Source organism: Clostridium sp. chh4-2, assembly GCF_002899675.1.
Lineage (GTDB): Bacteria > Bacillota > Clostridia > Lachnospirales > Lachnospiraceae > CHH4-2.
This window is the reverse complement of the sequence record NZ_PKUU01000020.1, coordinates 57,672-115,342: the sequence shown is the minus strand read 5'-3', so window position 1 is coordinate 115,342 and position 57,671 is coordinate 57,672. Positions and strand designations below refer to the sequence as shown.

Below are 57,671 nucleotides of genomic sequence, written 5' to 3'. Positions count from 1 at the left end.
ACTATGCTCTTTATCCCCGCTCCCGCTTTGCTTGACTTTCTCCTCTCTGCTTCATACTACATTTATGAAATTAAAAAATCCGTCAGAACCAGACTATATACAGTCCGGTTCTGACAGATTTTCTATAAAACTGAAGAAAAATTCATCAACAGCGGCAGTCATACTTTCCATGCCGTTTCTCTATATAATATTCCCTTCCGTTTTCCACTCTGACACAGATATTCATCTCATCGCCGTCACATTCCTGCACCACCTCCAGGACAAGATTTTCCCTGGATTCTTCTTTAAACGGATAGAGAAGCGATACAATTCTGTGGCTGCATCCGGCTTCTGATGTGGTCGCTTTCAGATGCCATTGTTCTGCCAGACCTTCGATTTCTTCCTGGTCCACACCTTCAAATTCATTACTCTGTTCCATGTTCATAACACAGCCTGCAAACTGGACTTCCAGGCCAACTCCATTGTGAACAAGCGAAAAACGGTTGTCCCCCAATGTAAACGGATGAAGCCCATGAAGCAGCCAATCCACCGGTTCCGCCTGAGACAGCTCGATCTCATCAACAATGACAAAAAACGTCTCCGCGATAAACATCACATGGCGTTTGATGGAACGAAGGCCCGGCACTGTCTTTTGATAGGCATTGGCTGCATCTCCGGTGATATAGACGCAGCCATCCCGCACGGTACACTCTTCAACCGTTCCGTTGGCGGCCATCAGGCTGTCAAACTGAGATTTGGCGGAGCCGTTTCTCTCTTCGGCCACCGTATTCTGGCGCAGCGTGGCAAACTGGCCCTTTCCGCCTATGAGCACGGCGTTTTTGGACTTAGTGTGACGTCTCCACTGCGTGTGCATGGAACTCCAGAAACCGATATAGTAACCGGACTGGATGGCTAACGGCTCTCCAAATGCGTGAAGCACGAACGCATTTTGATCGCCATGGCTGTGGCTGACGGAACCGTAGGGGCTGGACTTGAAGTAAAAGGCCAGGTGATTCTTTTCATCCGCCATATTCTTATGAACACACACCCATCCCACGTCATGAAACCATTTTACCGACATAGCAGGGGCAGGAGTTTCGCATGGAACCGGTTCATAAAGCATGTGGAAAAATAATTCGTCGAAATCAAAATTCCACCATCCGTAATTATAAAACATTCCCTCTGTTCCCTTCCCCCGTTCCAAAGCCTGATTATAGTACCAGGCGTACCGGCCTCTGTTGGGGGAACCGCTGGCCGCGCTCAATATTCTCATGGTGTATCCGGCCTTCAGCCCCGGATAATCCCCAAGATCGGACATATCTCCAAATGCCATGAAACGAAGATCCTGGCAGTATGTATTCAAAATGAAATCCCCGGTATTTTTAAAAAACGGGCGTTTGAAAACGTCCAGCCCGGTGGCTTTTTTTATAAGGCTGATGGCTTCCGTAAAAAAGGATACTCCGCTCTGCCAGTAAGTCGGGCCTTCCGCCCAGCCTCCGTCGTCGCCTCCCCATGGGGTAAAGATTGTGAAGAAATATTCAATTGTATAATTAAGCCACTGCTCCGCTTCCGGTTCCTCCCCGTACAGGGCCAGCGCGGCCGGAACCAGGGTCATGGAAAGGGAACGGACTCCGTGGCTGTCCAAAAGACGGATGTGGATCTGAATCTGTTCTCTCACATAATTGTACAGCTCCCGCCCTCTTGTAAGCAGAACTCCCTTCACTTTTTCTCTTTCCGAAGGAGTGAGTTCCTCATACAGCCAGTCATACCCCCACGCAAGAGCAGTTGTGATGCGGAAAGATGATTCGTCGTTGTAGGACCGGGCCGTAGGGCCGTCCGTATCCCAATCCGCAATGGCTAAAAGCCAGCGCTTTGATGCGGCCAGATATTCCGGGTTCCCTGTTGCCTTATATGCCACCGCACAATGTTTTACCGCATACAGAGCTTCCTGGCAGTCGGTGTACATCTTTCTCCAGATGGGAATCACGCGCCTGCCATTTGGATAAGGCAGGGGTTCCGTGTGAGGAGGCATGGAGAGCCAGGGGCGGACGCCGGTTTCCATGAACCGCTCCCAGTAAGGTTTCAGATCGTCGTTCACCCTGGATCTCAATATGGGGATATCCGATTCACTGAGCCAGATACGCGGGTGGCTTTTAATCGCATCATAGCGGCCGGCCCTTCTCGGCAATGGGGTTTCAGATGCATTTTCCCGGATGGAAAATGCTTTTTCCGGAACAATTTCCCGGTTTCCGGATAAGACCCGGTAGGTATAACTGCCCGGCTCCATCAGTATGTCAGGCGTAAAGAAATTGATGGGAACCGGGTCGAATTCATACCGCAGCTGATGGCTGGAATCATACACTTCGATCCGGTATGTTGTCTCCTCTCCCTTTGGCATCCATGTAAAACGGGGTGGATTTTCTGAACTCGCCGTACCGGCGGGACGGTCATAAACATAATAATTCATACTATTGCCTTTCTTTTTTTATTGATAATGAGGGAAGTAGCAGTTCTCCCCACTTAATACTCATTACTCAGCAAGAAATCCGCAATGTGCATAGTCTTAATTCCTTCGTAATTACCACCTGCAAAAACATCTGTCCGCAATACATATTTAGGGTAGTTATCCCGAATATCAAGCAATCTGCCATATTCACGTTTCTCTGTTTCAGGAAGACCGATCTCCTGAGCCACTTGAATATACAGCTTATTTTCTTGCCTTACAGCAATGAAATCTATCTCTGCACTATCCATTTTTCCCACAAACACATCATATCCCCGACGCTGTAATTCCAGATAAATGACATTCTCCAACATAGCGGCCACACTGTCAGGCGAGTATCCCAATACACTGTAACGGAGCGCCGGATCGGCAAGATAAAATTTTTCCTGCGTTTTCAAAATCTCCTTGCCCTGCACGTCGAAACGAGAACAACGATAGAGAATATAAGCGCTTTCCAACTTGCTGAGATAGTTATAAACTGTTTCATTATCAATAGAACGATTTTCACTTTTCAGATACTTAGAGATAGATGCAGCGGAAAATGTCCGTCCAACATTGTCAAAGGCAAATTTCACGATACGTTCCAGCTGATCAATTTTGCGAATTTGATTACGCCTTACAATATCGGTGAAAATCGTAGAATTATAAATATCCTTAACAATCGTGTAGACCTCATCCGGAGTATATTTTTGCAGATGAACCGCTGGAAAGCCGCCAAGTCGCACATAATTTGCAAGCTCTGTATGAGAATCCAGAACATCCGTATATTCTTTTCGAAAAGTTAAATACTCAGAAAAAGATAACGGAAATATGCGGAATGAAATGTAACGTCCGGTCAAATAGGTGGATATTTCAGATGACATCATCCGGGAGTTTGATCCGGTCACATAAATGTCAACATCATAGTCTGTCATAAGGGAGTTTAAAACTTTCTCCCATGACTTTACTTCCTGAATCTCATCGAGAAAAAGGTAAGTCTTACCTCCCGAAAATAAATGCTGTGTCAAATAGCTAAACAGAGCTTTTGCCGTCTTAATGTCCTCATATTCTAAAGAATCAAAACTGTAATGTAAAATCTGATCGTCACCAATGCCTCTTTTTTTCATTTCATCCATCAGCATTTTTAAAATGGTTGATTTTCCACAGCGACGTATACCTGTCAGGATTTTTACAAATGGCATATCTGCAAAAGCCATAATTTTTTTAACGTAGATTGGTCTGTTAATCATAAAAATCACCTCTTATTTATAATAGTATATCGCATTTTCTTAAAAATATCCATTGTTTTTATGGTTATAACCGCAAAACTATTAATTCATAATTTCTTTTTTGTGACCACAAAAAACAGCGGCGAATAATTATCAAATTATCCGCCGCCATCCGCTTAAACAGACTTATCTTCTCTCACCCAATTCCGCCATATATAATCCCCAGCACGAAAACTATCACCGCCAGTGGAACATACACAAACTTTGCCAACGGGCCAAAAAACGCGCCAAGCGGCTTCTCCCGCCCTGTTTCCAATTCCTTTTTAATCTCATCGAATCCAAGTATATAATAAATGGACACTGCCCCCAGCACCGCGCCGAAAGGCACGACGATGATGGTGATAAAATCCATCCAGGACCCGACCTTAGGTTCCGCTTCCAAAAACAGGCCCACGCCGAATGTGATAACTCCGCACAGCGCCACCGCCGCTTTTCTGGAAAGTTTAAAACGCGTCTGCCAGGATTCACAGACCGCCTCAAACATATTCACCAAACTGGTAATTCCCGCAAATGCCACCGATACAAAGAAGAGAACCGCAAACAGCTGTCCCATAGGCATCTGACGGAAGATATTCGGCAGTGTAATAAACATCAGAGGCGGTCCGGCATTGGGCTTAATGCCGAATGCAAAGACTGCCGGCATGATTGCCAATGCAGCCAGCATGGCCGCCAGCGTATCGAAAAATGCGGTCTGAATGGAAGATTTGGGTATGTCCTCATTTTTCCCCAGATAAGTTCCATACACAATCATTCCCGATCCGGTGATGGAAAGGGAGAAAAATGCCTGTCCCATAGCCATGACCCAGGTATCAACCTTCAAAAGATATTCCCATTTGGGAACAAATAAAAACTTATATCCTTCCGCCGCTCCCGGCAAAAATGCCACCCGAATAGCCAGAACTGCAAATAATATAAAAAATGACGGCATCAAAACCTTATTAATCTTCTCAATCCCGCTGGCCACTCCGAACATGAGCACAGCCATGGCGATTACGATTACAATCAGATGCCACGGCACGCTTCCGAACGCTCCGGTTGCCTGGGCAAAGTATTCACCCGCATCCGTTGTAAGAATGGAATTAGTCAGAGAACCGGCCAGAGATCGGACCACCCAGCCCACGATAATGGCATATCCGATTGCAATGCCCAAAGACCCCATCAGTGGAATCCAGCCGAGAGCATAGCCTAATTTCCCTTTTCCCTTTGTTTTCCAGCAATATTCATAGGAACCCAGTGTTCCCGTCTTAGCCCGACGCCCAATAGCAAATTCTGCGGAAAGGCCCACAAGACCAAAGATTATAATAAAGATCAGATACGGCACGAGAAATGCCGCACCTCCGTACTGTCCTACGCGGTATGGAAACATCCAGATATTTCCCATTCCCACTGCCGATCCCACACATGCCAGAATAAAGCCAATTCCCGTGCTGAACCCGCCGTTCTGATGCCCCTGTTTTGCGGACAAATCAGATTTTCTTTTTTCCCCCATCGTTTTGTCTCCTTGCATTTATGATATGGTATATAGACTATCAGAGAATCCGGTTTTAGTCAAATAAAAATGCCTTGATTCCCGGCCTATAATCCCTCTTTCATCGCAGCAATCCGCATCAGAGATTCATCGATCCTGTCCTCGCTTATCCTGCCTTCCTTTACGGCATTCAACAGGGAATCATACGCTTCCTGAAAGTCGGCGGGCATCAGCAAAAGGTCAGCCCCCGCTTCCACGGCCAATATGGCGGCTTCCCCGGAGGAATACAGGTTTTGTATGGCTCCCATATTCATCGCATCCGTTATCACCACCCGGTCAAATCCCAGCTCCTCCCTCAATACGCCGGTGATAAGCGTTTTTGATAAAGAGGCAGGAGTATTCCCGTCAATATTAACGGCTGCAATATGGGCGGCCATTATGCATGGAATCCCATTTTTCACCGCATCGGCAAACGGCGCCAGCTCCGATCCGCGCAGTTCCTCTAAGGTTCTGTCCGTATACGCAAATCCCTCATGAGTATCCCCTTTTGTGGAACCGTGGCCCGGAAAATGTTTATATACGGGAATGATATTCTGATTCATAAGTCCGGCCGCCACCTGTCCGGCCATGGCGGACACAAGCTGAGGGTCCGGGCCGAAGGAGCGCATGGAAACGACTTTGTTGTCAGGATTTGTTAAAACATCGGCATCCGGAGCGAAATCCAGGTTAAAGCCATATTCCTTCAAGTAGCTTCCAATGGTATTACCAACCTCATAAGCTCTGTCCAAATCACCCGACGCACCGATCTCTGCCATATCGGGAAATCGTTCTACTGTAAATTCGGGATTTCCGGCAATTCTTGCCACTGAGCCGCCTTCTTCGTCGATGGCGGTTAAGATCGGCAGCATTCCCGCCTCAGCCGCATATTTTTTCGTGTCCGAAATCATTTCTTTTAACTGCTGTGGATTTTGTATATTGGCTTTAAAATAGACAAGCCCTCCCACAGGATATTTTAAAAGTGCATTTTTAGTGGCTTCCCCTGCATCCGTTACCTGGTCAAATCCGGTGAGGGCCTCGGGCGTGATAACAAACATCTGGGCGATTTTTTCTTCCAACGTCATGGAAGAGATCAGTTCCTGTAGGGAGGCGGAGGTTTCCATACTTCCTTCACCCGGCTCTGTGACACCGGTTTCTGATTTAGAAGAGAGGTCCTGGCTTTTGGCAATTGTTTGCGTCTTAGCCGCATTCTTTTCCATATTGCTGTCCGCCGTATTTTTCAGCGCCTTCTTTTCTCTATACATATGTCCGGCCATGACAAACAGAATGCAGGCAGCCGCAGCAGTTAATATAATTATGATCATACGGGATAAACCCCTGCTTTTTTCTGTCTGTTTTCTGGAATGCTTTTTTTCTGCCACTGATTTCTCCTTTCGATGCCGGTTTTACTGCTTATATTCGTAAATGCACAGACTTGCTGAACAGTTACTTATATTCTTTCCTAAAAATAGTATAACCATTTTTGCCGTTCTTCTTAGTATAATATAATGCCAGATCCGCATTTTTATAGAGTGTCACGAAATCCGTTCCCATCTCAGGATAAACAGCGATTCCAATGCTGGCGGAAACGCTGCAGACACCGGAATCCGTCTTAACATTCTGTCTTAAACCGGCGGCCATCTGCTGTGCCTTTTTCTCCAGCCATTCCCGGTTGGGAATCTTTAAGAATACTGCAAATTCATCGCCGCCGATTCTTCCCACAATATCATCTTCACGAAAATGATCTTTCAAATTCCGTGCAAATTCCGCAATTACAAAATCGCCGGAAGCATGGCCGTAAGTATCATTGACCCGCTTAAAATTGTCGATATCTACAATGAAAAATGCATATTCACGGTCATTTTCCGCTGATAAAATCATAGTACCAGACATTTTCAGGATTGTCCGGCTCCATTTTGCGGTCTAAACCGTTAAAATGATAGTATCTGCCGGTTTGTGTGGACACCAGAAAAACAGAATCATAGGAATATTTTTCCCGGTATGCGTCCAGATAATCCCTCATGCTCTGAATAAAGCTGTCGTCATCCAGCCGCTCTGTTTCATCAGAAAGGAACTCCTTCAAAAGATTGTCATTGGCCATGGTAAGGGAAACATTGACCGGCTTTGTAAAGATTGACTCGATCTGATAAAAAATGCCGTCCGCAGCCAGATCGGAAACATTCTCCACATCTTTTTCGAATACTCCCAGATTGGAACGGTAACTGGTTATGGAAGTAATAATGAAACCAAGCACAATAATGGTGCATACAAAGATATTGGTACGCAGTAATATTTTATTTTTCATACGGTCAAGCTCCTTCATCCGGAAATGTCAGCGTTGCAGACACGATTCATCCCAGCGCAGTACCTGGTTCCAATTAGAATTATTTCCTATATTTTACACCGCACAGGCTTTTTCTGCAAATAAAAATAGTCTGTCATGCTAAAACTGTGATTTAGCAAAGCGGTAAATGGAACGTGGGGAATCGGGAAGCGGTGGCAGGAGGGGCGAAAGTTCATAAAAACCAAAAGAGACGGGTGTAAGCTGGTTCTAAATTCAGCTGCTCCCCGTCTGCCCTATGAATTTTACATAAAGGGTGAAGGCATTTTCAAAAATGCCTTCACCCTTTACTTTAATTTCAGCTAATCAACTCCTTAAAATCCGACGTCCTCATTTATTAAATAAACCGAGAACCGTTCCTTTTCCCTCACATACCCAACCGTCAGATAATAACAGCACATTCTCCGTTCCAAATGGCAATCCATACAAAATCCTTTTTTATAGCAGGGCAGTTCGTATTTTTTCCTTCTTGCCGCGCAAAGAGGCGCTGCGATGGTTTTAAGACGCCGTCTGGCTTCTGTCATATTCGGCACTATCTTTTTTACAGACGCGATTACGATCACCCGTCTGGGGCCGTATGAAAATGCCGCTGTACGGTTTCCCGTTCCGTCAACCAGAAACAGTTCTCCTTGTTCCGTAACCGCTGCCACACTGCTGAGATAATAATCCGACCGAAAGCTGTTCAGAATGTTCTGTCTCCGATCCGCCGCACCGTCCCCGCAGTCGGAATAATAGAAATTTTCCTGATCCAGCCAGGTCTTTATGCCCAGCTGTTCCAGCGTTTGCGAGCTGCCTGAGGCCACCCAAGATTTTTTGGGAATCTGCCGGGAGAGTATGGACAGAAGCTCTTCCCGGCTGTCCACATACTCCGCCAGGAATCCGTTTTTCCTGAGGGCGTTTATGGTTCTTTCAATGGTTTCGATTGTTCATCAACTCCATTCCACACTGTAATATTGAAAACAGGGGCCTTATAGTGAGGCGGCCATGATAGCGGCGTCCGCAATGGCTTCTATGGCCGTATCCGCCTTCTTAGCATCTCCAATCACATGAAGCTCTGTCTGCGGATATTTACTGCGGATCATTTCTGCCAAACCGTTATTTTCCTTCCGGCCTGCTGCGATGACCATGGCGTCAAAACCGGACATGTTTTCCACCTCTCCGTTTTCATGCTCAATCTTAATCTCAGGGAGGGCGATTTCCTTCACTTTTACTTTCATATGTTTTTTCACGCCGCCGTCCTGAAGGCGTTTTAACAGGAACCAGCGCCTTGCCTTGTTAAAATCGGGGGCAATGTCTTCTATCATATCGAAGATTTCCACCTGTTTTCCCTTGGCAGACAGGTATTCTGCGGTTTCTGCTCCAACCAGACCCGCTCCTAAAACGGCGATTCTGGCTCCGTCCGGCTCCATACCGCTTAAAATGTCATCGGCTGCGTATACATTTGGGCTGTCAATGCCCGGGATCGGAGGAATTGCAGGTGTACTTCCTGTGGCTGCAATGATAATATCCGGTTTTAATTCATTCAGAAATGCTTCATCCACATTTACTCCGCATTGTATCTCCACACCGGCCTGTTTTAAAAATGCTTCTCTGTATTCCGTAACCCGGTTCATATTCTCTTTGCACGGCGGAACGGAAGATATCCCCATCAGCCCGCCAGGACGGGTGGCTTTATCCACAATAATGGGGGTTAATCCCCTGCGCACCAGCACACAGGCCGCTTCCAAACCTGCCGGCCCAGCTCCAATGATCAGTATTTTCTTCTTTTTCAGAGTTTCGGATGCCTCTTCGTATTTTAATGACGCCTCACGTCCCATAAGCGGATTCTGGAGACAGCGGATCGCTTTGTAACGTTTGTCATCGCGGCAGCCCTGGTCACATCCTAAGCAGAGGCAATAAGGTTCTTTATTGATGCCCGCATATTTATTGACCAGTTCCGGATCTGCCAACAGGGGTCTTGCCATGGCTATCAGATCCGCTTTTCCGCTTTGCAGCACTTCTTCCGCTTCTTCCATGGTTACAATTCGGTCCACCGCAACTACAGGCACATCCACCAGCTGTTTTACCCGGTAAGCGTTATCCACGTTGAAACAGTCTTCCACATCCATCGGCGCACAGCTGTACTGATCGGAAATAGGCATTCCGCAGGATACGTGGATCACATCGGCTCCGGCTTTCACCAGTTCCTGACACATCAGAGCCGTTTCGTCGATATCACGGCCGCCTTCCGCCATCTCAGAACCGCTGATGCAGAATATCAGAGGATAATCCGCACCGCATTTTTCCTTAATCGCTTTTACGATCTCAACCGAAAATCTTACCCGGCCTTTCCAGTCTCCGCCGTATCCGTCGGTTCTCTTATTATAATAGGGAGACATAAACTGTGCGACTTCGTGGGCATGACCGCCGTGGATTTCCACACCGTCCACTCCCCAGTCTTTACACCTCTTGGCTCCTTCGGCATAACTCTCTACCAATTGGTCGATCAGCTGTTTGTCATATGTATCAATGGATTTTACATCGATGCCTCTTCCCGCCTGAATCTTGGCAGGATGAAGCTGGCAAAATAATTTTGCGCCGTAGCTGTGCACCATCCGGGCCGTTTCGGACCATCTGGGCATGAACTTATCATCGGAAATGGCCGGACGGCCGGGCCCCGGCTCCCCGTGGGGGCTTCCTCCGATTGTAAGGATTCCGGCCCCTCCTTTGGCCCTGGCTTTTATAAACTCAAACATCTGCAGGTCAATGCTTCCGTCTTCACCGGCAAAAAAGGTGCACACGGAAGGGAAAATAATTCTGTTTTTTATCTCCACATTTCCGATTTTAAAAGGCGTCAATACTAAAGGCTTATCCATCTGTTTCTCCTCCAATTCTCAACTTATTAATATTATACTTTTTTCCTCTTCATCCGGTTTAATACAAGCGGCATCACGATGGATGCTATGCTCCCCAGCGCAAGTATAATCACAATCGGACTCTTAAAAATCTCCCCAAAACTATCAAATAACTGTCTGATTCTCAGCATTTCCACATCTGCGGTTCCTCCCAACAGAAGGCCCAGGATCAGCGGCATGGCCGGAAAATCGTTTTTTTTCATAAACCAGCCCAGAAAGCTGAACATGATTAACAGGCCGCAGTCAAACAGTAAATAGCGGTTGGAATACGCGCCTGTCACTGCAAAGACCAGAATTACGGGCATCAGGTATTTCACCGGAAGCTTTATGATCTTAGCTCCCAGAAGGCAAAGTCCCATGCCCATTAAAACCATTACAAACTGCTGGACAAACAGCGATGAAAATGCGGTGTAGATGATATCGCTGTGATCGGTAAACATCTTAGGCCCTACCGCCCAGCCCTGCAGGGTCAGTGCTCCCAGCATCATGGCTGTTGCGGTGCTTCCGGGGATTCCCAAAACGAACATGGTCGCCAGCGCGCCTCCTTCCGACGCATTGTTGGCCGATTCGCAGGATATGATACCCTCCGGGACTCCTGTCCCGAATTCGTCTCCATTTTTACAGATTTGTTTGCTGAAATTATAGGCCAGGATTCCGGCGATGGAACTTCCGGCTGCAGGAATAATGCCGACAACCGTTCCAAGCACGGAACAAAGAAGGGCCTGAACTCCATGCCTGACCGTATCCCTGAATCCCCTGAGCAGCCCCTTTACGTTGGACAACAGGTTCTGTTTCCCTTTCACCTGTAAAACAGCGCTGTTCCGCCCGGCCAGTTCATAAATGGCCGGGAGGGCCAAAAGACCCAGAAGAGCCGGTACGGTTGGAATCCCGTCCATCAGGTAGGTGACTCCAAACGTTCCTCTCAGCACACCGTTGGAGCTGAGCCCCACAGTACCCAGCAAAATGCCGAACATTCCTGAAAAAACGCCTTTTATCACGTCCTTAGCCAGACTTCCGACTACTGTAAGGCCGAAAATGGCTACCATAAACATTTCGCCGGGCCCGAATTTCAGCGCATAATTGGCCAGGGGTTCTGCCAGAAGAAGAAGGCAGGTACACCCGACAATTCCTCCTATAAAGGAACTCATCAGCGACAGCCCCATGGCCCGCTCCGTCTCTCCCCGGTAAGCCATAGGAAATCCGTCCATAACCGTCGCCACATTGGCAGGCGCTCCCGGCGTATTGAGCAAGATCGCCGTGACCGCCCCTCCGAAGATCCCTCCGGTATAGATCGAACACAGAAATACCAAAGCCGTCAGCGGTTCCATATGATAGGTAAACGGCAGCATCAGGCCGATTCCAATCCCTCCGCTGAGGCCGGGCAGAAAGCCGATTACAAGGCCCAGCGCAACCCCGAGCACCATGTACCCTATGTACAGCGGCTGAAGAACAACCGCAAATCCAGATAGAAATGTTCCCATAAGCCGCCCCCTTTAAAATCCAAAGATACCTGCATAAAGCGGTACCTTTAATCCAAATTTAAACAGTGCATACATGCCCGCAGTTACAATTACTGCCAGGGCCAGAGCGCCCGGTTTATTGGGCGCTTTCAGCCAGCAGAACATTCCGAACAGGATCAATACGGTCGCAATAATGAATCCCAAGTACGGCATCACCAACAGGTAAACCGCCGCGCTTCCCACGCAGACCGCCATCTGAACCAGTTCCACATCCTTTGTTTTTTTGGCGCTGCCGGCCGCCTTCGTCTCCATGTCTTTCGGGCGCACTTCAGCCTTTTTTCTGTCATCCAACCATATTTTTGTGTCTTTGGCCGCTATTATCACATAGAGGACTGCCATGATCCAGAATACCGGCTTAATAAAATACCCCGCCGATGCCTTTTTGCCTAAAATCTCCACATAATAACAGACCGCCCATGCAAAAATCACTGTGGGAATAAACAGTTTTTTTATCAGTCGAACCATATGTCTTCCCCCTCATCGTATGAAAACAGATCTATTCTTCAGATGTCAGATACTGCTGGTATTCCTGGCATGATTCATAAAAATTTTTCTGCAGTTCCTGGCTGGCTTCCACGCCTCTCCAGGCGGTAACGTCATCACGTCCGGCGGCTTCCACTGCCTTCATATAATCGCTTCCCGGCTGCATGATCCGCTCCAATGATTCCAGCAGGACCTGATAGCGTTCCGGATATTCTTCCAAAACGCTGGAATGAACGCCGATAAAACGTGAAGATCCCATAAAGGTAAGGGAATCATTTCCGGTCACTTCTCTAAGGGTTGGGCAGTCCGGCACCTGTTCGCTGCGCTCTTCCGCAGATACTACAATCTGGGTCACTCCCTGTCCTACGCTTCCCGTAAGAGTGGTTGCGCACATATCCACATGTCCGCCTAACAGGGCGCTCATACGCTCTGTCGCTCCGTCATAGTTGATGATCTTAACATCCCATCCCAACGTATCCGCCAGAGTTCCAAGCATCAGCATCTGATCTCCGCCCGCAGTGGCTGAAATGCTGAACTTTCCGGGATTTGCCAGAACTGCGGCATTTAAATCTTCCCAGGTCTGATACGGCGAATCCTCTGTTACGCAGATACAGCATGGATCTAATTCCATAAAGTTCATTACCGAAACGTCGTCGAACTCATAATCCGCGTCCTGCAGCAAAATGCAGGTGGAATAATAAATCTGAACTCCTGTATAAAGGCTGGTGGCATCCGGTTTACATTCTTTTACATAGTATGTGGTTCCGATCTCCGTATTGGCCCCGTCCCTGTTATCGATAATAAAATTACATCCCAAGTCTTTTCCCCAATATTCGCCGAGCAAACGCGCCACCGTATCCGATCCGCCGCCGGCTTTAAATGGAACAACTAACGTGATATCTCCCCACTCCCAGGTCTTTTCCCCTGTTTCGGCCGCAGCAGTCTCCGGCTTTTCCTGGCCTGCGGATTCCTGAGCCTGAGTACTTTCCATCTTGGTTTCCGCCGTTGTTGCTGCAGGTTTAGCAGCTTCTTTTCCCGCGCATGCGGATAACCCCATCATCATTGCCACTGTTCCGATAAGTAAAAATACTTTTCTCATGTTTCCTCTCCTTTTCTTTTGTTTTTTATGCTTGTTTACGACCCCTTGTAAGTTAATATTACTCCCGAACAGGGTCTCAGTCTAATACATTAAAAGCAGCAAACGCATAACTTTTTGTTATGTATTTGCTGCTTTTCTTCTTTACTTTGAATAATATTTTATTATTTATTGGAGTAATATTCCAAAAGAATATTCACAAATTCCGCCATATATCTGGTATTATGCTGGTTCTTCCGGTACGCCACAAAATACTGGTATCTGCTTACCGGCTCTCCCACTGAAAACAGCCGGATCGAACCCGTTCCACCTTCCAGCTGCAGCACATTATGGGCATACAGCTCCGGCGCGAAGCAGGCTCCGCATCCCTTCTGGGCTAAGTAGAGGGCGCCTTCAATGTTGTTGGTGTCTAAAAATACATTCGGAACCATATGGTGTTCCTCGAACAGCTTGTTCACCCAAAAACGGTTGCGGTGTTCCGGTTTATATAAGATAAACCGCTCTTTTTCAAACAGCCTGATATCGAGCCACGGATACGTGCACCCTTCCTTTTCAACCGCCCTGGCACACAGCGGGTGGTCTTTGCTGATTACCAGCACCAGCTCCTCGCTGAACAGGGGCAGATAGGTTATATTGGGATTCAGCTCCTGGGGCTGTTTCAGCATGCCGATATCGATCTCCCCCTGAACCAGCATGCTGTCCAGCTCATCGTAGGACTGCTCATGCAAAGTGACTTTCACAGACGGAAACTTGGCCGAAAATGCGGGCAGTACGTTGGGAAGCACATAGGCGCCTCTCCGGCTGGTTCCAATCCGCAACGTTCCCCGGATCATCTCATCCAATGAAAATACATCCTGCTCCAATTCCGTATAGATGGCCTGAATCCGTTTGGCCGCCTCGATGTAAGATTTTCCGTATTCCGTGGGCCTCAGCGTCTTTCCCACTTTTTCAAATAATTTTATATTCAGGGAATCTTCCAGATTATGAATATATTTTGTCAAGGCTGGCTGCGAAAGATAAAGGCTGTCGGCCGCTTTGGCCACCGTATCATTTTCCGCAACCGCCAGTACGTAACGGATTTCTTTTAAAAGCATAATCTGACCTCCCCTTCATTCATAACTTAAAGTTAATTATAATATAGGTTTTTGATATTTGCAATATGACCGCCGAATCATTATCCTAAAACTATCAGGACGTTAAAAGATAATTATTTTCAAGAAAATCAGGAGGAAACAGTATGGCCAAAATTATCCCGGAAAATTGTGTCGGATGCCGGACTTGTCAGAAGTACTGCTCAGTGGACGCAATTAAATACGAGAACGGAAAATGTTTTATTGCATCAGATGAGTGCGTCGATTGTTACGTCTGCCTGCGGCAGCATGTATGCCCGAAAGACGCGATCGTCCCCACCGAATTAGATACTTTTTACAAACAATTCATGCACGTGATGAGCGATCCCGTGGAAAATCATGGGGTGACAGGCGTAACCGGAAGAGGAACGGAAGAGGTTAAAACAAATGACGTTACGGGCCGTGTCCGCAAAGGCCGTGTAGGCCTTTGTATCGACGTAGGGCGCCCCGGCGCAGGCGCAAGGATGTACGACGTAGAAAAGATCGCCATGGCATGTGCGGCTTCCGGCGTGGTATTAGAGGGTAAGGAAACAACTCCTTTAGCCGCCCTAATGACCGATATCCATACCGGAAAACTGGAAGAAGGAGTTCTGAACAACCGCCTTTTATCCGTTATTGTGGAAGGAAACTGTGCGGAAGAAGATCTTCCCCAAGTGCTCACCGCGCTTAAAAAGGTGGCCGGAGAAATCGAAACCGTCTTCTCTTTGGGACTTATCATGCGGGTTGATGAAAACGGCTATAACCCGGCATTAAAATGTCTGGATGACCTGGACATCCCCCAGCCCCACAGAGCAAAAGTAAACGTAGGCCTGGGACGTCCACTCATCGACTGACCGGCCGGACTGATGAAACTAGTCAAATAACAACGAAGCAAAGGAGATCATACTATGTCACATTCTCTGCACCGCAGTGGTTCTATCGAATCGCAAAAACACGATTTTGTCTGGTTTATGTATCAGACAAAAGGTGTTAATGATAAGGATATTAAACCTAAAGCCATGATTTATATTGAAGCCGCCGAACATCAGGGCTCCGAAAACTGGGGCGACGTGAAGACCGGGCCTATCACCCGCTTCGACGCTGCTGAAATTAAAGAAAAAATCTCGGACAAATCCAGAATCCGCGGAGTATTTACAAAACGGGAACAGGTAATCGGCTTTCTAAAAGAGGTAAAGGCCGCCGATGTAGGCCAGTCCTGCATTATAACCGGCTTGCTGAGCGAAGTAATCCCCTGCTGCCACGAAGCCGGAGTAACTCCCCATTCCGCCAACTTCTCCCTTGGAGTATGGGGAAATAAGGGCATTCTGCCGGACGAAGACACCCTGTCCATCACCACCATGTGCGGCCATCATATGATCCCGCCTAAATTTGTTCAATATGTGGTTGACCAGGTGGACAAAGGCCGCATGAGCCCGGAAGAAGGAGCGATTAAACTGTCTGATTTCTGCTACTGCGGCATCTTCAACCAGGTGCGCTGTTCCGAAATCATCCAGGATATCTGCAAAAAGAAGCATTCCTCATGAAAGGCGGCCGCGTCTGCGGCCGGAATGGGTAAATAATATGGCAGTTTATAAAATAGGTATTTTAAACGGCGATGATATCGGACCTGAGATCGTACCTCAGGCTGTAAATGTGCTGAAAACCGCAGTCCAGGCATATCCTGACATCAAAATCGAGTGGTTTCCCCTGCCTGTGGGATATTCCTCTTATCTGGAACACGGCAATTCCCTGCTGCCTTCTGTGAAAGAGACCTTGTATCAGCTGGACGGCTGGATACTCGGCCCCATTGGCCATATGGCATATCCGAAAGTGCCTGAATGCGTCAATCCCCATCCAATTCTAAGAAGGGATTATGATCTTGTCAGCAATATCAGACCTGCCAAAGGGTATGAAAGCATTTCCTGCATCAACCCTAAAACGGACCTGATTATCGTCCGGGAAAACAACGAAGGATTCCAGCCGGACCGCAACATGTTTAAAGGCACCAGCGACTGTATGCCCACCCCGGACATGGCGCTTTCCCTGCGGGTTATCACCAGGCGCAATTCATCCATGGCGGCAAGAACCGCATTTGAACTGGCCCGCCAGAGAAACAAGCTGAAAAAAGTGACTGCAATCCATAAAAACACCGTATTTAAACTGGGTTGTTCCCTGTTTTTAGACGCCTGCCGGGAGGTGGCCGCAGACTACCCGGATATCACGCTGGAAACCTGCGTGGTGGACACCTTCGCGATGAAAATGCTGATGAACCCGCTGGCATTTGATGTGGCCGTCACCACCAATATGTTCGGCGACATCCTGTCCGATGAGGCGGCCGGGTTAATCGGCGGTTTAGGCATGGCCCCCGGACTTTCCGTAGGCCCCAAGTACTGCATGGCACAGGCCACACACGGCTCCGCCCCTGATATCGCCGGCGAAAATATCGCCAATCCCTATGCGATGATCATGTCCGGACAGATGATGCTGTCCTGGCTTGGAAATCTAAAAAATGATTCTTCTGCTATTCTGGCAGCAAAGGATATTGAAGCTGCCGTTGAAACGGTTTTGTCCGAAAAACGTCATCTTACGCCGGATCTGGGCGGCAGCTCGACTACAGACGAAATGGGAAAGGCTATTTGCGATGCGCTGAAGGCATTATTGAAGTAAAATTGTTATTTAACGGGGTTGGCGGAAGGGTACGCCCGGAATCGAGATGCGAGGAAGGGAGAGGCGGTCTTTACAGGAACCCGGGCGGGGGAGAATAAAAAAAGGCCAATTGGGATTCGGGATTCGCCCCTAAGTGATACTAAGACCCGCAAGTACAGAAAGAGACAGGATCGCGCCCATTCGCAGTGAACTCCTTATGACTTCACTGCTCAAGGGGCGCTTAGAACCTGATTCGGAATTCAGTTTCTACCTGTCTCTTTCTGTACTTGCGTGTCTAAGAATCACTAAAGGGGTTCCATACGATCCCAATTGTCCTTTTTTTCATTCTCCCCCCGCCTGGGTTCCCGTAAAGACCGCCTCTCCCTTCCTCGCATCTCGATTCCGGGCTGGTTTTCGCTGGCCTGGTTAAAAACAATATTGGTGCGTAGGTATTTATGTAGAATTACATTTACATGGATCGTGAAGGGATTTTCTGAAATGCCTTCATGTTTTACTTTAAACGTCAGGGCATTTCGCGAAAAGACCTCACCCTTTACATTAAATGGTGAAGGCATTTCTGAAAAAGCCCTCACGGTTGGTGTAAAAACTTACTCACAATCCACCAAATCTTTTTTATCCTTAGCAAGCCAAGCAACAGCCGGAAAGAAGGGGAAGCCCAGGCGGGCGGCGGAAGTAATCGGCGAAATGGGATCGTATGGAACCCCTTAGATGTACTTAGATCCGCAAGAATAAAAAGAGACAGGTAGAAACTGAATTCCGAATCAGTTTCTAAGCGCCCCTTGAGCAGTGAAGTCATCAAGAGTTCACTGCGAATGGGCGCGCCCTGTCTCTTTTTATTCTTGCGGGTCTTAGTACATCTTAGGGGCGAATCCCGAATCCCATTTCGCTGATTACTTCCGCCGTCCGCCTGGGCTTCCCCTTCTTTCCGGCGTTTCTTAGTTAACTAAATAAAGATTTACGGCATATAGCCGTCTGTTTTGTAAGAATTATATTGCTTTTTAATCTTAATAATTAGAGATCCGTCTGGCTCTGTAGTTGTTTCCTCAATGGAAAAACTAGTATTGTTCTTTTTCATCCGTTCACAGTATATGGAATATTCCTGCTGTGGATTGGCATCGTTTGCCGCGTCAAATTTTATTGTCTGAAGTAAACAGGCGCTTAAAATTCTTCTCATAATATGAAATTCCTCCTTATCCTATCTGCTTATATTTTAACATTTAAAAAATTTGAATGTCAGCGTTTTTTAGCCGTGTGAATCATTTTTGTTAGTTTTTATAAAGAAGATAAGAATCGAATTTATGCATATTTACCATGTAAAAATTGCTTGTTATTTTTTAATATTTTGTTTTTTCTCCAACTGCCACATCCAAAATTATCATAGGTATAAATCCAATGGCAGAACTCAGAAGCCTTCTACTAGACAGAAGTAGACTCGTGTACAGAATTATTTGACCCAGATAAGACTCTATTGCAATTCATGGCCTTTCCATTATATAATTTCCTTAAATCGTGTGAATATAAGATATAAGCAGCTATTACCGATATAAAAAATATGAGAGAGGAAAATTATGATAAAAGAGATACTGAAACTTGGAAATCCCCGTTTATATGAAAAAAGCATGGAAATACTGCCTTCGGAGAGTGAAAACGTAAAGATTTGGGTAGAAGATCTGCATGATACTTTAATGGATTTCAGAAAAACATACGGCGCCGGCCGGGCTGTCGCCGCTCCTCAGATCGGGGTTCATAAACGTCTTCTTTATATGCATCTGGATAAACCCTATATATTTATCAACCCAAGTCTCACCTTTCCTGATGATGAAAAATATGTTCTTTGGGATGACTGCATGTCCTTTCCCGGACTTATCGTTAAAGTAGAGCGTTATAAACGGGCTGTAATCCATTATCAGGATGAGAATTTTAAACCGTGTAACATGGAATTGGAAGGGGATCTTTCAGAATTATTGCAACATGAATATGATCATTTGGACGGGATTTTGGCTACTATGAGGGCAATCGATAACCGTTCATTTAGTATGGAACAAATTAAGAGGGATTTTTAAGTACGAATGTATGAAATTTATCAATACGGATGATCCTGAAAATAGAGATGAAGATTTGTATGACGTTCTAAAGAGTGGAGCTGTTCTTTTATGTACTTCCATGAACCCGGATAGCTGTTTGGTACTCCATTCACCACATCGCTTTCCAAAAAATCTATGAACAGCTCCTCCCTCCCATCAAAAAACCCGTAAAACTCATCCGCAAATGAGCAGTCTGGCAGAACAGGTACAAACTATCAATAGTTTCATTCTATTTAATTAGTGGCTCTACTGGGATTCTAATGCAGATTTGTTTCTAAAAAAAATAAGATTACTCAGACCGAGTAATCTTATCTTACGCTATACTGCATCACCTGTCAACGCTGTTTTCTCTCTATTGCCTATAATACAAATCTAAAATCCTATTTCTCCACCAGCAGCTTTCTCGTCTTCCATTTTCCACTGAGGAAATATGCTACGCATAAAAGCCCCGGCAAGGTTCTGGAAAATGCGGTTCCCCACCAATAGCTGTATGCTCCCAAATTAAATACATATACAAACAGCAGACTAAATCCAATTCTGCAGACCACGCCATCTAAAATGCCGATGAAAAATCCCAATGACACAAAGCCCGAACCGGTAACCATAGCCTGAAAAGCGCCTGTAACCGCAGACATATAAAAGGCCATAATCATAATACGCATATAATCTGATGCATATCCGATCACTTGGGCGTCTGAAGTGAAAAATCCGAACAGCTTATCGGGAATCAATAACGCCATACAGGAAGCTGCTGTGGCTATCACTAACGTGCAGCCAAATGTATTCAGCGTAATCTTTTTAGCCCGTTCCGTCTTACGCGCACCCAGATTCTGTCCAATCATCGCACCTGACGCTGTATCCACACCGTTCATAAATGCATTGTTAAACTTCTGAATCTTGTCTCCCACACTGTTGGATGCAGAGATGACAAGTCCATAGGAGTTTACGCAGGATTTCACCCAAAGCATTGAGAATTGTACAAAAAAGACCCGTACAAGCTGGGGAATTCCAAGTTTCAGAATAATCAGCGCTGTTTTCTTCTCGATTTTGAAGAAACTGCGCTGCAGGCTGAAATCAAAGGTTTCCCGGTGCTTATACATAAAATAGAATGCCGCAAAAAATGATCCGATCTGTGATAAAACTGTAGCCAGCGCTGTGCCGGCAGCTCCCATATGAAATATAATCACAAAGATTAAATCCGCCACAATATTGACCGTAGCCGCTACACAAACAAAGATCAGCGGCCGCTTCGATTCCCCCATCCCCCGGAGCACTCCGCAAACAGCGTTATATCCGAAGATAAACGGCATCCCTAACGTGGTAATAATCATATAATAGGCAGCCTGGTTTAACGCTTCCTGAGGACAGTTTAACAAATCCAATATTGTTTTGTGGAACAATACCGTGAGTACGATACAGGCTATCGAAATCGAAAACATCATTGTCAGCAGCGTTCCCACCGCCTTTTTAATTTTTTCCGTCATCTTGGCACCCGCCAGCTGCGCGATGTAGATCTGGCCTGCGGTGGAAAATGCGGTGGCCACCGGTGTCATCAGATCCGACACCTCTCCGCCGGTGGCTACCCCTACCGTACCCACGCTTCCCACAAACTGACCCACTACCATTAAATCTACCATGGAATATAATTGCTGAATTAAATTCGTAGCAACGATCGGCATGGAAAACATCAAAAGCGTTTTTAAGATATTCCCTTCTGTCAGATCGCGTCCAACCCGTTTTTTTTCTACTGCTGTCGTCACATCCGATTCCTCTTTTCTAGTATAATTCTATGGTCTCCCCAGTATCCGGATTTCTTGCAAAACGCCGCATAAATGACCATGACAGTTTTTGCTGTACCGGCGTCGTATTATGAGGCATATTTTCCTCCCCAACTACCCGCAGATGATACCGGCCGTTTTCATTACGTATATCAGCAATATAGATTTCACTGCCATCCATCCACATCGTCTCACTTTTATCCGCCGGAATTCCCAGTTTACGAACCGCTCCGTCTTCACTTTCTGCGGCATCATAAATTTCCTTCAAGGTTTTTTGCGGGCAGTTGTGGGCCTTTAATCTAAGCTGCCACATTTTCGCCCTATCCTCGGCCGTAAGCGGAAAGTCAGGAGCTTTTCCCTGCCATGGGCGGAGCCCTTCTGCATCTTTATTGAGCGGATAGATCACGTTATGCTCCGTACATCCTGCCAGGCATATGGTAGGCATATCACTCGTTCTGATCTGACGTATTTTTTCCTCTGTCATGGGAATCATTGCATTGGGCTGAAGTCCGGCAGTAATTCCGTAAGTGGATATGGCGGCGATCATTTCGGGATGGCGGAATGCAAACTCATATGTATACCTTCCATTATGAGAATGGCCTGCCGCATAAATTCTCGTCCGGTCTATCATCGGATACAATTGAAATGCCTCTTTTAAAATGCGCACCAGCAGGTCGTTGTCATCCGCATCTTCCAGAACAAAGTTAATCAAAATGCACTCTCCCTGGGCTGCAATCCGGTAATATTCATAAAAATAAGCGGATTCGGTCACCGCCAGATGTTCATTAGAACGGTTGACCTCCTGCAGCACGCAGATAACAGGCAGTTTTTCTTCCGGAGACTGAAAGGCGCCTAAAGGCACTGCCGAAGTCCATCTCCTGAACTCAGTGTCATGGCTCTCGTATTTAAGCCCCCGGTCCAGCCAATACTGCTGAAATTCCGGGTCTTCAACCGTATCAAATTCATATTCGGCCGCCATACTCTCCGCAATATTCCTGCCGCTCTCGCTGTGGATCAGCTTATGCAGATCAAATGCTTCGCTGCTCCAGTTTTCCTTAGACATCTGATCTCTGGAAAGACTGACCCGGTTTTCCCAACGATTCGTAATGTCGAGGACTGAAATGCCTGATCCCCGAAATCTGACAACCGCCTGATCCGGATCTATTTCTACGCCCGTCTTCTGTTCATATACAAATCCAGGAATATTTTTCAGTTTCCCTCCGTTTTCGTATACCGGCATGACATCCAGCCACACGCGGTCTGTATCTCCCGGAACCGCCACAAATGCCTCTTGAAGGATATTTACATATATTCTGTCGTAATCCGGCTTACCATTGGCAATGTAAACAATAATCAGATCCTGACTATCGGCCGCCAGCTGGTTGTAGGCTTCATATTGTTCCAGCATTTTCATAGCCCAATAAGGATCTTCAATATCTTCATTGTGAATTACAACCAGCGTCTCCATTTTTTTGCCATAATTTTCATAACAATCACGGGGCGCCATAATAAACCAACAAACTCCTCCTTGGGATCTGCAGTCGAAACGAAGCCCTTTATCCTCCCATTTTTTTATAATTTCCGGCACTTTTACGCAGTTCGTCTTATGGATATAACAGGAAAGATCTCTGCATTCCTTTCCAAGCTTTCCGTTAACCGGGCTGTGATACTCAATTTGTTCCTGCTTCTCATGTTCCCCCATCCATACAATTAATGGATAAACGGAACTGATCCTGTCCTTCCAAACTTCTTCATCCCATAAATTTATTCCATCATAGCTGTAATAGCTTTTCAATTATTCCACCTTCCTCACTCCATTATGAACATGCTCATGTTACCGGGCCTTGAAACTTCCAGGGAAATGCCGGATGGGTTCAGCCTGCCGTCATCCATAACGGCAAATGAGACTGCACGACTGGTATCCACATTGCACACATAAAGATATCTGCCGTCCGGCGTCATACACAGCCCTCTTGGATTCTCGCCGCCGCAGGAGATATTCTGGATCAATTTCATTTCTCCGGTCTCAGAAAGGGCCAATACGCTGATGAGATTTACCCCTCTGATACTTACATACAGGTATTTTCCATCTCCGCTGACTGCAATATCGCTGGGAGCAGCAGAGGAATCCACCATTTTTCCTTCTTCTAAAAGCCCACAGCTGGAAATATATGTGAGTTTTGCAGTTTCCCTGTCCACCTGATATTGGCTGATATAAGAAGCCTCTTCATGATTGCCGTAAAAGAACGGCAGCTGAGGGTGAAATACCCCGTATCTTGGATGGCTGCCTTGTTTTACACGCAGGGTATCACAACAGACCAGCTTTCCGCGTTCCCTGTTAATTCGGAACGAGTATAGCTGATCCAGACCTTTATCACAGACGATGTAGATTTCCCCTGTCGGATCTGCTGCAACGTAATGCTGGTGGGATACGGGACGATTCAAACTGCCTTCCGGTGCTTCTGTCGTATAAACGTCACAGACCTCCCCTAAACGTCCGTCCGGCTCCACCCTGAACAGTACTAATGCGGCCTGGTCAAAAATGGTTTCAGAACCAAAGGTTCCATCCTCATGCCGAACGAGTCTGGTCACGTAGCTGTCCGTCACATGATGGGAAACCAATGCATACTGGCCGGAACGGTCCAGGCACACGTAGGAAGGATTTGGAAGAAGGCTCGGCTTTTCACTGATCATATCCATGATTCCCTCCCTGACTGAAGCCGCGCACAGATAACCGCCTCCGCCCTTCTGTTCCCGTTTATCCTTTCTCTCATCTGTAAAATACAAGATTCCGTTTTTCTTGTCATAAAACTGGTTTCCAACGGCAATATTGGGGAATTTTGAGTCAACTAACGTCAATTCTGATGTCTGCGGATCGCAGACATAGGTGGAAAGTCCTCTCACTCCGCCGCGAAATCCCCATCCGCCTATCACCGCATATAGTTTTTTCTCCATTTTAATCCTCCATATGGTCTGTTGTCTCGTCTTCAAACAGCCATGTACGTGCAAAGTTCATACGCTCTCCCGGTTCCAGTTTAATCTTACAGAAAACCTCTGTGCTGATCACATGTTCCACCGCCCACAGTGAAAAACGGTCGGGAAGGAAATGGCATATCTCCCTAACGCTGGCCGGAGTAGCCTCATGGCTTAACTTCCAGCTGTATTCAGAGAGGGTTCTGATCCCCTTTCCCCTTGTGATTTTATGGTAAGTTTTCCCGCCCATACTGCTTTTCCAGAAAAGAGAATTCCCCTCAACATATAGCATGGAATCCGCCGGCTGATCCGGCACGCCCCTGTCGTCCAAGGTTTTAATATCCCATTCTCCACATTCCAGCTCGCCGTCAAAAGGTAAATTCAGGCGGTATCCGGGACCTGCAGGCAGGCCGTCAATGGCGGTAAAATTATGTTGGAACTCTGCCAGGTTCAGGGTTTCCGTTCCCTTATTTTCAATTGTTGTGGACACAGTGACTGTATTATTATAAAGAGAAACCACTTTTTGAATCTCTGCAGCGATTCCCATACATTCTCTTGGAATTTCCTTAAATATAATTTTATTTCCTCTGATCTCATAAGACTTATCGAAAAGACTGACTTCGTACTTTTTCCATTTATCAAAACGGCAGCCATCTTCAATCTGTTTAAAAATTCCCACTCCTAATTTAGGGAATTCCTCCCCTTTCTTTATTCCGCATGCCAGCTCATTCCAGATAAATTCAGAACACAGGCCGAATCCGTATGTCGTGACCCGCTTTTCATCCAATTGTTCCGGTACACAGAATGTATGCCTGCCGTTTAACGTCACCTGTTCAATCATTCCACAGGAATCAAAGCGCTGGCTTATGGGGTCACATCCCGGCAGACGAAATACAACTTCCAGATTATTATTTTTTAAAACAATTTTATTTTCCACCATTGGTCTCCCCTCAATCGTTTTGCAGGCTGCGGTTATAGATAATACAGCAATTTCCATGGTAATGCATGCGTATATCGGGATTACCCGACTTTTCCGTGAATATTGTCTCCCCGGGCGGGTCACCCAAGATCTTTCCGTCTGCTGCCTCTTCGCATGCCGCAGCCAGGTTTTTCACCACATTGGCGCGGTGAGCGCGGTTTAGATGGCCGGCATACATGACCACATCTTCTCCTGCGATGGACAGAAACCGGCGGAGCATCCCTGCGTAATCTTTCAGCCCTTGTCTGTCCAGCTGTTTGATATGAACATCGGAATTAATGGCATCTCCAACGAAAGCAATTCCCTCTTTTCTGCATAAATAAGCCAGATGGCCTTTTGAATGCCCCGGAGTGGCAATGGGTTCGATCTCAATTCCACCACCCAAATCAAAGATGTCCCCTTCGTTCACATCTTTAAATACGCTGTCCTCATTGATCAGCATATGCTCCCTGCAATACTCCATAACCTCCCGGTTATAGAGGCTGAAAGCATTTAAATCGCTTAAACGCCGTTCAGTCAGCACCGCCCGTGGAATCATCTCTAAATCCAAAGGATTTAAATATGCCTCATCAAAGAGCTTTGATGCGCCTATATGGTCAATCGCTCCATGAGTGCACAGGCAGATCATCTTCTTATCTGTTCCTGCAAAAGATTCAATATAAGTTCTCAGATCCTTTGTCATTCCTAGTCCGCTGTCTATAACAGCTGTAATGGTTTCTCCTATAATCACACCGATCGTAAACCGATGGACCATGGAATAATTTTCTGTCACCACATAAACACAATCAGATACCCTTTCATGGCTGTAAAAGTTGATTTTATTCATCCTTTTCTGCCTCCTGACGGCTCCCCTTTATTTTTTCCCTGTTGTAAACAATGCAGGTATTATTCCGGAAATGCATTCGTATATCAGGGTTATTATTCCTGTCTTTAAAAATAGTTTCTCCCGGCGGGTCTTGCTCCAGGCTGCGTCCCTGGATCAGATCTTCGGCCGCATCCACCAGGTTTGCGGCAATCTTCATATCCATCGTAAGCGGCAGATGGGCCGGATAAACTGCTGCATCCGGTGAAACCAGGCTGATGAAGCGTTTCATATATGTCTGATACTTGATGAGCCCATCCCTGTCCAGCTTTTTTAAATGCACATCCGTATTAACGGAATCCCCGGAAAACACGTATTTTTCCTCCTCATTATAAAAAGCCATGGACCCGTTTGAATGTCCCGGAATCCAGATAGCCCGGATTTTTACGCCTCCTAAATCAAACTGATCTCCATCCTTAATATCCAGGCACTTTACATCATGATTGTCAAGGATATGGCTGGTACAATAATTCTGAACTTCTTCATTTCTAAGAGCAAAATCCTTTAAATCTTCAAGTCTTTGCTCTATATTCAGGGCAAAGTCATTTCTGGACGGATAGTCCAGCCAGCTCACATATGCTTCATCAAATGTTTTAGCGCTTCCCATGTGGTCCGGGTGATTGTGGGTGGCCGCACAGATCATGGGCTTATCAGTTCCTATAATGCTCTCGATATACGGCCTCAGCCCGCTTCCCGCTCCTAAACCGGCGTCGATTACCAATATTTTTTCATCTCCCATTATCACCCCGATGGTAAAGCGGTGAACCATGGAATATCCTTCCGTGACCAGGATCAAACGGTCCGACACGCGTTCATAGCTGTAGAAATTTAAATCCTCACTCACCTGTCCGCCCCCTTTTTAAACGCTTTTCTCATTATAAGAAATTACGCCAAGCCCTTTTATGAATTTAAAACGGTTTAGCCTGCCTTTTGCATCCAGCTCTTCATAATCGCAGTCTTCACTGTTCTCCACGATTTTACTGCAGACATCCAGCATATTCTGAACTACCGAATTATCGATATCCACGATAAAATGTCCGGGAAAGAGTGTATCGAATTCATCCGTTCTCTTAACCAGTTTCTCCAGTTCCCGCTTAAATGCTGTGACTGTGGCAAATTCACCGTATGGCATATCCGGTTTAGGGCCGCTTAAACCAACTCTCATGCTGATAAATGCATCTCCGCAGAAGAGTATCCTGTTTTGTTTATCCAAATATCCGGTATGCCCCGCATGATGGCCGGGAAGCAGAATGAGTTCCACCTCATAGCCATCTCCCAAATCAAAAATGTGATTATTTTCGCAGGCAGCAATCTCATATTCCTTATATGCAACGATATCATTTTTGTCAAAATCCAGCCAGATTCCATTTCCGTTTTCATCGGTCAGATAATCCCAAAGGTGAGGCGTTTGCTCTTTGCGCAGATATGGTTCCGTAAACTTATGGCAGTAAACCTTATCGAATTGGCAGTTTCCATAAGAATGGTCAAATGAAGAATGGGTATTTACCACAATTAACGGCATACCTCCTGTTATTTCATCCACCAGCCCTTTTAAATCTCCAATTCCAAAACTGGTATCAATCAGCATAGCCTTTTGTGGGCCGATGATCAGATACATCCACGGCGCTCCCATGCCGTCGGCGCTCTCCGTCAAAATACCATATACGTTGTCCCGGAATCGGTATACCTCTGCATAAGGATCGATCTCATATTCCCGTTTTGTCTTGTTATAAAGCCTTAATTCCTTCATCCACGCTTTGCTTAACGGTTCGATTGGCTCCCGTTCTATTAAAACTTTTGATTTCAACTCCATACCCTCTTTCTTAATAAGATATCTCGTATTCCCGGCAGGCAAATTCGTACATCAGCGCATCTAAACCGGAATCCACACCTTCATGCCCTTTCGCATCCTCAGCCAATTCCATGTAACCGTAATTGTCGCCGGCGGACGGCCAATAGGGCAGCCCCTCTCCATTGGGATCTCCGTTTTTCATGAAATTTACCCAGTAGGAACAGAGCATATCGGCAATCCGGTAATCCACTTCTCTCCAGGGTCTCGTAGGCGGAACCCCTTCTCTCATGGATGCAAATGTATACCATAATTCAGACGAATGCCATGCAAGCAAACGCATAGGATCTCGCCTTGTTCCATAGTCTTCAGGCCGTACCGGTTCCAGATGGGTCCAAAAATATGTATAAACATTATCTTCAGGATGATGTTCCCGGATAAAACGGCCGAACAGCCGGTGCATCATCACACTCTTACTGAGCCCGGTTTTTCCTCTGCCGCAAAGACCCAAAGTGGCCAGTTTTCTCGCTGTAAACCAGGCATTTTCATCCGTTACCTTTATCAGGTTTGAAAAATCGTATTTATCATACAGATCACCAAGCAGATTCTTGAAATGGCAGTAAAAATCATCCGCATTCTCAATTTTATTTTTCGCTTCAAATCCCAAATTGGATGAATTTCCATAATGGGAGATAAAATACAGAGAATCTTCCCTGGCGTTAAATACATTGCCTTCTCCCAGATTGGTTCCACCCAGAAAATCCACATTGGATGCAAACCGCTCCAGATTTTCCCTTATTGTGGGATATGGAAGATAAAGCCCGTCACAGCACATATCTCCAGGCAGCTGGTTTCTTTCCACGTCATTACTGAAAAGCCGGTTTGCATCAATTTTTCTAAGCTCTTCCAAAGAAAGATCAGGATCGATTCCAATTCGTTCCAAATACTCCCGGCCATGATCCTCCGCTTCTCTTAACGGAGCATATTTCATAAACCATAAAAACCAGCTTTGGCAGATAACCCGCCTCACACGTCCTTTCGACATGGGCGAACCGGCAATTGCCATGGCCCGGTGGCTTCCTCCTGACTGTCCGCCCACCGTAATATTATTGGGATCTCCACCAAATGCTTTAATATTGTTATAAACCCAGTCCAAAGCTTTAATCTGATCCATCAGACCGTAATTGCCGCTCTGTCCCTGTTCATCGGTCAGTTGGGGAAGGGAAAAATAACCGAATAAATTCAGCCGCTGACCTACCTGCACCACGATGGCGCCTTTTTTCGCCATCTCTTCCGGATTAAATTCCACTTCATAAGAATATCCGTTGGTCAGCCCTCCTCCGTGATACCACATATATACCGGACGGTTTTCTCCCGCTTCCCGGGCTCCCGTACAGATATTGATATACAGACAGTCTTCACTCATCTCAGGATATGGTACATAATAATAGTCTTCATCTGAGATCAAAGATCCTTCAATATTGTCATATTTTAATTTTTGAATACACATAGGGCCGTAAGTATCCATCACCCTTACACCGTCCCAAGATTTTGGATCCGCCGGAGGCGCCCAACGCAGGTCACCTACCGGAGGAGCAGCATAAGGAATTCCTCTGAATTCAGTTATACCTTCATATTTTCCTTTTAATTCAATCCCCTTCATGCTTCCGCAGGTCGTTTTTACAATTCCAATACCCATTAATTTATTCTCCTTATCTTTTACGAACGTTCTCTGGATTTCCGTCTGCTTTCCTCCCAATAAGGGCAGGCTACAAAATGCCCCTCTTCCACCTCTTTTAATTCCGGTGTCTTCCGGCTGCACTCCTCACACGCCATCCAGCATCTCGGGGCAAAACGGCATCCCGGCTTTGGATTTAACGGGCTTGGAACGTCTCCTTTTAACACGATGCGGTCCATCTTACCGTCAAACTCGATTTTAGGCACTGCGGAAAGAAGTGCGATGGAATACGGATGATAAGTATTTTCAAAAATGGTATCCGTTGGCGCAAGTTCTACAATCTGCCCCAAATACATAACCGCCACCCGGTTTGAGATATGGCGCACAACGCTTAAATCATGGGATACAAACAGATAGGTCAGGCCCATTTTCTTCTGTATATTCATCAAAAGGTTAATGATCGTGGCCTGTACGGAAACATCCAAGGCAGATACGGGTTCGTCGCAGACGATAAATTTAGGATTTAAGGCCAGCGCTCTGGCGATTCCCACCATCTGACGTTTGCCTCCATCCAGTTCGTGAGGAAACTTTTCCAGCACATAGGGCTCCAGACCTACCATATCCGCCATTTCTTCCACACGTTTTTCCAGCTCTTCTCCCTTAGCCATCCGGTGTATCTGAAGAGGGGATTTCAAAATAGCTCTCACCGTCTGACGCGGATTTAAAGAAGAATACGGATCTTGGAATACCATCTGCATCTGCGAACGGAGCTCATGTCTGCGGCCTTTACCCGCCGTTACAAGATCTGTTCCGTCATAAACGATCTTTCCCTCAGTGGCTTCCGTAAGCTGCATCAGCACATTGCCCACCGTACTTTTACCACAGCCGCTTTCTCCAACCAGACCTAACGTCTCATTTTCATAGATATTGAGAGAAATATCGTCTACTGCGTGCAGCTCTCCCTTTCCCGGAATTTCAAAATATTTCTTTAAATGCTCAATCTGCAGCAACGGTTGTGTGCTTTGGCTCACGCTCATGTTCTTCTCTCCTCTCCCAGCATGCCACATAATGATCTTCATTCAGCTTTACAAGTGCCGGAATCCGGCTCTGACATTGTCCGGTGCAGTGCTTGCAGCGCGGATGAAATGCGCATCCCTCTGGCATTCTCTGTGCATTGACCACAGCTCCGGGAATAGAAACCAGCTCTTCTCTCGGACCTTCCAGTTTCGGAATCGCATTTAAAAGCCCAATGGTGTACCAATGGGTTGGATGGCTGAACACCTCCTTCACCGTTCCGTACTCCACAATGGTTCCACCGTACATGATGGCCACTTTCTGACAAAGCTCTGAGATAATTCCCAGATTATGTGTAATCATCAGCAGCGAGGTATTATATTCCTTCTGCAGATTTTTCATCAGTTCCAGAATCTGTGCCTGAATGGTTACATCCAGAGCAGTGGTTGGTTCGTCGCAGATCAGCAGTTCCGGCGAACAGGCCAAGGCCGCGGCAATTCCCACCCTCTGCCTCATTCCTCCCGAAAACTGATGCGGATAATCACTCATGCGGTAATCCGGAATTCCCACCAGGCGCATCAGATTGGCGGCTTCCTTATGCAGTTCCTGCTTTTTTAAGTTTTTATGTTTTTCCAGCACCATCTCTATCTGGTGCCCTACGGTAAATACCGGGTTTAGGGAGCTGAGCGGATTTTGGAACACCATAGCGATCTTGCTGCCGCGGATACTTTCCAATTTTTTCTCTTTCATATGTACCACGGATTCTCCGCAGAATGTGATATCTCCCTTTGTAATATATCCGATCTTATCGGGAAGCAGATTCAGAATTGACAATGCTGTGGTCGTTTTTCCGGCTCCGCTTTCGCCCACCAAACCGATGGCTTCACCTTTATTAATCGTGAAGTTTAAGCCGTTCACTGCCTTTGCCACAGTGCCTCCTGAGCGGTATTCCACGTATAAATCCGAAATTTTCAGTAATTCTTCCATACAGATTCCTACTTTCTTTTATCGATAAAGCCAAAGGTTAATCTTTGTTTTTCGGGTCAAATATATCCCTGATTCCATCTCCGAGGAAGTTAAAAGACAGCACCGTAAGCATCAGCGCAATCCCAGGCACCACCACGATCCACGGAGCGGTTCCTATATACTCCCTTCCGTCGGATAACATGGTTCCCCAGGCAGGTGTGGGAAGGGGAACGCCCATTCCCAGATAGCTCATGCTGGCTTCAATCAAAATCACGGTTCCAAGATTCTGCGTAGCATTAATTATCACCTGCGTCAGCACGTTTGGAAATACTTCTTTAGACATAATTCTCACATCGCTGGCTCCTAAAAGCTTTGCAGCATTAACATAGTCGGAAGTCCGGATTGTTAAAACAACACCGCGGACCACACGGGACATGGTAAGCCAGTTTGTAAGCGTCAACACCAGAATTAAGTTTGTATAACTGCTTCCCATAACCGCCACCACGCAGACTGCCAGCAAAAGAGAAGGCGTCGCCATCATGATATCGCAGAACCGCATGATCAGCGTGTCCACAGTGCCTCCATAATAGCCTGCCAGCAGACCCAGGATAATTCCTGATAAGGAACTGAGAATAACCACAGAAAACGAGATAAAAAGCGAAACGCGTCCACCCATCAAAACTCTTGTCAAAACATCACGTCCCAATGGGTCTGTCCCGAATATGTGACCGCCCAAACCGTTGCTCAACCATTCCGGCGGAGTCAGCCTGGCGGCCAGATTGGCTGCCGTCGCATCATATCTTACAAACCAGGGAGACAGGGCACAGAGTAAAAGAATAGTAAGCACACCGGCTCCCCCAAGAATAAAGTACTTATTTTTCGACATTTTTCTAAGAAGGCTTTTTCTGTCCATCGCAACCTCCCCTAATTAAATGATACACGTTTGTCTATAAACGTATATAAGATATCCACCACCAGGTTACAGGCTACAAATATAAATGCTGAGATCAGCAGCGACGACTGAACCAGCTGGAAATCCCTGGCCTTAATCGCGGTAATGGTAAGCTGTCCCAACCCCGGCCAGCCAAATATGGATTCAATGACCATGGACCCGCAGAGCATTGATCCAACCTGCGCTCCTATGACGGTAATAACCGGAAGCAGTGCATTTTTAAATGCATAAATTGTGTTTACCTTCATTCTGCTGATTCCTCTCGCTCTTGTAGCCGTAATGTAATCCTCCTGAAGAACATCCACCATACCGGAACGCATCAAACGCGTGGCAAGGGAGGAAAACTGAAATGCAAGGCACAGAGCAGGCATAATCATATATTTAATTCCGCCCGATCCCTGCGTCGGAAGCCACCGCAGCATAACGCCAAATACCAATATCAGTAAAAGTCCCAGCCATACCGGAGACAGCGACTGCCCCAGCAAAGCCCAAAAGATTGCGAATATATCGATTCCCGATCCTTTCTTCACTCCCGCTATAACCCCCAAAGGAATGGAGATCAGTAACGAAAATATCATGGCGACCACAGTCAGTTTTGCAGTATACGGCAGGCGGCCCGCAATCAGTTCCGCCACTGTTTTTTTATAATTGTAGGAATATCCCAGATCGCCTTTCATAATTCCCTTCATATATGTAACATACTGCACCACATAGGGCTGATCCAATCCCATCCGTTCCCTTTGAGCCTCTACCTCTTCTGCTGTTGCGGTATCCGGCAGGCAAAGCCTCGCCGGATCACCGCCCCCAAGTCTCACGAGGAAGAAGGACATAATACTGACACCGATTAATACCACGATGGTGGAAATGATTCGTTTTATAACTTTCTTAGCCATAAGATCCTCTCCCCTGCCCTGTTTAGTTTTTCTTCATAAATCTCATATCAATGGTATTATCACCGTAAATTGTCAAATTGCTGATTCCGCCGTCTGTAGCAACACATCCCGGAATCTGATACAGGTAGATGTTAGGCGCAAAATTATCCATGACAATCTGATATATAGCTTTAGCATTTTCAACTCGCTTACCGATATCAACCAGAGCCTGTCCTTCTTTTCCCAATTCCATCATCTTGTCATCAGTAAATCCTGTGGCAAATCTGTCTGTAGCATTAATTTCAATTGCGGATACAAAGAACTCACTGTTAGTCATTGTGTTAACACCCAGGCAAATGTCATAATTACCTGCTGCACGGCGCTCATTATAAGTCGCTGCTTCCAGCGTTTCTATCATCACATTTAAGCCGGCTTCTGCCGCCATAGACTGAATGGCCTGTGCCACTTCGGCTCCCCGGAGCACTTCTCCCGTATTGACAATCATAGAAAGTTCTGAACCGTCATAACCGGATGACGCTACAAGTTCTTTTGCCTTATCCATGTCGTATTCATAGCCCTGATCCTCATATACGGACTGGTCATCCGCTGCCGGCCATTTTGCGATTTTACCGCCTCCAAGAATACTGTCGACAATCATCTGCCTGTCGATACTCAATGAAAGCGCCTCTCTCAGCTTCGCATCATTAAATACTTTTCCTTCCCCGCTTCCGATTCCAAGAAATGTGAACGTATAAGCGACATATTGGTTAATGGAAAAACCTTCCTGTGCTAACAGATCGATATTATCTGAAGGCACATTTTCACAGATTTCCAACTCTCCTGCCCTCAAACTGGAGATACGGGTAGTATCTTCCGCCACGTACTTATAACTGATCTGGTCCACATTACTCTTATTTGCGTCATCCCATCCCCACCAGTCATCATTGCGTTCCATGGTCACCTCATTGTTAATGGAATCAAATGAGATTACCTTAAACGGACCGCTTGCAACCGGTTTTTCAAAGAATCCCGACGGATTTTCTTCATATGCTTTACCGTTTATAATCGGTACAAAGCAGACTTCCGAATAAAAAATCGGCATGGGATTTTTGAAATTAAACTGACAGGTATAATCATCTGTCACATCTACGGATTCAAGGTATTTTCCCCATTTAGATCCGTTTGTCAGCGTATCATCTGTAATGATTCTCTCAAATGTGGTTTTCACATCGGATGCCTTCAATTCCTCGCCGTTTTGAAATTTGACTCCTGATTTTAATTTTACAGATGCCGTTAAGTTATCATCAGAAAAGGCAATATCTTCGGCCAGCCAATTGGTATAATTTCCTGCGTGATCCGATATCAGCAACGCATCTCCCCATAATAAACTGAGAGAGATTTGCTCAATTCCAAACCCGGCATACCGGTCTAAAGATGCCAGTGGCTGATTATTCGATACTCTTACCACTACAGGTCCTTCCTCTGCTGATGCCGCATTACCCTTTGCTTCTGTTTCAGTTCCTGCCGAAGTTTTTCCTTCTCCATTAGAAGTTCCTGATGATGAACATGCCGTTAAAGATGATGCAAGCATGCCTGCACACAAAAAAATTGCCAAACCCTTTTTTAATAACCCCTTTTTCCACATATTATTTTCCCCTTTACTTGTAAAATGATTTCAGCTTTCATGAATGCTTTTTTGTTAACCGCTTACACCTCGAAGTATAAATTTTGAATCCTCTTCCGTCAATTTTTCGTTTTTTCGGAATTAACATATTTTGCTGTTTTTGAACAAAAAATGTTAACTTCTCTCACTTTTGTTAATCCAATTATGCAATTCGCCCTCATTTCCCTTGACGCAAACATTTATTTTGGTTAAAATATTCAAAGACTATTTACATTTTCAGGGGGGATTTTTGTGAACTACACATTTGAACCAATTAAACAATTTAAGTTTAAAAGCAACTTTGTGAAAATTCTTTTGGCTATGATCACTCTATGTGTTGTGCTTAGTACTCTTTTTGTCTATTATATCGCACACATTATTTCAGAAAAAACTCTGGAATATTCTGCCCAGTCCGCCCAATCCTATGCCAATGTCATTCTCGATAATACGGATAACTATATAGTCAGCCTCCATCAGTCACTGACACAGCTCTCTTATTCCAGAAACGTTTTTCAGACCTCCCTGTCTAAAGAAGTCAAAGATTCCAATAATAATCTGGTAACTTCAGAATTGGCTCTAACCGCCAATAATAATTTGCTCATTCAGCAGGCCATCCTGTACATCCCTCTGCAGAATAATATTCTTACCTCTTCTTATAAGACATACACCTTTGAAAACAGCCCATATTCCGCCATGATTTCAGATTATGAAAGGCAAACGGTAATGGCAAAGACCATTGAAGACAGCAGTAAGGTGAGTTCTGCATTTTTATACGGCAACAATCTGATTCTGGCCAGAGATTTCCCCTTAAACGGGCCCAAAAAACTGGCTACACTCTTCTACTTTGTGGATATGGACGAGCTTTTCCGCCGCACCACACAAGAAGCTTCCGGCAATGGCTCCATATTTGTTTATGACAGTTTCCATGCCCCGGTTTTTTCTTCTAAAACAAATTATCCTCAGGAAATTACGGCCAAATTTCTGGATGATTTTTTAGTCACAAAAAACGGCTATTTCTCTTTAGATGGGTCTGCCTATTTTATCTCGTCTTCTAAGATCACGAACTGGAAGATACTGTATAAATTGGACGAACTATCTTTAAGTCCGTCTGACCAGGCCATATTCTTATCTTTGGCCCCTATTATTCTGATTGTAACGGTAACTGCTTGTATCTTTTCATTTTTCCTGACCGCCGTTATCTACGCTCCGATCCAGAAGCTTTTCAGCAGCATACAGATGCCGAAAGGCTCATCAGCTCAGGATGATACGGTCTATAAAAACGAATTCGACCTCATCTCCCATTCCTTTCACCAGCTATCGGACCGACAGTCGGAATTGGACGCAATGATAAGCAATGTATCAGGCAGCATTATAACAAAATTATTTATGGATTTACTTCGTGGAACCCAATTTGAAAATTCAGAAGTGGAACAGATTTTAAAAGAATCAAAAAGCGAATTTCGGATCAATGCCTTTTATGTTGTATGTGTCCTTTCCCTAAATGACAGGCAGGATATCAGCGAACTTCCGCCTTCCATTATCGGAGAACTCTGTGAGTTGATATCGGATTACTGTCAGAAACACGATTCCATTTACCATATGGCGGTCATGGACCACAACCGTCTGGCCATTGTTTTTGCGTTTAACAGGGATGATTCCGTCATCAAACTGTTAAAAGGGCTCACCGATCTGGAACCCATTGTCGGCGCTTTCTCAAAAAAATACCGCCTGCCTTTTCAGTTCAATGCCGGACATATGTATACCTCAATCCTGGACATCGGTTTCTCTTACAAGGAGGCGCTGGCTGCTATTCAGTCGGAAAGTAAAACGGCGGTGCAAAGCAGCAGTGAACACCAGCCTGAAAAAGATCATCGTAAACTGATACCATACAGGGCAATACAGGTTTTGGAGCTTGTACAAAAAGACGATGTTGGTAGCGCAGTTAAACTGTCCAACCGCACAATTGATGAAATCGGAAAATCGGGAGGAACGGTTTATGACAACTATAAACTGTATATTAATTCCATTCAGGACGGAATCTCAAAAATAGACTATATCAATCTGAGCGCCTTTTCAAACGACCTCCTGCCGCAGTTCAAATCGCTGGAGGCTATGGATGAGGAAACTTTGAAATTCACCATGATGGATTCCTGCGAAACCATCATTCAGCAGCTTGGAAAAATGCTGAAACGAAAAAATAATCCTTATATTATCTCCTGTCAAAATTACATTCACGAACATTATAAGGACTACGACTTATCACAGAACACTGCCGCGGAAGCTATCGGAGTCAAATCCACCTACCTGAGCAAGCTTTTCAAAGAAAGTCTGGGCGTTAATTTCACTGATTATCTGAATCAGTACCGGATTCAAAAAAGCCTTACACTGCTGACAGAAACAAGCGAACCCTTAAACGACATAGCTATGCAGTCAGGATATAACTCCGTTCAGAATTATATCCGGGTTTTCAAAAAATATATGAATATGACCCCGGGACAGTATAGGAAGGAACAGTCCATCACCCCCGTTTCCGATCCATCACCTTATAGAACGCCGCCTCAGCCACCGCGCTGAGAAGCGTTGCCGCCATCTGGATATGAGCCATAAAAATGAACGTGACAGTCAAACACACGCATTTTGTGTTCGGCTGTCACGTTCACTTTTATAACGAGCAGGAAGCCCGGCGAAATATGCTATTTTTCCTCCTTTAATAGCCTTTCCCTTTTCAAAACACCCCTATCCTCAAAAAACCGGATATCTAATTCTTCCAAATGCACATCAGTCTCATGAGCCACCGCCCTTTTTACTTCCTCTTCCAATGTCATATATACATTTTCCTGTGTTTTAGGGAACATAGGAGGATTGTTTTCACGGTAAAAAAAGCTCTTAAACTCCTCGAGTTCTATAAAATGTCCATCTTTAACATAGCCATCCAGTCCATACCTTGTCTCATATGCAAGCAGCTGCTCTTTTAACCGTTTCTTTATTTTCAAAATTTGTTCTTTTTGATTCTGATACAATAAATTAGTTGTCTCATCAGGGTCTTTTTCCATATCAAATAGTTCTTCATGACCTCCGCCATAATAATAAGTATATTTATATTGCCTATTCCTCAAACTGATCCACCGTAATTTTCCATGACTATGTTCTACATACTGTATGGTTCTGTCTTTCCATCCATTATTTATAAAAATAGACTCTCCCGGCAAAAGCTCTGGTTTTGGATAATCCACTCCGGCTATGTCGAGTACTGTTGGAAGGATATCATTTAAATCTACAAATCTTCTGTCCTGGCTGCCAGCAGCTAATTTCTTTGGATAACGTATGAGAAATGGAATTCGTGCTGAAACATCATACGGCAGCATTTTCTGAAATGTCCCATAGTCTCCTAGCACCTCGCCATGGTCACTGGTAAAAATAATTAAAGTATTATCGTATTCACCCAAATCTTTTAACTGCTGAATAATTTTCCCAATATTGTAATCCACAAATGAAATGGAGGCGTAATACAATTCTCTTGCCCGTTGTAAATAACTCTCATTCGGATAATCTGCAATGTATTTCTTCCACTCAGCCAATTCTGAAATCGGTGTTTTCGACTCTTTCAAGGGTGGAAAGGTCTTTCCTTTATATAAATCTGCCCATTCTTCCGGAACATCAAACGGGGGATGCGGGGCAATAAAACTGCTCCACATGAAGAATGGCCTGTTTCCCCCATTTTCTTTCAAATGATGGATGCTTCTTTCCGCTACCCATGCACTTCCATGATGTTTCTCATCAACCAAGGAACGCTGTGGAAGCATATACAACAGATGTCTTACCCCATGCAGGCTCTGTAAATCATCATAACCTTGCGCCTTCAGATACATTGCATATTCATCATCTTCCAAATTTCTTGGTATTTCCTCCATTAGTTCCATTTTGGTGAATCCATTATTTCTTCGGCATGGCTGGAAATGCATTTTTCCAATGGCAATCGTATCATAGCCATTATCAGACAATAATTGAGGCATGGTTGGAAGATCATATGGCATAACTTTGGGATCATCTTCAAAATAATTATCATCAAATCCATGGTATTTTGCACTAAGTCCCGTAATGATATTATGTCTTGCAGCCATACACACCGGATTACTGGAATAAGCATTTGGATAACAGCATCCTTCCGACACTAATTGATCCAAATTCGGAGTTACCATAAAATCATATCCCATCCCATGAATGGTATCATATCTTTGCTGATCAGTTGTGATTAATAAAATATTGGGGCGTTTCATATTTCATTCCTTCCTTGAATAGCTGGATTATTCCGCTCTTTTCAAAATCCTTTTTGCCGTCTCTTTTGCATCTGCTAAGATCTTCTCTTCATCCAGGGTTTTTATTACCCGGTCTTCCATTAAAATCTCACCATTTACCATTGTCATTACCACATCACCAGCCTGCCCCGCATAAACAACAGCGTCATAAACTTCCGTAAGAGGAGTAAAATGTGGTTCTTTTGCAGATAATATGATGATATCCGCATTCATTCCAGCTTCTATACGTCCGCTTTTTTCTATTCCCAACGCTTTATAACCATTTTCTATGGCAATACGAAGAATCTCTTCTGCTGAAACAATCGTTGGATCACAATGGATTCCCTTTGCAATTAAAGCCGCTATATTAGCTTCCTTAAACAGATTCAAGTTATTATTGCTTGCTGCTCCATCTGTACCAAGGCACACGTTAACTCCGGAATTCATAAGTTTATAAATATCCGCTATTCCGCTTCCGAGCTTTAAATTACTTACCGGGCAATGTGCAACACTTACGTTTCGCTGTTTCAACACTTCAATATCGGCTTCTTCTAAATATACGCCATGTGCTGCAATTGCCGGGACACGAAATACACCCAGTTCATCTAACTTTTTAATCGGTGTCATGTGATATTTTTCCTGACATTCCTCTATTTCCGTTTTTGTTTCTGATACATGGATTTGAATTCGCAACCCGGCTTCCAGCGCAAATTCTGCAGTCTCGCAAATAGTTTTTTCCGGTACTGCATATAAAGAGTGTAACAGGAGCCCTTCTTTTACTTTCCCATTACTTTTCTCTTCGATTTCCTCACTATGCTCCAAAATTCGCTTTTTATCAATTACTCCGGCCAGGCCCTGATCTTTGCCATAGTTCCCCGCTATCAAAGCTTTTAGACCGGATTCAGCAGTTAATTCCCCCAAAGTATCCGCCCATGCGTACATTTCTGCAAAAGCTGCTGTTCCGCTTTTAATCATTTCAATATATGCCAATTTAGCGCAGCTTTCAATATCCTTTTGGGTTACATACTGCTGAAGCGGGCGTATTTTTTTAAACATCCAGGTCTGTAATGGTAATCCTCCTGCAAAGTTACGAAACATTGTCATCGGCGAATGACAATGTGCATTTACTAATCCAGGCATAATAATGCCGCCCTTTGCATCAATCACCTTATCCGGTATAAATCCCACCATGCACTCGCGGCCTGTCGATACGATTTTTTCATTATCAATACATAAAACGCCGTCTTCAATTATTTCGTTTTTATTATTGAGTGTAAGAATGGTCCCGTGCTTAATTTCTATTTTCATTTTTAAACCGTCTTTCTGCGTTCAATCATTAAAAACCCAAATTCGTTTCTTTTCTCCAGCTTACCAAAGACTGATGCATTTTCTTTTCCAGAAGAGCTGCCTCCTCTGTTCCAGCAATATTGAGAGATTCTTCCGGGTCTTTTTCTAAATCAAACAAAAGATATATCTGCTGTTCTTTATTAAATACCGCCTTTATGGAATCCTCCAATATCATTGTCTCTCCAAAAATCTGGGAAACAACTCTTTTTTTACCTGCATTCCCCTGCATCAGCGGAACCAATGAGCGCGCATGTCCAATTTCGCCATCCAGGCCAATTAATTCACAAAGGGTTGGGCCCAAATCCATCAATTCTATCGGGGTATTAATCTTCTTTCCTTGGCGTTCCGGATCCCATATAAGCATAGGTACGCGAACAGAAGTCTCGAAAAAAGTCTCCTTAAAAATAAGACCATAATCTCCGTTTTCTTCACCATGGTCCGCAGTAAATACCACCACAGTATTCTTTAACATATCCCTGCGCCTTAAACATTCCAAGATCCTTCCAATTTGCTCATCAATCAGCGTAATATGGCCATAATAGCTGCGCCGTATCGCTATCACATCTTCTTTCGTCATATTATGGATATCCTCTGTAAGGCTGGGATCATACGTTCCATTCAGAATTTCATCATAAACCCCTCTGGGACGATTGGGATTTATAGACTTTGGCGGTAAAAGCGGCAATGGCGGTATTATATTATCGTACAGTCTTGTATATTCCTCCGGAGTATCCCATGGATCATGGGGGCCGCCAAAGCTAACGGTACAAAACCACGGTTCTTCCGACACCTTTTCCAAGTATTCCAATGCCCGGTCAGCTATGTATACATCTGCATAGTCCTTCGTAGGCAGCGGTGTGGGACTGCTGTCATATACCGGCCCCGTTTCGTATCTCCTTCTCATATCTTCCTGGTAACATTCCAGCAGACCCTTTTCACTTAGGTAGTCATAATAGTCCGAACGCATCATTCCGTAAGTGCGGGGCCCCGGCAGCTCATTGACAATATCATATCCATACCCCTTAGTCTGCATTTCCAGATCCCGAAGGTCATCCACAAACTTATGCAGATGTATCTTACCAAAAACAGACGTCTGATAACCATACTCCTGAATTCTTTGCATCCAGGTAACCGATTCCGGAGTTAGCCCAACACTGTAATTATCCATTGTATTTAACTCTTCCGGATAAAGGCCAGTGGCCAGTGAACCGCGCGCCGGCAGGCACAACGGGCAGGCAGTGTAGCAGCTGGTAAACTGCTGCGCGTCCTTCGCAAGATAATCCAACACCGGTGTTTTGGCACACGAACCAAGACATCCCAAAGCATGATATGCAAACTGGTCTGCCATAAGAAACAATATATTTTTTTTCATTTTCCACCTCAATCGCGATTTCCTGCAAGGCTCTTATTCATAACCTTTGTTCCTGCCAGCATCACTACAATCAATATAATTAAAAAGATACAAATCGGACGTGTCACAAAGATTGAAACATCGCCATTAGACATTATCAAAGCTTTTCTAAAGTTGACCTCAATCGTAGGTCCCAAAATAAATCCCAGAATAAACGGAATCATTGGTACGTTCAGTTCAGAAAGTAAATATGCTGAGATTCCGACAATAACCGTAATGATCACATCAAACCAGGAAGCTTTTCCACAATACGCTCCGGCCAGACATATAACAAAGAGGACCGTAATAAGCGCCGGTTCCGGAACACGTGAGATATGAACAAACCATCTGGCAGACACTTTTACCACAAAATACATCAATATATTGGTCAAAATAAAACCGATCATTATTGCATACATAGTAACAGCATTATTACGAAACAGAAATGGGCCCGGGGCCAATCCATGCATCATAAAAGCGCCAAGTAAAGTAGCCGCGCCTCCGCTTCCCGGGATTCCTAATGTCAGAAGCGGAATCAAGGAAGTACCGGTAACCGCATTATTGGCCGCCTCCGGTGCCGCTACTCCCTCAAGCACTCCCGTCCCCAAAAGGCTGCGCTTTTTAGAACATACTTTTTCTATATTATAGCTAATAAAAGCTGCAATCGCTGCTCCGGCAGCCGGAATCGCACCGATTATAGAACCCACAGCTGTACCGCGCAAAATTGCCCCGCTGCAGTCTTTATAATCCTTCATGGTCAGCTTTTCTTTGCTCAGTTCAATCATTTGCCCGTTCTCATTGCCGTTTCTTCGCTTTTCAAAACCTTTAAAAATTCTGTTCAGTGCAAATACGCCAAGTATAATCGGTGTCAGGTTTAAACCGGAATATAATTGAAGATTATCAAATGTAAACCGTTGTACGCCGCTCTGCACATCCATACCGATCATAGACAACAATACACCCAGAAGACCGGCTGCAACTCCTATAAGCATGTTTCCTTCATTAAGACCGGCAATAACGGATATTCCCAGAATTCCCAAAACAAAATATTCCGGCGGGGTAAACAATAACGTCCATTCTGCAATAACAGGCGCCAACGCAAGCAGTAAAAATGCACTGATCAGGCCGCCTATGCAGGATGCAAATGCAGCCATACATACTGCCTTATAGCTCTCGCCTTTCAATGCTAATTTATACCCATCCTTTACTGTAGCAGCCGCTTCCGGAGCCCCGGGCGTTCCAATCAGAATCGCCGTTATGGAACCGCCGAAACAGCCGCCGCAAAAGCAGCTGAACAACATGATAATACCACCGGATGCTTCCAGCGAGAATGTAAATGGCAGAATTATGGCAATTGCCATGACACCGGTAAAACCAGGGATCGCACCAAATAACATTCCTATAACATTTCCAAGCAGCATACAAAATATAGTCTGAAAACTTAACACCAACGGCAACGCCGCAACAATTTCTGCCATCGTTCTTCCTCCCTTAAAACCGGATATTCATAACAGATTTCATCAATACCAGTAATATGATTCCAGTTACAGCAACTGCCCCATAATATTTCCAGTCTTTTATTTTCATAAGCACCAAAAAGATCATGGCGCAGACTACGCCTGAAAGAATAATATTAATAAATGCTGACGCTATGACGGTCAGAAGTGCCAGCACCATAGCTATATATACTAAAATCCGGTCTTTAAAATTAACTTCTTTATATTTCCCCTTTTGAACTCCTGTTATCAGTAATAAAAGCTGCACAACACTGAGAACCGCCATAACAGCGCATACAAACTGCGGAAAGGCCCTGGGCCCAATATCCACAGGAGACTGTACCTCTTCAATGCAATATGGTATGGCAATCCATATGATTACTGCAATCGAAAGCATGATTGCTGACGACACTGCCGTTACATTAATTTTCCTCATATTATTCAACCTTCTCCTCTTTACTTACTCCAGTGTAAAGTTCTTATCCGCCATCTCTGTATATGCTTTCAGATAGCTGTTTATCTCTTCTGTCTTCATTCCCGTAGGAGCAAATCCGATTTTTTTACATTCTTCTTTAAACTCAGGATTTTCGTAAACAGCCGTAAAGGCATTTTGCAGTTTTTCTATCACTTTCTCATCTGTACCTTTTCTTATAGAATAGTAAGTAAATCCTTGGTAGTCGATTTCAATACCTTGTTCTTTTGCGCATGGAACACCTTGCGCATACACATCATCATCTTTATAGGTCTCTTTCCCAAACCACAAAATAGGAACAATATCTCCATTCGCTACATAATCAGCTGCATCTGTAAAAGAGGAAAGTGTAACATCCACAGTTCCGGCCATAAGGTTTCCCATACCCTCTGAAGTGCTGTTTTGGCTAATGGTATCCGACTGAACCCCCATAGCATCCAGCAGACTTTTCTGGACAACATACAAAGACGTTCCGGCGCCTCCACTGCCAAAAAGAACCCTGTTGTCCGCGCCATAAGTTTTTAAATCGTCAATATTGTTAATTCCTGATTTCGAAGGACATGCAAACAGGCAAAAATCTATTATGTTATGGTCGATAATCGGCATATATTCATCAATACTATATTGAACAGAGGATATCATGGGGGTAACCGTCATAAGCCATCCGTCTGTCAAAAGTATGGTCGATGTATTGGCCGGCTCTTTCAGATATTCTGTAGTTCCCAATTGTCCGCCGGCGCCGGCTGTATTCTCAACAATTACATTAACTCCCAGCTCCTTTGAAAGATACTGTACAGTTGTACGAACCTGTACATCTAACGCTCCGCCTGTTTTAAACGGCACCTGAATTCTTAAATCACCATCCGGATAATTCACATCACTATTCTCATTCGTTACCTGTTTCGTATTTTTTTGTGATCCGCCACTCGAACAAGCGGCCAATGCAAGTGCCATACCTCCTGCCAAAATTAATAATGCTGTTTTCTTCATATTCATAGTTTCCTCCTTTTTCTTGCCACCGTATATTCATTTTTCAGGCAAATTATGATATACTGGTAAAAAGTTTTTGCTTTCTATTAAGCGTCTGGACTAATTATATCAGATTTAAAAACATTGTTTTGTGACAAATGTCTGATCACTCTATGTTTTCACTAAAAATCAAGGAGGTTTTTATGAACTTATCAGATGCTATCATCAAATATCCTTGGTTAAATGAACTCTTACACGAACTCTCTCCGGAAATGAAAGACAGCATAATAATCAGATCTTATGCCCCGCAAGATATCATTATGGAGCACTGTGAAAAACACTATTATACTTACATCTTATTAGAAGGAGTATGCAGTTCTTCCCAAACAACACAAAACGGCACCCAATTCACACTTCGTAAAGCTACTATTGGCGATGTAATCGGCTTTATGAATGTATATCCGGACACCATGAATTTCGAAGCCAGCATTTCCGCCCGTACCAAAGTTGTAGCTGCGCTTCTTCCGAAGCCTCTAATGCAATCATGTTTCGGAACATATCATGATTTTTCTGTAAATATGTCAAAGAGGGTTGTCAATCGTCTCCAGTCTTTACTCACTCTGGTTTCTGAATGTAACAATTCCCCCTCTTATATTGGCCTTGTGATATATTTAGAGTACAACTATCTATTCTATTTAAAATCCTATCCGGAAAACTTTGAAGGGCCGGTAAAGATCCGGGAAAGCCGGCAAAATATTTCTAATTTTTTAGGTGTTAATGTACGAAGTATCCAGCGCTTTCTTGCAAAAATGAAAGAAGAACAATTAATCAGCATTAGCTCCCACAGCATTTATATTAATAAAGTTCAATACGAGGCCCTGCAAAAAATTCACATTAGCTGGCTTCCGGAATAAAAATCTTAACAAAAAAGTGTTACTTTAAAATATGCTTTAAAGTAACACTTTATAGGGTTTATTCTTATTTCATTCATTTCCCGGATCGCTGAGCAGTACATCTATAGCCGTGTTTCCATTTTCTCCACTCATTGTTAACTTAAATTACAGATTCTCCTGATAAAACACAGCAAGCTTTTCCACCGCCCTTTCCACAGGCCCCGGCTGATCATACAGATCGTAATGACTTACCCCTTCTAATACCAAAAGATCCTTCTTCTGCGAACCTGCGCGTTCATATAATTCCAAACCGTCCCGATAGGAACCAAATGCGCCCTGCTTGTCCCCCACAATGATTTGCAGCGGCTGCGTAAGCAGCACTTCAGCCAAATGGAATGCATCAAAACTCAGCATTGCGCTCATGCTGGAAAACAACAGTTTATTAGGAGAACCCGGATGTTGGCCTCTGGCTGTGGTATAATAGTCCACCGCTTCTACAATGTCAATATCGTTTATTCCCGCCGCTTCCCGTTCTTCCTGATTATGAGGAATCCAGTTCACGATCATTTTTTCCGCACCGCGCACTTCTGCTGTACGCTGTTTTCCCGCATTCTCCATCACTTGAACAATATCGCCGCAGCTTTCCCGCTGTACACGTCCAATATTAGCTCCCACCACTGTACCTACCGCCTTAATACGGTGATCGCTCATGGCAGCGTTGACAGCATAGCCGCCTCCTGCGCACACGCCAAGCACGCCGATCCTGTTTTCATCTACAAAGTTAAGCGTGGTCAGATAGTCCACTGCACAGTGAATATCCTCTACACGCTGCGCGGGAAACTCTGCAAATCTTGGCTCTCCTTCGCTTTCTCCTTGACAGGATGCGTCAAATACAATCGTCACATAGCCTTTTTCAGCCATTTTTCCGGCATAAATACCAGCCGTCTGCTCTTTACAGCTGCTGCCGGGATGTACACAGACAATCGCAGGGTTCTTTTTTTCCTCCGCCTGTTCCGGCACATTCAAGACAGCGGCAACCTTATGTCCGCCAACAGGAATCCAAACTGCTTTTTGAGTTACTTTCATCAGAAAACCTCCTTTAAAGTTACTTGCGTGTATTATTACTCTTGTGTATAATAATATTAAACTATGATTTTCTGATTATCAATTACCAGATTCAGAAATCCATGTAGTAATACTCATTTTTCAAAATGTGTGTAATAAAGGAGAATATCATGGATAAAACGACAGACCGAAGAATTATCAAATCAAAAAAAGCGATCCAATCGGCCTTTTTAGAAATGCTTTTAGACGATGGTTTTGATGCGATTACAGTAAAGGATATGACAGAAAAAGCCGATATCAGCCGGAAAACTTTCTATCTGCATTATTTGGATAAATATGATCTTTTAAATGAAATTGTTGACGGTACAATCGAAGAACTTACAGAGCTATGTGAAAAAAAGAAGGATTTGGGATTTGTGGAAGGCACTGTCCTGTGGTTTAATTATTTTGAAAATCACAAACCATTTTTTAATGCCCTATTTTCCACGGAAAGCACCATTACCTTCCGCCACCGCCTGCTGGATTTTATTATGGAGCAGCTGAACCTCAAGCTGGAAGAAGTGTCGAGTCAAAAGAACACCGAAGTACTGCGGAAATTTATGGCCATGGCCGTCCTCGGTGTTCTCGAGTCCTATGTATTAAATCAATTTCATGTTGGAATTGAAGAAATTGCAAAACAGGTTGGCGAGCTATTGGAACAGATCATTTTACAGGCTCAGATTACTTCCGATCCATCACCTTGCAAAACACCACCCCAACCACCGTGCTGAGAAATGTTGCCACCAGCGCAGGCCCCACAATGGCGGTTGGATTTACGCTCCCGTACTGGCCTCTGTATGCAATCATATTGATAGGAATCAGCTGCAGGGAAGAGATATTAATAATTAGAAACGTGCACATTTCATTATTGGCCGTTCCCTGCAGGATATCCGATTTTCCCTTTTCCCTTCGTTCCTCTTCCAGCTCCTCTAACTGTTCCATGGCCTGAAGCCCGGCAGGCGTGGCTGCCCAGCCAAGTCCCAGGATATTGGCGATCATATTGGTTGCTATGTATTCCCTGGAAGGGTGGTCTTTCGGTATTCTGGGAAACAGAAACTGAAGAACGGGCGACATCTTTTTCGCCATCACTTCTATCAGTCCCGATCCCTGCCCTACTTCCAGAACCCCGGTCCACAAAGACATCACACCGAGCATGGTGATGCAGAGCGTCACCGCTTCTTTCGAAGAATTAAGCGCCCCTTCTGTCACCGCATTCAGGTTTCCATGTAATGCCCCCCATAAAATCCCTATCAGCATCATAAACGCCCATAAATAGTTAAGCATATCCGCTCCACAAAAAAAGTGTTACTTTAAGATATGCCTTAAAGTAACACTTCATGTTGTTTCTTCTTATTTTATTCCATTTTCCAGATCGCTGAGCATAACATCCATGGCGGTAATTCCGCCTTCAGCCAGATACCAAACGGTCGGGGTAAGGTAAATGATCCGGTCATTCTGATAAGCGTCGGTCTTTTTAACCAGTTCATTGTCCATTACCTGTTTCGCAAGCTGTGCGCCTTCCGTATTGATGGCAGAATCGCGGTCCAGCACGAACACGTAATCAGGATTTAAAGATACCAGAAGTTCAAATGAGGATTCATTTCCATGTGTGGAATCCACATTGTTGGCAAGATTGGTGAACCCGATCTCATTGCCGATTAAAGAACAGCGGCTTCCGTCTCCCAACGTATTGAAATTGGAACTTGTAACCATGCCGATCACCGCAGTTTTGCCTTCCGCTTTCTTTGCAAGATCCGCTACCCGCACATCAAATCCGGCCAGAGTTTCCTCTGCCTTCTCCTCTGCTCCAAATACGGATGCAATCATGGACGCATTATTTTTAATGCTCTGTACCAGGCCCGCTTCATAATCGGTGGACGTATAGATTACCGGCGCTATCTCAGACAGCTTATCATATTGGGCGCTGAGACGGCCGCCTATGAAGATCAGATCAGGTTCACTGGACATCAGCGCTTCCATATCTACTTCTTTCAGCGTTCCTAAATTCACAATCTCTTCATTATTGTTATATTCCATCAGATAATCAATCTTTGAAGATTTCGGCATTCCAACCACACGGCCGCCCAAATCCCAGTTGTCCAGCATATCCAGAACCGCCATGTCCAATACTGCGACTCTCTGCGGATCATACGGCACTTCCAATTCTATCTTTTCGCCATCTCCATTCAGGGATGTCACCCGGATGGATTCCGGTTTTTCGGAAGATGTTTCCGTGGTTCCTCCATTTGTTTCGGTCTCCGTTGTACCAGATTCCGATATACCTGATTCTGCTGTACCTGATTCTGTTGTGTCTGATTCTGTTGTACCTGACTCCACAGATTGTGAAGCGGATTCCGCCGTCACTGTTGTTTCCGCCTTTGGACTGCTGCATGCCGCCAGGGACATTGTCATAACTGCCGCTCCGATTATTGCTGTTATTTTTCTCATGATACTTGTTCTCCTTTATAATAGTTTTGCAGCTGTTCAGAGGGGGCATCTTCTTGCATGGCCTCTGAACTGCTACATGATTTTTATGGTTAAAGCTGCCTAATAATAGATGGACAGCGGTTTCCCTTCGATCTCCTGAATCTCAAAATCCACCTTATAAATCCTGGACAGATTCTCTTTTGTCATCACTTCTTCCACCGTACCGAATTTCTCCACCTTTCCGTCCACAAACGCACAGATATAGTCAGAGTAAAATGCGGCATAATTGATCTCGTGCAGTACCAGAATCACAGTCTTGCCCAGTTCATCACAAAGGCGCCGCACGATCTTCATCATGTTGGTGGAATGATAGATATCCAGGTTATTAGTCGGCTCATCCAACAATATAATTTCCGTATCCTGGGCGATTACCATAGCGATATAAGCCCGCTGGCGCTGCCCGCCCGATAATTCATCAATAAAATGATCCTCAAATTCTTCCAGTTCCATATAAGCGATGGCTTTGCTGATTATCTCCTCGTCTTCAGCCGTCACATGACTTCCGCTGTATGGAAACCGGCCAAATGTAACCAGCTCTCTTACGGTCAGCTTCATCTGTATCTGATTGGTCTGGGTCAATATGGCCAGCTTTTTCGACAGCTCTTTGCTCTTCCATTTTGTAATATCTTTTCCTTCAAATTCCACAATTCCGGCATCTCTCGCCACCAGCCGGGAGATCATCCCCATCACGGTGGACTTTCCCGCGCCGTTTGGCCCGATCATGGAAATCACTTTTCCTCTCGGTATTTCAAAGCTGACAGAATCCACAACCGGCTTTCCGTCATAATTCTTTGTAAGATTTTTTATAAACATCCTTTTATGCCCTCCTGTTATTTAAAAGCAGATAAAGGAAATAAATTCCTCCCCCAACGGTGATAAACACGCTTATCGGAACGCTGTAGGCAAAAACCTGCTCCACCACCATCTGCCCCGCCACCAAAATCACCATGCCGATCAGCGCCGATCCGGCGATCAGATAGCTGTGGCGGTATGTTTTAAACAGCTGCCTGGAAAGGTTGGCGATAATCAGCCCCAAAAATGAGATCGGCCCCACCATAGCGGTTGCAATGGCGATAAACAGCGTTACTCCCAAAAGCAGCCGTCTGATTGTCCTGTCATAATCCACTCCCAGATTAACCGCCTGATCTTTCCCCAGCGTAATCACATTGAGCAGCGCCAGTTCCTTTCTTAAAACGACGATAACCGCTGCCATCAAAACCAGCGAGAAGATCAAAATGCCGGAATTAATATTGCTGAAACTCGCCACCAGCGACGCCAGCAAAGAATCGTATTCATTGGGGTCCATGACCCGGGTCAGCGTAGTCTGCACACTGGTAAAAAATGTGGACAGCACCGTCCCTGCCAGCAGCACGTAGAGAACATTATGCTTTGTCTTTTTAAATAAATAACTGTAAATCAGCGTAGCCGCCGCCCCCATCAGCACCAAATCCACCGCAAAAGCCAGATTCGCATTCCGTGCCAGCAGACTGGCCGATCCGAATACAAATACAACCGCCGTATGAATCAGCGCATAAAGAGAATTCATCCCCAGCAAACACGGAGTAACGATTGTATTATTGATAATCGACTGAAATACAATGGAGGCGCTGCCGATACAAAATGCGGTAGTCATCATGACAAGCAGTTTCGGAACCCTCAGTTTCATGGCATAATCAAAGTATTTCATATTCACTTTTGTCAGCAGATAAAAAGCCGCCGCCGCAAGAACCAGGATCACCAGCACAACTATTTTTTTAATGTTGGCATTCTGTTTTATTCCGCTCATACTTCTTCCCCTCCCGCCATAGTAAAGGTTCTTTCACAGCTCACCGGAGCCTTTAACCGGACGCTTTTCCGCCCGTTGCCCAAACGGTAGATAAGCAGTCCGATAAATATCACGCTGCCGAGAATCCCCACAATCAGCTCAATTGGCAGCTCATACGGCGCGATCACCGTTCGCCCGATCATATCGCAGACCAGCACAAACAATGCACCGAATAACGCCGTATCCGCCAGCGTCCCCCTGATCTTGTCCCCCTTAAACATGGAAACCACGTTAGGAACGATCAGGCCTATGTAAGAGATACTTCCCACAACGACAACCACGCTGGCCGTAATGAGAGCCGCAATGCTCAGACCAACGAACATCACAAGTTCATACCGCACACCCAGATTTTTAGAAAAGTCCCTTCCCATACCGACGATATTGAAATGATTTGCAAAGACAAATGCCAGAATAACCAGTGGCACCGCCAGGTAAACCAACTCATACCGCCCTTTCAGCACCAACGAAAAATGTCCTACCAGCCAGGAAGAGAGCGCCTGGGTCATATCATACTTATAAGCCAGGTAATTCGTCACCCCGCCGATCACATTGCCGAACATGATTCCCACCAGCGGCACCATCACAACATCCTTAAATGTGATTCTCTGGATAAACCAGACAAATGTCCATGTCCCTATAACCGCGCTGACAAATGCAAACACCGCCCTTCCCCACAAAGTCGATCCGGGCCAGAACAACAGCGCCAGCAAAATTCCGAACTGCGCCGATGAAATAGTAGCTCCCGTGCTGGGAGACACAAATTTATTCATGCAGAGCTGCTGCATGATCAGCCCCGCTACGCTCATCCCCACACCGGTACAGAGAATGGCAAGCAGCCTGGGCAGACGGGAAACCATCAGGATTTCAATCTGCTCGAAATCACCGTTTAAAATATTAACTAAACTTAAATCCAACACGCCTAAAAATAACGACCAGACCGATAATGCCAGCAGACAAACGGCTAAAATAATTGTCATTCTATACTTTTTAATGTGAATTCCTCCCTTGAAGTTAGTTATTGCTAACTTATTGATAAAAAAAGTGCAGTAGCACACCTACTGGACTTACGTGGTATACACTGCGCGTTACCCGGTTATTTTGCCATATGATTTTTCAAAAGTCAATACCCAATTTTACATAAAAGGTGAAGGCATTTCTGAAAATGCCTTCACCCTTTACATTAAATCACCAGGTCATTTCTGTAAAATACATCCTCCTCCGCCACCGGTCTCCACTGCGCATATAGGGTAGTATCCTTCGTAATATTCATAACATCTCCGGAAGAATACAAGGTTCCGGTTCCGTCTATAGCGGTATTCCACCCCGCAAATTCATAATTCAAACGGGTAAACCCTACCGTAACGTCACTTAAAATGGTATAACTGTCACCTTCCGCAACCGTATCCATATGAAGCGATCCCATACCTCCGATACCCGGATGATACGTCACAGTAAAAGTATTTCTCTGCCATATAGCATAAAATGTCTGGTTCCCCCTGATCGTGGCAACTTCACCAGGCTGATAGAAAGTACCGCTTCCATCCGGCTGTGTGTTCCAGCCAAGGAAGGTATACCCCGTTCTATACATATTTACATCAACCGCAGACCTGAGCGTATAGCTGCTCCCCACAGGAATACCGTAATCCGTCAGACCACCGATTCCCCCGTTGGGATCATAGATGACATCAGCTGTTTCAACGGGGGCTGTTAACCACTGGGCATAGAGTGTCAGGCTGTGAGTAACAGTGATCACGTCGCCGGGCCGATAGGATGTTCCTTTACCGTCAGGGCTGGCATTCCAGCTGAGGAAGATATGCCCCGTCCATGATATCCCGACCTCTTCAGAGCTCTTTATCGTATAGGCTGCCCCCTGCGACAGATTAACATCTGCTAAACCGCCGCTTCCTCCATTAGCATCGTAAATAACTGCAAAGTATGACGGCTCCGGCGGGCAAGGCGGGCAGGGGCGGCATATCCGGCAGGGATCACAACAGCATGTTGGCATACATTGGCTGCATGCAGGACAACAAGGATCATTACAACTATAGTTATACATTAACTTTCTCCTATCCAAATTATATAGTACACTATAGTTTATGCCAAAGTTGTACAATCTGTGTCCCGCACACAATACCCGCCCTTTTTCACCTCAATCGGAACATATAAATCTTCAATCGAAACGCCCATATCAATCATCCGTCCGGGAGATACGATGTGAAACATGGGATACCGTTCCTCTTTCCCCTCTCCATTAACGTATAAATCAAATTTATCACTTGCATTAACCCAATTAATGATTTCTTCTCTGGTGCTCAGCCAGTCTTTTGCAGCATCAAGATCGGCGTTCAAACAAGAGGCAGCCGCATAAAGCCCCGACGGTAAATCAACGATTTCAAAATCAATCACCGATGACAAATCCGCATTTGCAGGCAGAGCATAAAACCATTCCTGCACGTTAAGTCTCTCATTATACCACATAAAATCTCTGGGAAATAATTCACATTCCAGGGATGCGTGATAGGTGCTGAACCACTCAACAAACTTCTCAAATTTCTCTTTTGAAGAAAGCGGGCCCGAAAAAACCGCCTTCATTTTCGGTATTTCTATAATTCTGACCGACTGCATACGATAAATTCCTCCTTGACCTGAATACTTACAATTCTGCGCTAAACATATAAGCAGTGCTGTATTTTTCCCAACCGTCTGTAAAAACTTCCGCCGTCCAATATTTATCCGGATATGGAATGGTCACGCCCTGCCCCAGCATTATATTTCTGGTTATATCATACATGGCGCTGCAGTCATATCCCTCGCATTTATGCATTGACTCAAGATCGCCGGAAAAGACCGCAAATGCATATTGCGAAATATAAGGCAATCCGGCCTTTTTATTATTATACGGCACAAAGTCGAAGCAGATCAATCCATCCGGCACAGGAGTTTCTGCCTTCATAAACCTTCCCCAGAAGTTATGACACGGGCCAATGTCTATACACAGTCCGTAATGGTGGCTCAATAAAACATCATAGTCAAATCCTGATTTGTAATCATTCATGGCGTCCAGCGTATGAAAAAGCGCCTTACGGCCGGCCGCATCCGGCGGATTTTCTGCTTCACGTCCGATAAAACGCACCGCAGACATTTTTCTATATTCAAAATGTTCCACTTTGAAACCATTTTGCTGATGTTTCACCTTATCAGGCATAAACAGCGCCCACTGTACCTCAGCATCAGAATCCTTGAGATAATTGATATATCCGTAGAGATCCACATGATCGGTACCTGTGGGGCCTGTTTTACTGCCCGCAATCCGCTCTCTTACACGGCGGTCTCTCATGACGGAAAAGTCCGCAAACATTTGAGCCGCCATAGCTTCCAGCTCCTTATCGTCAGCCTTTCCCGCCAATGCATCATCAAACTTGTCCAGGGCTTTAAATACCGCTTCATTCACTTCTCCTGACGGCTTCAATTCCACCAGGTACTCCCGCAGCCGCGCATTCTGTTCCTTAAACCGGGCTAATATGCCCTGCATCAGAATTTGCTCATTATCAATGAGTTTATCATCGCTCCACTCGGAATCATCCAGCAGCCATTCTGTCAATTCATCAAAAACTCCCGGATTCCGCCCTCTTGCTTTCCCCGCCCAGCTGACGATTCTTTGATATTTTTCCGAATCTGCCGGCGCCTTGCCATTATGTTCTTCAATATCGCTCCAGCAAAAACCGTCGGTCAGCTTATGAGCCATATTGAATCCGCCCGCAATCGAAATATTGATGACAAGAGGATAGAAAAATTTAAGCCTGGCGCCTGACGTCTTAACATCAGAAGGTGAAATTCCATGAAAACGGGAAAATGCTTTTGAAAAGCTTTCTGAAGTCTCATAATGATACTTCATTGCGATATCCACAATCCTGCTGTCCGCAAGCAGCAGATCACGTCCCGCTAAACTTAACCGGCGGTTACGGATATATTCGCCAACCGTCACCCCTGTTACTAAATGAAACACCCGTTGAAAATTATATTTTGAAGAAAATACCTGATTCGAAACATCCTCAACGCTTAACTCATCCATTAAATGATCTTCCATATAGCGGATTGATTGATTAATGCGCTGTAACCATTCCATGTTTCCACCTTTATCATCCTGTTATTTTAATTTATCATACAATTTTAATTTCTATTTGTCATGTCAGAAAATGCTCACTGTTGTCATGAGAAAGGAAGATGCTTATTGATACAGGTACTTCTGTGCATTTTCATCCGACATGCTTTCAATTCCCGTAATCTTGCCCGACTTATCCCGAACCACCGACAGATTTGCCGTTCCGGACTCGTCTGTCCACAGCGCCTCAAATGCTCCTTCCGCATACCGGTCAACGAACACTTTCACCTTCTGCCCGTTGAAATACATCACCTCATCCGCCGCAGAATAAGTAATGCCCAATGTCCGGTATTTGTCATATTTGTTGGCTCCTTCCCCTTTTTTCTCCTGAACAGCGGCCGCAGCGTTCTGTTCCTCTCCAAAAAAAGCGTCTTGATATTCCTTTGCCTTTTGGGCAGTAATGCTTTCAACCCCCGTAATCGTTCCGGCAGCGTTCCTGACCGCCGATAGATTCACAGTTCCGGACTCATCCAGGTAAAAAGCCTCTTCATCCGATTTATCATCCGCAAACAGCCGCACCGGCTGGCCCTCATAAAGCAGCTTTGCTCCATCCTCAGACACGGTAATTCCAAAAGGTGCATATGCAGCATAGATATCGGGATCAGGGCGAAATGAAACCGAAGTAACGATCTTTTCTCTAATAATCTCCGGCGAATTACCGCTATCCTCGCCTGCCGCAAAAGCAGCTCCCGTCCCCAGCGTAAGCAATAAAATCCCGCAAAGAACCACAGCTCCGGCTTTCTTTTTATTCCTGTCCATAATTGAAAAAATTCTTTTTTTCATACCTTTCCTGCCTCCATAAAAATTAGTTGATAAAGCTGTTTTCAGTTTCGATTGGTACCTGACTGCATTCAGAACCGTTTCACTGTAATACAATCGTTCGTCCGCGTCCAAACCGCGCACAACGCCCTCGTCGCAGGACAATTCACATTCATTGTCAATCGCTTTTGCCATCAGATAAACGACAGGATTAAACCAGTGGACAGCGGTCGCAGCCAGCACCAGGCATTTATACCAAAGATCCTTCCGTTTATAATGAATAAGCTCGTGCTTCAGGATAAAATGAAGTTCTTCTTTTGTAAATCCGGTTTTCGGCAGCAATATACGGGGACTTTTAATCCCCATCATCATGGGGCTTCCTATGCTGTCACAGAACTTCAGGCCTATATTTTTAGACAAACCCATTTGATTTTTCAGGTTTTGGAACTGCCGCAGCATCTGTTCATCGGTGATATCTTCACTCCAGCGCTCCGTCATCTTCAAAAAACGGTAATGTCTGATCACATGATAGGCCAGAAATACAACCGTTCCCGCGATCCATACCGCCGCTGCAATCTGCCACCAAGCCGGATTTGGCACCGCAGAGGGAACTACATTTACAGCCGGGGCGTAAACGGCGGCATGCATTCCATTTCCCATTTTAATTACCGGAGCCGCCCCATTGCCGGTCACATTGACTTTGACAATGGCATTGCTGAATTGGGGACGGAACGGAATAATCAGCCCGGCCACAATGACAAGCCATGAATAATAGCGGCCCATAGCGGAATATCGTTTTCCCAAAAATGGAGCTGCCGCCATATAAAAGAGCGCAAGCGCCGACATGCTGGCAGAGCATATCAGCAGCTTAACCATAAAGCCCTGCATACTAATCCCTCCGTTCTTTCGCCCATTTTAACAACTGGTCAATATCATTGTCCGTCAGAGCTTTGTCATCATAAAGAGTATTGATCAGATTAAAAAGCGAGTTGTTGTGATACTGCTTCATAAAATTGCCCGTCTCAAACTTCAGATATTCTTCCTTGCCGATAAGCGGATAATAGGTGCGCTCTTTTCCGTGCTTTTCAGAGCGGAGAAACCCTCGCTCCACAAGCCTCAGCATAAGAGAAACCACCGTCTGTATCTTCCACTCCTTTTCTTTCCCCAACCATTCCATCACCATCGCCGTCGTCACAGGCGGTTCATTGTCCCATACCACTTTCATGATGTCAAACTCCGCGTCCGGCAGCTTTTTTATCTTCTCCATACTATCACTCCTTCGTCATTTAAGACATTTGCCTTATTTATATAATACAACTGTCTTAAATAAATGTCAAGATAAAGAATCCCGCAAGCGGGATTCTCCGCCTGCGGCGGGTCTCTTCAGCGACATTCCGCCTCACCGCCGCATTCTATGCGATACGCAGTGCGAACCTCGCGGAGCGTTTTTTATTTCATAGGACGAACTATCCTATGAAATAAAAAAAGACGCTCAAAA

General features: G+C 45.1%; 50 protein-coding genes. 7 read left to right on the top strand and 43 right to left on the bottom strand.

Annotated features, from left to right (window positions below; translation table 11 throughout):
• Positions 1–145: 145 nt before the first annotated feature.
• The 12 genes from C0033_RS19390 to C0033_RS19340 form a co-directional block, all read right to left on the bottom strand.
• On the bottom strand, positions 146–2,446 hold the full coding sequence (locus tag C0033_RS19390) for a DUF4962 domain-containing protein (RefSeq protein WP_103229551.1): 2,301 nt from the start codon (positions 2,444–2,446) through the stop codon (positions 146–148).
• Between the two features lie 53 nt (positions 2,447–2,499).
• Positions 2,500–3,711 (bottom strand): ATP-binding protein, encoded by a 1,212-nt coding sequence (locus tag C0033_RS19385; RefSeq protein ID WP_103229550.1) that lies wholly within the window; start codon positions 3,709–3,711, stop codon positions 2,500–2,502.
• Between the two features lie 175 nt (positions 3,712–3,886).
• A complete protein-coding gene (locus C0033_RS19380; RefSeq protein ID WP_103229549.1) occupies positions 3,887–5,239 on the bottom strand; it encodes a sodium-dependent transporter in 1,353 nt (450 codons plus the stop codon).
• 86 nt (positions 5,240–5,325) lie between these two features.
• Positions 5,326–6,579 (bottom strand): glycoside hydrolase family 3 protein, encoded by a 1,254-nt coding sequence (locus C0033_RS19375; RefSeq protein ID WP_103229572.1) that lies wholly within the window; start codon positions 6,577–6,579, stop codon positions 5,326–5,328.
• A gap of 121 nt (positions 6,580–6,700) precedes the next feature.
• Positions 6,701–7,135, bottom strand: coding sequence for a GGDEF domain-containing protein (locus tag C0033_RS27520; RefSeq protein WP_242984556.1), 435 nt, complete (start codon positions 7,133–7,135; stop codon positions 6,701–6,703).
• Complete coding sequence (locus tag C0033_RS27515; protein ID WP_242984555.1) at positions 7,113–7,559, bottom strand: hypothetical protein; 447 nt, start codon at positions 7,557–7,559, stop codon at positions 7,113–7,115. The genes C0033_RS27520 and C0033_RS27515 overlap by 23 nt, the downstream gene beginning before the upstream one ends.
• 350 nt (positions 7,560–7,909) lie before the next feature.
• Complete coding sequence (locus tag C0033_RS19365; protein WP_278320765.1) at positions 7,910–8,497, bottom strand: lactate utilization protein; 588 nt, start codon at positions 8,495–8,497, stop codon at positions 7,910–7,912.
• 66 nt (positions 8,498–8,563) lie between these two features.
• Positions 8,564–10,450, bottom strand: coding sequence for an FAD-dependent oxidoreductase (locus C0033_RS19360; RefSeq protein ID WP_103229547.1), 1,887 nt, complete (start codon positions 10,448–10,450; stop codon positions 8,564–8,566).
• 32 nt (positions 10,451–10,482) lie between these two features.
• Entirely contained in the window at positions 10,483–11,970 is a 1,488-nt protein-coding gene (locus tag C0033_RS19355) for a tripartite tricarboxylate transporter permease (protein ID WP_103229546.1), read from the bottom strand.
• Positions 11,971–11,982: 12 nt separating this feature from the next.
• The gene (locus C0033_RS19350) at positions 11,983–12,474 is read right to left on the bottom strand and encodes a tripartite tricarboxylate transporter TctB family protein (RefSeq protein WP_103229545.1); all 492 of its coding nucleotides are present in this window, start codon (positions 12,472–12,474) and stop codon (positions 11,983–11,985) included.
• A 31-nt stretch (positions 12,475–12,505) separates the two neighbouring features.
• On the bottom strand, positions 12,506–13,591 hold the full coding sequence (locus C0033_RS19345; protein WP_103229544.1) for a tripartite tricarboxylate transporter substrate-binding protein: 1,086 nt from the start codon (positions 13,589–13,591) through the stop codon (positions 12,506–12,508).
• A 161-nt stretch (positions 13,592–13,752) separates the two neighbouring features.
• A complete protein-coding gene (locus C0033_RS19340; RefSeq protein WP_103229543.1) occupies positions 13,753–14,682 on the bottom strand; it encodes a LysR family transcriptional regulator in 930 nt (309 codons plus the stop codon).
• A gap of 143 nt (positions 14,683–14,825) precedes the next feature.
• Here C0033_RS19340 and C0033_RS19335 point away from each other — a divergent pair, with 143 nt between their 5' ends.
• Genes C0033_RS19335 through C0033_RS19325 form a run of 3 tightly spaced genes read left to right on the top strand, consistent with a single transcriptional unit; the run spans position 14,826 to position 17,364 of the window.
• Complete coding sequence (locus C0033_RS19335; RefSeq protein WP_103229542.1) at positions 14,826–15,551, top strand: 4Fe-4S binding protein; 726 nt, start codon at positions 14,826–14,828, stop codon at positions 15,549–15,551.
• A gap of 54 nt (positions 15,552–15,605) precedes the next feature.
• On the top strand, positions 15,606–16,241 hold the full coding sequence (locus C0033_RS19330; RefSeq protein WP_103229541.1) for a hypothetical protein: 636 nt from the start codon (positions 15,606–15,608) through the stop codon (positions 16,239–16,241).
• A 37-nt stretch (positions 16,242–16,278) separates the two neighbouring features.
• Positions 16,279–17,364 carry an isocitrate/isopropylmalate family dehydrogenase gene (locus C0033_RS19325; RefSeq protein WP_103229540.1) on the top strand — a complete coding sequence of 362 codons (1,086 nt, stop codon included), beginning with the start codon at positions 16,279–16,281 and terminating at the stop codon, positions 17,362–17,364.
• A 955-nt stretch (positions 17,365–18,319) separates the two neighbouring features.
• Here the strand turns inward: C0033_RS19325 and C0033_RS19315 are convergent.
• Positions 18,320–18,538: a protein pyrBI gene (locus C0033_RS19315; RefSeq protein WP_103229538.1), complete on the bottom strand. Its 219-nt coding sequence runs from the start codon at positions 18,536–18,538 to the stop codon at positions 18,320–18,322.
• 394 nt (positions 18,539–18,932) lie between these two features.
• Between C0033_RS19315 and C0033_RS19310 the strand changes: the two genes are divergently transcribed.
• A complete protein-coding gene (locus tag C0033_RS19310) occupies positions 18,933–19,427 on the top strand; it encodes a peptide deformylase (RefSeq protein WP_103229537.1) in 495 nt (164 codons plus the stop codon).
• Positions 19,428–19,828: 401 nt separating this feature from the next.
• Here C0033_RS19310 and C0033_RS19305 read toward each other — a convergent pair whose 3' ends face one another.
• The 13 genes from C0033_RS19305 to C0033_RS19245 all read right to left on the bottom strand — a co-directional run bounded on the left by C0033_RS19305 (position 19,829) and on the right by C0033_RS19245 (position 34,926).
• Positions 19,829–21,208: an MATE family efflux transporter gene (locus C0033_RS19305; protein WP_103229536.1), complete on the bottom strand. Its 1,380-nt coding sequence runs from the start codon at positions 21,206–21,208 to the stop codon at positions 19,829–19,831.
• A 16-nt stretch (positions 21,209–21,224) separates the two neighbouring features.
• Positions 21,225–23,021 carry a hypothetical protein gene (locus C0033_RS19300; protein ID WP_103229535.1) on the bottom strand — a complete coding sequence of 599 codons (1,797 nt, stop codon included), beginning with the start codon at positions 23,019–23,021 and terminating at the stop codon, positions 21,225–21,227.
• 14 nt (positions 23,022–23,035) lie between these two features.
• Entirely contained in the window at positions 23,036–24,181 is a 1,146-nt protein-coding gene (locus C0033_RS19295; RefSeq protein ID WP_103229534.1) for a beta-propeller fold lactonase family protein, read from the bottom strand.
• Position 24,182: 1 nt separating this feature from the next.
• Positions 24,183–25,139, bottom strand: coding sequence for a hypothetical protein (locus tag C0033_RS19290; protein ID WP_103229533.1), 957 nt, complete (start codon positions 25,137–25,139; stop codon positions 24,183–24,185).
• A 10-nt stretch (positions 25,140–25,149) separates the two neighbouring features.
• Entirely contained in the window at positions 25,150–26,004 is an 855-nt protein-coding gene (locus C0033_RS19285; protein ID WP_103229532.1) for an MBL fold metallo-hydrolase, read from the bottom strand.
• Positions 25,997–26,884 carry an MBL fold metallo-hydrolase gene (locus C0033_RS19280; RefSeq protein WP_103229531.1) on the bottom strand — a complete coding sequence of 296 codons (888 nt, stop codon included), beginning with the start codon at positions 26,882–26,884 and terminating at the stop codon, positions 25,997–25,999. Before C0033_RS19280 ends, C0033_RS19285 begins: the two co-directional genes overlap by 8 nt.
• Before the next feature lie 15 nt (positions 26,885–26,899).
• Positions 26,900–27,853, bottom strand: coding sequence for an MBL fold metallo-hydrolase (locus C0033_RS19275; protein ID WP_242984553.1), 954 nt, complete (start codon positions 27,851–27,853; stop codon positions 26,900–26,902).
• A 10-nt stretch (positions 27,854–27,863) separates the two neighbouring features.
• On the bottom strand, positions 27,864–29,528 hold the full coding sequence (locus C0033_RS19270) for a carboxylesterase family protein (protein ID WP_103229530.1): 1,665 nt from the start codon (positions 29,526–29,528) through the stop codon (positions 27,864–27,866).
• A gap of 20 nt (positions 29,529–29,548) precedes the next feature.
• Positions 29,549–30,544, bottom strand: coding sequence for an oligopeptide/dipeptide ABC transporter ATP-binding protein (locus tag C0033_RS19265; protein ID WP_103229529.1), 996 nt, complete (start codon positions 30,542–30,544; stop codon positions 29,549–29,551).
• Positions 30,504–31,451 (bottom strand): ABC transporter ATP-binding protein, encoded by a 948-nt coding sequence (locus C0033_RS19260; protein ID WP_242984552.1) that lies wholly within the window; start codon positions 31,449–31,451, stop codon positions 30,504–30,506. Before C0033_RS19260 ends, C0033_RS19265 begins: the two co-directional genes overlap by 41 nt.
• Positions 31,452–31,545: 94 nt before the next feature.
• Entirely contained in the window at positions 31,546–32,400 is an 855-nt protein-coding gene (locus tag C0033_RS19255) for an ABC transporter permease (protein WP_103229527.1), read from the bottom strand.
• An 11-nt stretch (positions 32,401–32,411) separates the two neighbouring features.
• Complete coding sequence (locus C0033_RS19250; protein ID WP_103229526.1) at positions 32,412–33,332, bottom strand: ABC transporter permease; 921 nt, start codon at positions 33,330–33,332, stop codon at positions 32,412–32,414.
• A 22-nt stretch (positions 33,333–33,354) separates the two neighbouring features.
• Complete coding sequence (locus C0033_RS19245; protein WP_180994818.1) at positions 33,355–34,926, bottom strand: ABC transporter substrate-binding protein; 1,572 nt, start codon at positions 34,924–34,926, stop codon at positions 33,355–33,357.
• 300 nt (positions 34,927–35,226) lie between these two features.
• Here C0033_RS19245 and C0033_RS19240 point away from each other — a divergent pair, with 300 nt between their 5' ends.
• Complete coding sequence (locus C0033_RS19240) at positions 35,227–37,548, top strand: helix-turn-helix domain-containing protein (protein WP_103229524.1); 2,322 nt, start codon at positions 35,227–35,229, stop codon at positions 37,546–37,548.
• 119 nt (positions 37,549–37,667) lie between these two features.
• On the opposite strand, the gene C0033_RS19235 is transcribed toward C0033_RS19240, so the two are convergent.
• The 6 genes from C0033_RS19235 to C0033_RS19210 are packed head-to-tail and all read right to left on the bottom strand — an operon-like array spanning position 37,668 to position 44,970.
• The gene (locus C0033_RS19235; protein ID WP_103229523.1) at positions 37,668–39,251 is read right to left on the bottom strand and encodes a sulfatase-like hydrolase/transferase; all 1,584 of its coding nucleotides are present in this window, start codon (positions 39,249–39,251) and stop codon (positions 37,668–37,670) included.
• A 27-nt stretch (positions 39,252–39,278) separates the two neighbouring features.
• On the bottom strand, positions 39,279–40,577 hold the full coding sequence (locus C0033_RS19230; protein WP_103229522.1) for an amidohydrolase: 1,299 nt from the start codon (positions 40,575–40,577) through the stop codon (positions 39,279–39,281).
• Positions 40,578–40,605: 28 nt separating this feature from the next.
• On the bottom strand, positions 40,606–41,988 hold the full coding sequence (locus C0033_RS19225) for a sulfatase-like hydrolase/transferase (protein WP_103229521.1): 1,383 nt from the start codon (positions 41,986–41,988) through the stop codon (positions 40,606–40,608).
• Positions 41,989–41,996: 8 nt separating this feature from the next.
• The gene (locus C0033_RS19220) at positions 41,997–43,484 is read right to left on the bottom strand and encodes a tripartite tricarboxylate transporter permease (protein WP_103229520.1); all 1,488 of its coding nucleotides are present in this window, start codon (positions 43,482–43,484) and stop codon (positions 41,997–41,999) included.
• A 13-nt stretch (positions 43,485–43,497) separates the two neighbouring features.
• Positions 43,498–43,938 (bottom strand): hypothetical protein, encoded by a 441-nt coding sequence (locus tag C0033_RS19215; RefSeq protein WP_103229519.1) that lies wholly within the window; start codon positions 43,936–43,938, stop codon positions 43,498–43,500.
• Positions 43,939–43,962: 24 nt separating this feature from the next.
• Positions 43,963–44,970 carry a tripartite tricarboxylate transporter substrate binding protein gene (locus C0033_RS19210; protein WP_103229518.1) on the bottom strand — a complete coding sequence of 336 codons (1,008 nt, stop codon included), beginning with the start codon at positions 44,968–44,970 and terminating at the stop codon, positions 43,963–43,965.
• A 176-nt stretch (positions 44,971–45,146) separates the two neighbouring features.
• Between C0033_RS19210 and C0033_RS19205 the strand changes: the two genes are divergently transcribed.
• Positions 45,147–45,857, top strand: coding sequence for a cyclic nucleotide-binding domain-containing protein (locus C0033_RS19205; RefSeq protein ID WP_103229517.1), 711 nt, complete (start codon positions 45,147–45,149; stop codon positions 45,855–45,857).
• 144 nt (positions 45,858–46,001) lie between these two features.
• Here C0033_RS19205 and C0033_RS19200 read toward each other — a convergent pair whose 3' ends face one another.
• Entirely contained in the window at positions 46,002–46,922 is a 921-nt protein-coding gene (locus C0033_RS19200) for an alpha/beta hydrolase (protein ID WP_103229516.1), read from the bottom strand.
• Between the two features lie 149 nt (positions 46,923–47,071).
• Between C0033_RS19200 and C0033_RS19195 the strand changes: the two genes are divergently transcribed.
• A complete protein-coding gene (locus C0033_RS19195) occupies positions 47,072–47,671 on the top strand; it encodes a TetR/AcrR family transcriptional regulator C-terminal domain-containing protein (protein ID WP_103229515.1) in 600 nt (199 codons plus the stop codon).
• On the opposite strand, the gene C0033_RS19190 is transcribed toward C0033_RS19195, so the two are convergent.
• From C0033_RS19190 to C0033_RS19145, 10 genes are all read right to left on the bottom strand, one after another.
• Entirely contained in the window at positions 47,622–48,224 is a 603-nt protein-coding gene (locus tag C0033_RS19190) for a nucleoside recognition protein (RefSeq protein ID WP_103229514.1), read from the bottom strand. The genes C0033_RS19195 and C0033_RS19190 overlap by 50 nt on opposite strands.
• A 66-nt stretch (positions 48,225–48,290) precedes the next feature.
• The gene (locus C0033_RS19185) at positions 48,291–49,388 is read right to left on the bottom strand and encodes a siderophore ABC transporter substrate-binding protein (RefSeq protein WP_242984551.1); all 1,098 of its coding nucleotides are present in this window, start codon (positions 49,386–49,388) and stop codon (positions 48,291–48,293) included.
• 99 nt (positions 49,389–49,487) lie between these two features.
• Positions 49,488–50,240 (bottom strand): ATP-binding cassette domain-containing protein, encoded by a 753-nt coding sequence (locus C0033_RS19180; protein ID WP_103229513.1) that lies wholly within the window; start codon positions 50,238–50,240, stop codon positions 49,488–49,490.
• A gap of 4 nt (positions 50,241–50,244) precedes the next feature.
• Positions 50,245–51,213 carry an iron chelate uptake ABC transporter family permease subunit gene (locus tag C0033_RS19175; protein ID WP_103229512.1) on the bottom strand — a complete coding sequence of 323 codons (969 nt, stop codon included), beginning with the start codon at positions 51,211–51,213 and terminating at the stop codon, positions 50,245–50,247.
• A complete protein-coding gene (locus C0033_RS19170; RefSeq protein WP_103229511.1) occupies positions 51,210–52,229 on the bottom strand; it encodes an iron chelate uptake ABC transporter family permease subunit in 1,020 nt (339 codons plus the stop codon). Before C0033_RS19170 ends, C0033_RS19175 begins: the two co-directional genes overlap by 4 nt.
• Positions 52,230–52,432: 203 nt before the next feature.
• On the bottom strand, positions 52,433–53,308 hold the full coding sequence (locus C0033_RS19165; RefSeq protein WP_103229510.1) for an InlB B-repeat-containing protein: 876 nt from the start codon (positions 53,306–53,308) through the stop codon (positions 52,433–52,435).
• 38 nt (positions 53,309–53,346) lie between these two features.
• Positions 53,347–53,877, bottom strand: a complete 531-nt coding sequence (locus tag C0033_RS19160) for a transcriptional regulator (protein WP_103229509.1) — start codon at positions 53,875–53,877, stop codon at positions 53,347–53,349.
• Between the two features lie 28 nt (positions 53,878–53,905).
• On the bottom strand, positions 53,906–55,378 hold the full coding sequence (locus C0033_RS19155; protein ID WP_103229508.1) for an AraC family transcriptional regulator: 1,473 nt from the start codon (positions 55,376–55,378) through the stop codon (positions 53,906–53,908).
• A gap of 102 nt (positions 55,379–55,480) precedes the next feature.
• Positions 55,481–57,061, bottom strand: coding sequence for a M56 family metallopeptidase (locus C0033_RS19150; protein ID WP_103229507.1), 1,581 nt, complete (start codon positions 57,059–57,061; stop codon positions 55,481–55,483).
• A gap of 1 nt (position 57,062) precedes the next feature.
• The gene (locus C0033_RS19145) at positions 57,063–57,440 is read right to left on the bottom strand and encodes a BlaI/MecI/CopY family transcriptional regulator (RefSeq protein WP_103229506.1); all 378 of its coding nucleotides are present in this window, start codon (positions 57,438–57,440) and stop codon (positions 57,063–57,065) included.
• Positions 57,441–57,671: the final 231 nt, after the last annotated feature.

What these genes read in the sequence shown, in the direction of transcription:
- C0033_RS19390 (WP_103229551.1), bottom strand. Translation starts at nt 2,446, where the DNA reads ATGAATTATTATGTTTATGACCGTCCCGCCGGTACGGCGAGTTCAGAA.
- C0033_RS19385 (WP_103229550.1), bottom strand. Translation starts at nt 3,711, where the DNA reads ATGATTAACAGACCAATCTACGTTAAAAAAATTATGGCTTTTGCAGAT.
- C0033_RS19380 (WP_103229549.1), bottom strand. Translation starts at nt 5,239, where the DNA reads ATGGGGGAAAAAAGAAAATCTGATTTGTCCGCAAAACAGGGGCATCAG.
- C0033_RS19375 (WP_103229572.1), bottom strand. Translation starts at nt 6,579, where the DNA reads ATGATCATAATTATATTAACTGCTGCGGCTGCCTGCATTCTGTTTGTC.
- C0033_RS27520 (WP_242984556.1), bottom strand. Translation starts at nt 7,135, where the DNA reads ATGATTTTATCAGCGGAAAATGACCGTGAATATGCATTTTTCATTGTA.
- C0033_RS27515 (WP_242984555.1), bottom strand. Translation starts at nt 7,559, where the DNA reads ATGAAAAATAAAATATTACTGCGTACCAATATCTTTGTATGCACCATT.
- C0033_RS19360 (WP_103229547.1), bottom strand. Translation starts at nt 10,450, where the DNA reads ATGGATAAGCCTTTAGTATTGACGCCTTTTAAAATCGGAAATGTGGAG.
- C0033_RS19355 (WP_103229546.1), bottom strand. Translation starts at nt 11,970, where the DNA reads ATGGGAACATTTCTATCTGGATTTGCGGTTGTTCTTCAGCCGCTGTAC.
- C0033_RS19350 (WP_103229545.1), bottom strand. Translation starts at nt 12,474, where the DNA reads ATGGTTCGACTGATAAAAAAACTGTTTATTCCCACAGTGATTTTTGCA.
- C0033_RS19345 (WP_103229544.1), bottom strand. Translation starts at nt 13,591, where the DNA reads ATGAGAAAAGTATTTTTACTTATCGGAACAGTGGCAATGATGATGGGG.
- C0033_RS19340 (WP_103229543.1), bottom strand. Translation starts at nt 14,682, where the DNA reads ATGCTTTTAAAAGAAATCCGTTACGTACTGGCGGTTGCGGAAAATGAT.
- C0033_RS19335 (WP_103229542.1), top strand. Translation starts at nt 14,826, where the DNA reads ATGGCCAAAATTATCCCGGAAAATTGTGTCGGATGCCGGACTTGTCAG.
- C0033_RS19330 (WP_103229541.1), top strand. Translation starts at nt 15,606, where the DNA reads ATGTCACATTCTCTGCACCGCAGTGGTTCTATCGAATCGCAAAAACAC.
- C0033_RS19325 (WP_103229540.1), top strand. Translation starts at nt 16,279, where the DNA reads ATGGCAGTTTATAAAATAGGTATTTTAAACGGCGATGATATCGGACCT.
- C0033_RS19315 (WP_103229538.1), bottom strand. Translation starts at nt 18,538, where the DNA reads ATGAGAAGAATTTTAAGCGCCTGTTTACTTCAGACAATAAAATTTGAC.
- C0033_RS19310 (WP_103229537.1), top strand. Translation starts at nt 18,933, where the DNA reads ATGATAAAAGAGATACTGAAACTTGGAAATCCCCGTTTATATGAAAAA.
- C0033_RS19295 (WP_103229534.1), bottom strand. Translation starts at nt 24,181, where the DNA reads ATGGAGAAAAAACTATATGCGGTGATAGGCGGATGGGGATTTCGCGGC.
- C0033_RS19290 (WP_103229533.1), bottom strand. Translation starts at nt 25,139, where the DNA reads ATGGTGGAAAATAAAATTGTTTTAAAAAATAATAATCTGGAAGTTGTA.
- C0033_RS19285 (WP_103229532.1), bottom strand. Translation starts at nt 26,004, where the DNA reads ATGAATAAAATCAACTTTTACAGCCATGAAAGGGTATCTGATTGTGTT.
- C0033_RS19275 (WP_242984553.1), bottom strand. Translation starts at nt 27,853, where the DNA reads ATGGAGTTGAAATCAAAAGTTTTAATAGAACGGGAGCCAATCGAACCG.
- C0033_RS19270 (WP_103229530.1), bottom strand. Translation starts at nt 29,528, where the DNA reads ATGGGTATTGGAATTGTAAAAACGACCTGCGGAAGCATGAAGGGGATT.
- C0033_RS19265 (WP_103229529.1), bottom strand. Translation starts at nt 30,544, where the DNA reads ATGAGCGTGAGCCAAAGCACACAACCGTTGCTGCAGATTGAGCATTTA.
- C0033_RS19255 (WP_103229527.1), bottom strand. Translation starts at nt 32,400, where the DNA reads ATGGACAGAAAAAGCCTTCTTAGAAAAATGTCGAAAAATAAGTACTTT.
- C0033_RS19250 (WP_103229526.1), bottom strand. Translation starts at nt 33,332, where the DNA reads ATGGCTAAGAAAGTTATAAAACGAATCATTTCCACCATCGTGGTATTA.
- C0033_RS19235 (WP_103229523.1), bottom strand. Translation starts at nt 39,251, where the DNA reads ATGAAACGCCCCAATATTTTATTAATCACAACTGATCAGCAAAGATAT.
- C0033_RS19230 (WP_103229522.1), bottom strand. Translation starts at nt 40,577, where the DNA reads ATGAAAATAGAAATTAAGCACGGGACCATTCTTACACTCAATAATAAA.
- C0033_RS19225 (WP_103229521.1), bottom strand. Translation starts at nt 41,988, where the DNA reads ATGAAAAAAAATATATTGTTTCTTATGGCAGACCAGTTTGCATATCAT.
- C0033_RS19220 (WP_103229520.1), bottom strand. Translation starts at nt 43,484, where the DNA reads ATGGCAGAAATTGTTGCGGCGTTGCCGTTGGTGTTAAGTTTTCAGACT.
- C0033_RS19215 (WP_103229519.1), bottom strand. Translation starts at nt 43,938, where the DNA reads ATGAGGAAAATTAATGTAACGGCAGTGTCGTCAGCAATCATGCTTTCG.
- C0033_RS19210 (WP_103229518.1), bottom strand. Translation starts at nt 44,970, where the DNA reads ATGAATATGAAGAAAACAGCATTATTAATTTTGGCAGGAGGTATGGCA.
- C0033_RS19205 (WP_103229517.1), top strand. Translation starts at nt 45,147, where the DNA reads ATGAACTTATCAGATGCTATCATCAAATATCCTTGGTTAAATGAACTC.
- C0033_RS19200 (WP_103229516.1), bottom strand. Translation starts at nt 46,922, where the DNA reads ATGAAAGTAACTCAAAAAGCAGTTTGGATTCCTGTTGGCGGACATAAG.
- C0033_RS19195 (WP_103229515.1), top strand. Translation starts at nt 47,072, where the DNA reads ATGGATAAAACGACAGACCGAAGAATTATCAAATCAAAAAAAGCGATC.
- C0033_RS19190 (WP_103229514.1), bottom strand. Translation starts at nt 48,224, where the DNA reads ATGCTTAACTATTTATGGGCGTTTATGATGCTGATAGGGATTTTATGG.
- C0033_RS19185 (WP_242984551.1), bottom strand. Translation starts at nt 49,388, where the DNA reads ATGAGAAAAATAACAGCAATAATCGGAGCGGCAGTTATGACAATGTCC.
- C0033_RS19180 (WP_103229513.1), bottom strand. Translation starts at nt 50,240, where the DNA reads ATGTTTATAAAAAATCTTACAAAGAATTATGACGGAAAGCCGGTTGTG.
- C0033_RS19175 (WP_103229512.1), bottom strand. Translation starts at nt 51,213, where the DNA reads ATGAGCGGAATAAAACAGAATGCCAACATTAAAAAAATAGTTGTGCTG.
- C0033_RS19170 (WP_103229511.1), bottom strand. Translation starts at nt 52,229, where the DNA reads ATGACAATTATTTTAGCCGTTTGTCTGCTGGCATTATCGGTCTGGTCG.
- C0033_RS19165 (WP_103229510.1), bottom strand. Translation starts at nt 53,308, where the DNA reads ATGTATAACTATAGTTGTAATGATCCTTGTTGTCCTGCATGCAGCCAA.
- C0033_RS19160 (WP_103229509.1), bottom strand. Translation starts at nt 53,877, where the DNA reads ATGCAGTCGGTCAGAATTATAGAAATACCGAAAATGAAGGCGGTTTTT.
- C0033_RS19155 (WP_103229508.1), bottom strand. Translation starts at nt 55,378, where the DNA reads ATGGAATGGTTACAGCGCATTAATCAATCAATCCGCTATATGGAAGAT.
- C0033_RS19150 (WP_103229507.1), bottom strand. Translation starts at nt 57,061, where the DNA reads ATGCAGGGCTTTATGGTTAAGCTGCTGATATGCTCTGCCAGCATGTCG.
- C0033_RS19145 (WP_103229506.1), bottom strand. Translation starts at nt 57,440, where the DNA reads ATGGAGAAGATAAAAAAGCTGCCGGACGCGGAGTTTGACATCATGAAA.